This is a genomic window from Pseudomonas acericola (SeqCode) (assembly GCF_053456465.1).
In genome coordinates this window covers 57,672-115,342 of sequence record NZ_JBRFJB010000006.1, presented here as the reverse complement: position 1 = coordinate 115,342, position 57,671 = coordinate 57,672, and the positions used below count along the sequence as shown (strand labels likewise).

47 protein-coding genes and 1 other RNA gene (1 of these 48 only partly in view) are annotated in these 57,671 nt (G+C 60.2%); 26 read left to right on the top strand and 22 right to left on the bottom strand.

All coding sequences use genetic code 11. The annotated features are described in order from the left end of the window. Positions 1-139 precede the first annotated feature (139 nt). Both trmA and ACU688_RS21765 read right to left on the bottom strand, forming a co-directional pair. On the bottom strand, positions 140-1,219 hold the full coding sequence (trmA, locus tag ACU688_RS21770; protein ID WP_448186357.1) for a tRNA (uridine(54)-C5)-methyltransferase TrmA: 1,080 nt from the start codon (positions 1,217-1,219) through the stop codon (positions 140-142). Further along, positions 1,216-2,511, bottom strand: coding sequence for an NCS2 family permease (locus ACU688_RS21765; RefSeq protein WP_448186356.1), 1,296 nt, complete (start codon positions 2,509-2,511; stop codon positions 1,216-1,218). Before ACU688_RS21765 ends, trmA begins: the two co-directional genes overlap by 4 nt. Positions 2,512-2,733: 222 nt before the next feature. On the opposite strand from ACU688_RS21765, the gene ACU688_RS21760 reads away from it, so the two are divergent. Beyond that, a complete protein-coding gene (locus ACU688_RS21760) occupies positions 2,734-3,180 on the top strand; it encodes a DUF4879 domain-containing protein (protein ID WP_448186355.1) in 447 nt (148 codons plus the stop codon). Here ACU688_RS21760 and ACU688_RS21755 read toward each other — a convergent pair whose 3' ends face one another. Then, entirely contained in the window at positions 3,181-4,422 is a 1,242-nt protein-coding gene (locus tag ACU688_RS21755) for an MFS transporter (protein ID WP_448186354.1), read from the bottom strand. It lies immediately after the preceding gene. Between the two features lie 317 nt (positions 4,423-4,739). On the opposite strand from ACU688_RS21755, the gene ACU688_RS21750 reads away from it, so the two are divergent. The 3 genes from ACU688_RS21750 to ACU688_RS21740 are packed head-to-tail and all read left to right on the top strand — an operon-like array spanning position 4,740 to position 7,368. Then, entirely contained in the window at positions 4,740-6,179 is a 1,440-nt protein-coding gene (locus ACU688_RS21750; RefSeq protein WP_017737408.1) for a cytochrome ubiquinol oxidase subunit I, read from the top strand. A gap of 1 nt (position 6,180) precedes the next feature. Next, positions 6,181-7,188, top strand: a complete 1,008-nt coding sequence (gene cydB / locus ACU688_RS21745) for a cytochrome d ubiquinol oxidase subunit II (RefSeq protein ID WP_017737409.1) — start codon at positions 6,181-6,183, stop codon at positions 7,186-7,188. A 12-nt stretch (positions 7,189-7,200) separates the two neighbouring features. Then, positions 7,201-7,368, top strand: coding sequence for a DUF2474 domain-containing protein (locus ACU688_RS21740; protein WP_017737410.1), 168 nt, complete (start codon positions 7,201-7,203; stop codon positions 7,366-7,368). 65 nt (positions 7,369-7,433) lie between these two features. Here ACU688_RS21740 and ACU688_RS21735 read toward each other — a convergent pair whose 3' ends face one another. Both ACU688_RS21735 and ACU688_RS21730 read right to left on the bottom strand, forming a co-directional pair. Next, a complete protein-coding gene (locus ACU688_RS21735; protein WP_448186353.1) occupies positions 7,434-8,558 on the bottom strand; it encodes a methyltransferase in 1,125 nt (374 codons plus the stop codon). A gap of 160 nt (positions 8,559-8,718) precedes the next feature. After that, complete coding sequence (locus tag ACU688_RS21730) at positions 8,719-9,429, bottom strand: helix-turn-helix transcriptional regulator (RefSeq protein WP_448186352.1); 711 nt, start codon at positions 9,427-9,429, stop codon at positions 8,719-8,721. A 457-nt stretch (positions 9,430-9,886) separates the two neighbouring features. Here ACU688_RS21730 and ACU688_RS21725 point away from each other — a divergent pair, with 457 nt between their 5' ends. Next, entirely contained in the window at positions 9,887-10,663 is a 777-nt protein-coding gene (locus ACU688_RS21725) for a ferredoxin--NADP reductase (protein WP_448186351.1), read from the top strand. 45 nt (positions 10,664-10,708) lie between these two features. On the opposite strand, the gene mscL is transcribed toward ACU688_RS21725, so the two are convergent. Then, complete coding sequence (mscL, locus tag ACU688_RS21720; protein WP_017737414.1) at positions 10,709-11,125, bottom strand: large-conductance mechanosensitive channel protein MscL; 417 nt, start codon at positions 11,123-11,125, stop codon at positions 10,709-10,711. Positions 11,126-11,412: 287 nt separating this feature from the next. Between mscL and katB the strand changes: the two genes are divergently transcribed. Genes katB through radA form a run of 3 tightly spaced genes read left to right on the top strand, consistent with a single transcriptional unit; the run spans position 11,413 to position 14,956 of the window. Next, the gene (gene katB, locus ACU688_RS21715) at positions 11,413-12,954 is read left to right on the top strand and encodes a catalase KatB (RefSeq protein ID WP_448186350.1); all 1,542 of its coding nucleotides are present in this window, start codon (positions 11,413-11,415) and stop codon (positions 12,952-12,954) included. Between the two features lie 59 nt (positions 12,955-13,013). After that, entirely contained in the window at positions 13,014-13,553 is a 540-nt protein-coding gene (locus ACU688_RS21710) for an ankyrin repeat domain-containing protein (RefSeq protein ID WP_448186349.1), read from the top strand. Between the two features lie 35 nt (positions 13,554-13,588). After that, the gene (gene radA, locus ACU688_RS21705) at positions 13,589-14,956 is read left to right on the top strand and encodes a DNA repair protein RadA (RefSeq protein ID WP_448186348.1); all 1,368 of its coding nucleotides are present in this window, start codon (positions 13,589-13,591) and stop codon (positions 14,954-14,956) included. Between the two features lie 137 nt (positions 14,957-15,093). Here radA and ACU688_RS21700 read toward each other — a convergent pair whose 3' ends face one another. Beyond that, on the bottom strand, positions 15,094-15,462 hold the full coding sequence (locus tag ACU688_RS21700) for a PilZ domain-containing protein (protein WP_124527798.1): 369 nt from the start codon (positions 15,460-15,462) through the stop codon (positions 15,094-15,096). 174 nt (positions 15,463-15,636) lie between these two features. On the opposite strand from ACU688_RS21700, the gene ACU688_RS21695 reads away from it, so the two are divergent. The 3 genes from ACU688_RS21695 to yjiA all read left to right on the top strand — a co-directional run bounded on the left by ACU688_RS21695 (position 15,637) and on the right by yjiA (position 19,044). After that, positions 15,637-17,703, top strand: coding sequence for a carbon starvation CstA family protein (locus ACU688_RS21695; protein ID WP_124527797.1), 2,067 nt, complete (start codon positions 15,637-15,639; stop codon positions 17,701-17,703). A gap of 15 nt (positions 17,704-17,718) precedes the next feature. Further along, positions 17,719-17,916 (top strand): YbdD/YjiX family protein, encoded by a 198-nt coding sequence (locus ACU688_RS21690; protein WP_017737420.1) that lies wholly within the window; start codon positions 17,719-17,721, stop codon positions 17,914-17,916. Between the two features lie 168 nt (positions 17,917-18,084). Next, on the top strand, positions 18,085-19,044 hold the full coding sequence (gene yjiA / locus ACU688_RS21685; protein ID WP_448186347.1) for a GTPase: 960 nt from the start codon (positions 18,085-18,087) through the stop codon (positions 19,042-19,044). 185 nt (positions 19,045-19,229) lie between these two features. On the opposite strand, the gene glyA is transcribed toward yjiA, so the two are convergent. Beyond that, on the bottom strand, positions 19,230-20,483 hold the full coding sequence (gene glyA, locus ACU688_RS21680; protein ID WP_017737423.1) for a serine hydroxymethyltransferase: 1,254 nt from the start codon (positions 20,481-20,483) through the stop codon (positions 19,230-19,232). Positions 20,484-20,734: 251 nt separating this feature from the next. Next, positions 20,735-24,586 carry a sensor domain-containing protein gene (locus tag ACU688_RS21675; RefSeq protein WP_448186346.1) on the bottom strand — a complete coding sequence of 1,284 codons (3,852 nt, stop codon included), beginning with the start codon at positions 24,584-24,586 and terminating at the stop codon, positions 20,735-20,737. Between the two features lie 285 nt (positions 24,587-24,871). Between ACU688_RS21675 and ettA the strand changes: the two genes are divergently transcribed. Further along, on the top strand, positions 24,872-26,536 hold the full coding sequence (gene ettA / locus ACU688_RS21670; RefSeq protein WP_017737425.1) for an energy-dependent translational throttle protein EttA: 1,665 nt from the start codon (positions 24,872-24,874) through the stop codon (positions 26,534-26,536). 336 nt (positions 26,537-26,872) lie between these two features. Continuing rightward, on the top strand, positions 26,873-28,210 hold the full coding sequence (gene gdhA, locus ACU688_RS21665) for an NADP-specific glutamate dehydrogenase (protein WP_448186345.1): 1,338 nt from the start codon (positions 26,873-26,875) through the stop codon (positions 28,208-28,210). A 15-nt stretch (positions 28,211-28,225) separates the two neighbouring features. Here gdhA and ACU688_RS21660 read toward each other — a convergent pair whose 3' ends face one another. From ACU688_RS21660 to ACU688_RS21645, 4 genes are all read right to left on the bottom strand, one after another. Beyond that, the gene (locus tag ACU688_RS21660) at positions 28,226-28,582 is read right to left on the bottom strand and encodes a hypothetical protein (RefSeq protein WP_448186344.1); all 357 of its coding nucleotides are present in this window, start codon (positions 28,580-28,582) and stop codon (positions 28,226-28,228) included. Between the two features lie 88 nt (positions 28,583-28,670). Further along, positions 28,671-28,964, bottom strand: a complete 294-nt coding sequence (locus ACU688_RS21655; protein WP_448186343.1) for a chorismate mutase — start codon at positions 28,962-28,964, stop codon at positions 28,671-28,673. Positions 28,965-29,136: 172 nt separating this feature from the next. After that, the gene (locus tag ACU688_RS21650) at positions 29,137-30,990 is read right to left on the bottom strand and encodes an Lnb N-terminal periplasmic domain-containing protein (RefSeq protein WP_448186342.1); all 1,854 of its coding nucleotides are present in this window, start codon (positions 30,988-30,990) and stop codon (positions 29,137-29,139) included. 91 nt (positions 30,991-31,081) lie between these two features. Further along, a complete protein-coding gene (locus ACU688_RS21645) occupies positions 31,082-31,570 on the bottom strand; it encodes a DUF3015 domain-containing protein (protein WP_026137099.1) in 489 nt (162 codons plus the stop codon). 267 nt (positions 31,571-31,837) lie between these two features. Between ACU688_RS21645 and ACU688_RS21640 the strand changes: the two genes are divergently transcribed. Together ACU688_RS21640 and ACU688_RS21635 are read left to right on the top strand one after the other, a co-directional pair. Next, positions 31,838-34,276, top strand: coding sequence for a Lon protease family protein (locus tag ACU688_RS21640; RefSeq protein ID WP_448186341.1), 2,439 nt, complete (start codon positions 31,838-31,840; stop codon positions 34,274-34,276). Between the two features lie 324 nt (positions 34,277-34,600). Then, on the top strand, positions 34,601-34,909 hold the full coding sequence (locus ACU688_RS21635; RefSeq protein WP_448186340.1) for a PA4575 family protein: 309 nt from the start codon (positions 34,601-34,603) through the stop codon (positions 34,907-34,909). Between the two features lie 3 nt (positions 34,910-34,912). Here ACU688_RS21635 and ACU688_RS21630 read toward each other — a convergent pair whose 3' ends face one another. Continuing rightward, positions 34,913-36,736 (bottom strand): hypothetical protein, encoded by a 1,824-nt coding sequence (locus ACU688_RS21630; protein ID WP_448186339.1) that lies wholly within the window; start codon positions 36,734-36,736, stop codon positions 34,913-34,915. A 161-nt stretch (positions 36,737-36,897) separates the two neighbouring features. On the opposite strand from ACU688_RS21630, the gene ACU688_RS21625 reads away from it, so the two are divergent. Continuing rightward, positions 36,898-37,386 carry a TIGR00645 family protein gene (locus tag ACU688_RS21625; RefSeq protein ID WP_017739158.1) on the top strand — a complete coding sequence of 163 codons (489 nt, stop codon included), beginning with the start codon at positions 36,898-36,900 and terminating at the stop codon, positions 37,384-37,386. A 15-nt stretch (positions 37,387-37,401) separates the two neighbouring features. On the opposite strand, the gene ACU688_RS21620 is transcribed toward ACU688_RS21625, so the two are convergent. The 5 genes from ACU688_RS21620 to ACU688_RS21600 all read right to left on the bottom strand — a co-directional run bounded on the left by ACU688_RS21620 (position 37,402) and on the right by ACU688_RS21600 (position 44,825). Next, positions 37,402-38,835 (bottom strand): ArnT family glycosyltransferase, encoded by a 1,434-nt coding sequence (locus ACU688_RS21620; RefSeq protein WP_448186338.1) that lies wholly within the window; start codon positions 38,833-38,835, stop codon positions 37,402-37,404. Positions 38,836-39,336: 501 nt separating this feature from the next. After that, positions 39,337-39,733, bottom strand: a transfer-messenger RNA (tmRNA) gene (ssrA, locus tag ACU688_RS21615). A 101-nt stretch (positions 39,734-39,834) separates the two neighbouring features. Beyond that, on the bottom strand, positions 39,835-40,113 hold the full coding sequence (locus ACU688_RS21610) for a PA2433 domain-containing protein (protein WP_448186337.1): 279 nt from the start codon (positions 40,111-40,113) through the stop codon (positions 39,835-39,837). 136 nt (positions 40,114-40,249) lie between these two features. Next, positions 40,250-43,060, bottom strand: coding sequence for an FAD-binding and (Fe-S)-binding domain-containing protein (locus ACU688_RS21605; RefSeq protein ID WP_448186336.1), 2,811 nt, complete (start codon positions 43,058-43,060; stop codon positions 40,250-40,252). 70 nt (positions 43,061-43,130) lie between these two features. Continuing rightward, positions 43,131-44,825: a lactate permease LctP family transporter gene (locus tag ACU688_RS21600; protein WP_017735531.1), complete on the bottom strand. Its 1,695-nt coding sequence runs from the start codon at positions 44,823-44,825 to the stop codon at positions 43,131-43,133. Positions 44,826-45,086: 261 nt separating this feature from the next. Here ACU688_RS21600 and ACU688_RS21595 point away from each other — a divergent pair, with 261 nt between their 5' ends. Beyond that, complete coding sequence (locus ACU688_RS21595) at positions 45,087-45,854, top strand: GntR family transcriptional regulator (RefSeq protein ID WP_448186335.1); 768 nt, start codon at positions 45,087-45,089, stop codon at positions 45,852-45,854. Positions 45,855-45,892: 38 nt separating this feature from the next. Here ACU688_RS21595 and smpB read toward each other — a convergent pair whose 3' ends face one another. Next, positions 45,893-46,375, bottom strand: a complete 483-nt coding sequence (smpB, locus tag ACU688_RS21590; RefSeq protein ID WP_014719962.1) for an SsrA-binding protein SmpB — start codon at positions 46,373-46,375, stop codon at positions 45,893-45,895. Positions 46,376-46,542: 167 nt separating this feature from the next. Between smpB and ACU688_RS21585 the strand changes: the two genes are divergently transcribed. Together ACU688_RS21585 and ACU688_RS21580 are read left to right on the top strand one after the other, a co-directional pair. Then, positions 46,543-46,977, top strand: a complete 435-nt coding sequence (locus ACU688_RS21585) for a type II toxin-antitoxin system RatA family toxin (RefSeq protein ID WP_017735533.1) — start codon at positions 46,543-46,545, stop codon at positions 46,975-46,977. Next, a complete protein-coding gene (locus ACU688_RS21580; protein WP_448186334.1) occupies positions 46,970-47,272 on the top strand; it encodes an RnfH family protein in 303 nt (100 codons plus the stop codon). Before ACU688_RS21585 ends, ACU688_RS21580 begins: the two co-directional genes overlap by 8 nt. 63 nt (positions 47,273-47,335) lie before the next feature. Here the strand turns inward: ACU688_RS21580 and ACU688_RS21575 are convergent, their stop codons facing one another. Continuing rightward, positions 47,336-47,863, bottom strand: coding sequence for an outer membrane protein assembly factor BamE (locus ACU688_RS21575; RefSeq protein WP_017735535.1), 528 nt, complete (start codon positions 47,861-47,863; stop codon positions 47,336-47,338). Positions 47,864-47,961: 98 nt separating this feature from the next. Between ACU688_RS21575 and fur the strand changes: the two genes are divergently transcribed. Continuing rightward, positions 47,962-48,366 carry a ferric iron uptake transcriptional regulator gene (gene fur / locus ACU688_RS21570; protein ID WP_124527768.1) on the top strand — a complete coding sequence of 135 codons (405 nt, stop codon included), beginning with the start codon at positions 47,962-47,964 and terminating at the stop codon, positions 48,364-48,366. Between the two features lie 86 nt (positions 48,367-48,452). Here fur and recN read toward each other — a convergent pair whose 3' ends face one another. Next, on the bottom strand, positions 48,453-50,126 hold the full coding sequence (recN, locus tag ACU688_RS21565) for a DNA repair protein RecN (protein ID WP_448186333.1): 1,674 nt from the start codon (positions 50,124-50,126) through the stop codon (positions 48,453-48,455). Positions 50,127-50,380: 254 nt separating this feature from the next. Here recN and grpE point away from each other — a divergent pair, with 254 nt between their 5' ends. The 6 genes from grpE to carB form a co-directional block, all read left to right on the top strand. Beyond that, on the top strand, positions 50,381-50,941 hold the full coding sequence (grpE, locus tag ACU688_RS21560) for a nucleotide exchange factor GrpE (protein ID WP_124527766.1): 561 nt from the start codon (positions 50,381-50,383) through the stop codon (positions 50,939-50,941). Between the two features lie 102 nt (positions 50,942-51,043). Further along, on the top strand, positions 51,044-52,960 hold the full coding sequence (gene dnaK / locus ACU688_RS21555) for a molecular chaperone DnaK (RefSeq protein ID WP_448186332.1): 1,917 nt from the start codon (positions 51,044-51,046) through the stop codon (positions 52,958-52,960). A gap of 317 nt (positions 52,961-53,277) precedes the next feature. Continuing rightward, a complete protein-coding gene (gene dnaJ / locus ACU688_RS21550) occupies positions 53,278-54,402 on the top strand; it encodes a molecular chaperone DnaJ (protein ID WP_448186331.1) in 1,125 nt (374 codons plus the stop codon). Between the two features lie 9 nt (positions 54,403-54,411). After that, on the top strand, positions 54,412-55,218 hold the full coding sequence (gene dapB / locus ACU688_RS21545; RefSeq protein ID WP_448186330.1) for a 4-hydroxy-tetrahydrodipicolinate reductase: 807 nt from the start codon (positions 54,412-54,414) through the stop codon (positions 55,216-55,218). 259 nt (positions 55,219-55,477) lie between these two features. Beyond that, positions 55,478-56,614, top strand: a complete 1,137-nt coding sequence (gene carA, locus ACU688_RS21540) for a glutamine-hydrolyzing carbamoyl-phosphate synthase small subunit (RefSeq protein WP_257780015.1) — start codon at positions 55,478-55,480, stop codon at positions 56,612-56,614. Positions 56,615-56,719: 105 nt separating this feature from the next. Further along, a protein-coding gene (gene carB, locus ACU688_RS21535; protein WP_257780016.1) for a carbamoyl-phosphate synthase large subunit crosses the window boundary here: on the top strand, positions 56,720-57,671 show its 5' portion. Its footprint extends 2,270 nt past the window's final position; 952 of the gene's 3,222 nt are visible here — the first part of the coding sequence; its start codon is at positions 56,720-56,722; its stop codon lies off the right edge, out of view.

The following is a 57,671-nucleotide window of genomic DNA, read 5'->3' as shown; positions in this document are numbered from 1 at the left end:
AGCCGGCTTGTGTGGGAGCTGGCTTGCCTGCGATAGCATCACCCCGGTATCACTGATACACCGAGGTGCCTGCATCGCGGGCAAGCCCAGCTCCCACACAAGCTCGCTCCTACAGGAGGATTGGTGGTGGCTGTAAGATTCAGCGACGGGTCAACAGCACACCTGATTCCATATGGTGCGTCCACGGAAACTGGTCAAACATCGCACATTGGGTAATACGGTGCGTGTCATGCAGTTGCGCGATGTTCGCCGCCAATGTCTCCGGGTTGCACGAGATGTACAGGATGTTATCGAAGCGCCGGGTCAGCTCGCAGGTGTCCGGGTCCATGCCGGCTCGCGGTGGGTCGACGAACACGCTGCCGAATTCGTAGCGCTTGAGGTCGATGCCGTGCAAGCGACGGAACGGGCGCACTTCATTCAGGGCTTCGGTGAGTTCTTCGGCGGAGAGGCGCACCAGGGTGACGTTATCCACCGCGTTTTCATCGAGGTTGCTCAGGGCGGCATTGACGGAGGTCTTGCTGATCTCGGTGGCCAGCACTTTGCGCACGCGGGTTGCCAGGGGCAGGGTGAAGTTGCCGTTGCCGCAGTACAGTTCCAGCAGGTCATCCGGGCGATCGCCCAGCGCTTCGTACGCCCAGTTGAGCATCTTCTGGTTCACGGTGCCGTTGGGCTGGGTGAACGCGCCTTCGGGTTGGCGATAGCTGAAGGTGCGACCGCCGACGTCGAGTTTCTCCACCACGTAGTCCTGGCCGATCACATCGCGTTTGCCCTTGGAGCGGCCGATGATGCTCACGTTCAAGTCTGCCGCCAGTTTGTTCGCGGCGGTGTGCCAGTGCTCGTCCAGCGGGCGGTGATAGCACAGGGTGATCATCGCGTCGCCGGCCAGGGTGGTGAGGAACTCCACCTGAAACAGTTTGTGGCTCAGGGCGGCGCTGGCTTGCCAGGCGGCCTTGAGTTGCGGCATCAACTGGTTGATGCGCAGGCTGGCGATGGGGAATTCTTCGATCAGGATCGGCGTGCGCTTGTCGTCCTGGGAGAACATCGCGTAGTGGCGATCACCGCCTTCGCGCCACAGGCGGAACTCCGCCCGCAGGCGGAAGTTCTGCAGCGGCGAGTCGAATACCTGTGGCTCAGGCGCATCGAACGGGGCCAACAGGTCACGCAAGCGCGTGACCTTGTCTTGCAGTTGAGCGGTGTAGCTTGCGGCGTCAAAAGTCATGCGTTGAACCAGCCCAGCTTGATCACAAACAGAATCGACAGAATCACCAGCGCTGGGTTCAGCTCACGGTAGCGGCCCGAAAGCAGCTTGATGGCGGTCCACGCGATGAAACCGAAGGCGATGCCGTTGGCGATGGAGTAAGTGAACGGCATCGCCAGGGCGGTGATCACCACCGGCGCTGCAACAGTGATGTCATCCCAGTCGATTTCCGCGAGGCCCTGGGTCATCAGTACGGCCACGAACAGCAGCGCGGGCGCGGTGGCGAATGCCGGGACGCTGCCTGCCAATGGCGAGAAGAACAGCGCCAGCAGGAACAGGATCGCCACGACGATGGCGGTCAAGCCGGTACGGCCGCCGGCGCTCACGCCCGCAGCGGATTCGATGTAGCTGGTGGTGGTCGACGTACCCAGCAGCGAACCGGCCATGGCGGCGGTGCTGTCGGCGATCAGCGCACGGCCCATTTTTGGCATGTGGCCGTCCTTGCCCATCAGGCCGGCGCGCTTGGCAACGCCGATCAGGGTGCCGGAGTTGTCGAACAGGTCCACGAACAGGAAGGCGAAGATCACGCTGACCAGGCCGATGTCCAGCGCGCCCTTGATGTCCAGTTGCAGGAAGGTCGGGGCCAGGGACGGTGGCATCGATACCACGCCGCCGAACGGGGTCACGCCCAGGGCGATGGACGCAATGGTCACCGCGAGGATGCCGATCAGCACCGCGCCGCGCACGGCCAGGGCTTCCAGCGCGACGATCAGCACGAAACCGAGGGTGGCAAGGATCGGCGCTGCCTTGGTCAGGTCACCGAGGCCCACCATGGTGGCCGGGTTGCTGACGACGATGTCGGCGTTGTGCAGGGCGATCAACGCCAGGAACAGGCCGATACCCGCAGCAATCGCCGAGCGCAGGGGCAGGGGGATGGCGTTGATGATCCACTCACGGATGCGGAAGATCGACAGCAGGAAGAACAACACCGCCGAAATGAATACCGCGCCCAGCGCCACCTGCCAGGTATGGCCCATGTGCAGGACCACGGTGTAGGTAAAGAAGGCATTGAGGCCCATGCCCGGCGCGAGCGCGATCGGGTAGTTGGCGATCAGGCCCATCACGGTCGAACCGATGGCCGCCGCCAGGCAGGTCGCGACAAAGACCGCGCCCTTGTCCATGCCGGTCTGGCTGAGGATGCTCGGGTTGACGAACAGGATGTAGGCCATCGCCAGGAATGTGGTGATACCCGCGAGAATCTCGGTGCGCACATTGGTGTTGTGGGCTTTGAGTTGAAACAGCTTTTCCAGCATGCCGGCTCCCTGTGACGCTATTTTGCGTCGTGATTTGTTGACCTCTAAGTCAAAGCACAAACTGCGCCAAGCGCCTGTGGTTTCAGAGAGGATCGGAAAAAGCGGCGCATCATACCAGCAGCCGAGGCCCTGTGGTGGTCGGCCTCGCCCTTGTGAACAATCCCTCAGGATCATGGCCTTGAGGCATACTGCGCCGACGTTCAAATCAGGGTCATCGACAGCATGAAAAAAGCCAACGCGTGGAGTCTAGCTCTGATCCCTTGTCTCGGCCTGTGGCTTGGCTCGGCACCGGTGTGGGGCGCGACTGCACCGCCCTTGAGCGAGGTGCGGGTGTTCAAGGTCGAGTCGGCGCGCTGCACCGAAACCATTCCCGAACGCGCGCAAGGCACGCAGATGTGTACCCATCGTGGGCCCACCAAGGTCTCGGTGATGGAAGTCGGCCTGGGCAACAACCCCGTGGGCCGCTTTGATGGCGCCGAGCTGAACGGCCAGCGCACGCCGGTGTGCCAGGTTGGCAGCGTCAGCGAGGTGTGCAACGGCGCTGGCACGTTGATGGGCTACATCTATGTGTTCGACCTGAATGTCGAAGCCCCGGGCTGGTTTGAATACAGCAATTCGTCGATCAACGGCCCGCAGAACACCCTGAAAACGCTGCTCAATATCCGCTGATCAGACCTTCGCCACTTCCTCGACCGGCACATGCATGCGGTCGCGATTGGCCAGGGTCGGGAACAGCTTGATCCATGTACCGGTCACGATCAGCGTGCCAATCCCGCCCATGACCACCGCTGGCACGGTGCCAAACCAGTGGGCGGTAATCCCCGATTCAAACTCGCCCAACTGATTGGACGCGCCAATAAACAGGCCGTTGACCGCGCTGACCCGCCCGCGCATTTCATCCGGTGTTTCCAACTGCACGAACGACGCACGGATCACCATGCTGATCATGTCCGCTGCGCCCAGCACCACCAGCACCGCCAATGAAAACCAGAACGAGGTCGACAGACCGAACGCAATGGTCGCCACGCCAAACACGCCGACGGCGGTGAACATCACGCGGCCGACGTGGCGGTCTACCGAGAACCGCGCCAACCACAACGACATCAACAACGCGCCCACCGCTGGCGCCGAGCGCAACAGGCCCAGGCCCCAGGCGCCGGTCAGCAGGATGTCCTTGGCGAACACCGGCAACAACGCGGTGGCGCCGCCCAGCAGCACGGCGAACAGGTCCAGGGAGATGGCGCCGAGGATGTCCGGGCGGCTGCGGATAAAGCGGATGCCGGCCAGCAGCGAATCCAGGGTCGCCTTGCCTTTGTTGAGCGGGGTCTGGCGGGCGGGCAGGTTGAGGGTCAACCCGCAGGCAATCAGGTACAGCACCACGGTGGGGCCATACACCCACACACTGCCAAACGCGTAAAGCAAACCGCCGAGGGCCGGCGCGACGATGGTTGCCAGTTGCTGGGCCGACTGCGACGACGCCACCGCGCGCGGGAACAACGCGCTGGGCACGATGCTCGGCAGCAACGCCTGGGTGGTGGGCATTTCAAACGAGCGTGCGGCGCCGAGCAGGAAGGCGAGGATAAAGATCATCTCGCGGGTGACGTTGCCGGTCAGGCCGCCAATGGCCAGCGACAGCGCAATCAGCGCCTGCACGGTCTGGCAGATGGCCGCGACCTTGCGCCGTTCATAGCGGTCGGCCACATGCCCGGTGTGCAGCATGAACAGCACACGCGGGACGAACTCCACCAGGCCGACCAAGCCGAGGTCGAGCACGTTGCCGGTCAGTTGGTAGAGGTTCCAGCCGATGGCCACGGTGAGCATCTGGAAACCGCTGGCGGTGAAGATGCGCGCCAGCCAGAACGCGATGAAAGGGCGGTGGTGGCGCAACAGCAACACGGGTTCACTGGGCATCGGGAATTCAGGTCAGGGCCGGAGGAGAGGCCGAGATTAGCATTAAGTTGTAACAGATAGTTGCTGAAACTGAGCTGAGGCAGTCTGTCACGCGGCAAAAGACCACGCCGTCCTGCAGCGAAAATGGGACTACTCTTTCAGCAATGCTTGATCCAGATCAAAACCTCCCCAGGGATTGCTCTGGCGGCCGCAAGGCCAGATTCCCTACGTGGTTGGTTAAAAAAAGAACGAATTGAAATTCGACACACTCCATATCCGTGGGGGCAGTGGGTGCAGGCTCCCGCCAGCAGCCGGTATTACCTGACAGAGGAAGACTTATGTTCGGTTTGGAGGCGCTAGATCTCGCCCGAATTCAATTCGCGTTCACCATCTCATTCCACATCCTGTTCCCGGCGATCACCATCGGCCTGGCCAGTTACCTTGCGGTGCTGGAAGGCCTGTGGCTCAAGACCCACAACGACACCTACCGCGACCTTTACCATTTCTGGTCGAAGATCTTTGCCGTCAACTTCGGCATGGGCGTGGTGTCTGGCTTGGTCATGGCCTACCAGTTCGGCACCAACTGGAGCCGCTTCTCGGACTTCGCCGGCGCCGTCACCGGGCCGCTTCTTACGTACGAAGTGCTCACGGCCTTCTTCCTTGAGGCCGGTTTCCTCGGGGTAATGCTGTTCGGCTGGAACAAGGTGGGGCGCAAGCTGCACTTTTTCGCCACGGTGATGGTGGCCGTGGGTACGTTGATCTCTACGTTCTGGATCCTTGCGTCCAACAGCTGGATGCAGACGCCCCAGGGCTTCGAAATCATCGACGGCCGCGTCATTCCGACCGATTGGCTGGCGGTGATCTTCAACCCGTCCTTCCCGTACCGCCTGGCGCATATGGCCACGGCCGCGTTTGTGGCCACCGCGTTTTTCGTCGGTTCCTCGGCCGCCTGGCACTTGCTGCGTGGCAAGGACAACCCGGCGATCCGCAAAATGCTCTCGATGGCGATGTGGATGGCCCTGATCGTTGCGCCTATCCAGGCGGTGATCGGTGACTTCCACGGCCTCAATACCCTGAAGCACCAACCGGCGAAAATCGCCGCGATTGAAGGCCACTGGGAAAACAAAGGCAACGAGCCGACCCCGCTGATCCTGTTCGGCTGGCCGGACATGAAGGCGGAAAAGACCAAGTACGCCGTCGAAATCCCCTACCTGGGCAGCCTGATCCTCACCCACTCCCTGGATAAACAGGTGCCGGCCCTCAAGGAGTTCCCGCCTGAGGATCGCCCTAATTCGACCATTGTGTTCTGGTCGTTCCGGGTCATGGTCGGCCTGGGCTTCCTGATGATCTTCACCGGTCTGTTCAGCCTCTGGCTGCGCCGGGGCGACAAGATGTACACGTCCAAGCCGTTCCTGTACCTGGCGTTGTGGATGGGCCCGTCGGGGTTGATCGCGATTCTCGCCGGTTGGTTCACCACGGAAATCGGTCGCCAGCCGTGGGTGGTCTACGGGCTGATGCGCACGGCGGATGCGTCGTCCGGGCATAGCCTGGTGCAGATGACGATCACCTTGGTGTTGTTCGTGGTGGTGTACTTCGCGCTGTTCGGTGCCGGTCTGGGCTACATGATGCGCCTGGTGCGCAAAGGCCCGCAGACCCACGAAGGCGATGAGCCGACCCACGGTGGTCCTGGCCAGAAACGCACCCCAGCCCGTCCTCTGTCTGCCGCCGATGATGGCAGCGATGACGACCACACCCACATCCAGCACAAGGGGCATTGAGATGGGTATTGATCTTCCGCTGATCTGGGCCGTGATCATCATCTTCGGCATCATGATGTACGTGGTCATGGACGGCTTCGACCTGGGTATCGGCATCCTCTTTCCGTTTATCCCAGGCAAGGTTGACCGTGACGTGATGATGAACACCGTCGCCCCGGTGTGGGACGGCAACGAAACCTGGCTGGTGCTCGGCGGCGCGGCGTTGTTTGGCGCGTTCCCGCTGGCCTATTCGGTGGTGTTGTCGGCGCTGTACCTGCCGCTGATCCTGATGCTGATCGGCCTGATCTTCCGTGGCGTGGCCTTCGAGTTCCGCTTCAAGGCCAAGGATGACAAGCGTCACCTGTGGGACAAGGCGTTTATCGGCGGCTCGCTGGCGGCGACGTTCTTCCAGGGTGTGGCGCTGGGGGCGTTTATCGACGGCATCCCGGTGGTGGACCGCCAGTTCGCCGGCGGTTCGCTGGACTGGGCGACGCCGTTCACGATGTTCTGCGGTGTGGCGCTGATCGTGGCCTACGCCCTGCTGGGCTGCACCTGGCTGATCATGAAGACCGAAGGCTCGTTGCAGGAAAAGATGCACAACCTGGGACGACCACTGGCGTTCGCGCTATTGGCGGTGATTGGCATTGTCAGTATCTGGACGCCGCTGGCGCATCCGGAAATCGCCGCACGCTGGTTCACCCTGCCGAACCTGTTCTGGTTCCTGCCGGTGCCGATCCTGGTGCTGGTGACCCTGTACGGTTTGATCCGCGCCGTGGCACGCAATGCGCACTACACGCCGTTCCTGCTGACGCTGGTGCTGATCTTCCTCGGCTACAGCGGCCTGGGGATCAGCCTGTGGCCGAACATCATCCCGCCGTCCGTGTCGATCTGGGACGCCGCCGCACCGCCGCAAAGCCAGGGCTTCATGCTGGTGGGCACCTTGTTCATCATCCCGTTCATCCTGGGCTACACCTTCTGGAGCTACTACGTGTTCCGCGGCAAGGTCACCCACGAAGACGGTTATCACTAGGAGGGTCGTTTCATGTCCGGCAAACCTTCGTTGCACGAGATTGAACAGGCCGAGAAACAGCCACTGTGGCGGCGCCTGGGGTGGTTGGCGATGATCTGGACCGGCAGCGTGCTGGCCCTGTTTGTCGTGGCCAGCCTGATGCGCATGTTCATGAACGCGGCGGGCCTGAGCACGCACTGACATCCCAACCGGGCTTGACCGCCCGGCTTTTCAACCCTGCCCCTCGCAAGAGCGGCAGGTTTTTTTTATTTGCGCGCTTTTAGGATCACGAATTTTGGCGTGGTGGCGACTTGTTCTACGCCGCGAAACAGGCGTGCCAGCTTGGTGTGATAACCCAAGTGGCGGTTGCCGACTATATAGAGGGCGCCACCCACCACCAGGGTTTCCCGTGCCTGCTGGAACATGCGCCAGGCGAGGAAGTCGCCGACCACCTGCTGCTGGTGGAACGGTGGGTTGCACAGCACCACGTCCAGCGAGTTGGGCTCCTGGCCGGCCAGGCCATCGGCGGCGCGCACGATCACGTCACGTTGGCCGAGGGCGGCTTGCCAGTTCTCCTGCGCTGATTGCACGGCCATATAGGATTCGTCCACCAACGTGTACTGCGCGTCCGGGTTTTGCAGGGCGCTGGCAATCGCCAGCACACCGTTGCCGCAACCAAGGTCCGCGACGCGGGCGCTGCCGAGGTTTTTCGGCAGGTGCGGCAGGAAGGCACGGGTGCCGATGTCCAGGCCTTCGCGGCAAAACACGTTGGCATGGTTGAGCAGTTCGATGGCGGGAGCGTCAAGCATGTAACGGGTCGGGTAGGGCGAGACCGCCAGCGGGCGATCCTCAACGGTGGCGATCAACAGCCGGGCTTTTTTCACGGCCAGCGAGGCGTGCATCGGTCCGATGTAACGCTCCAGCAACTCCCCGGCGGCCCGTGGCAAGTGCTTGATCATCGCCCCGGCGATGACTTCGGCGCCCGGTGCCAGTTGGCCTTGCAGGCGGATCAGTTGCTCTTCCAGCAGCGCCAGGGTCTTGGGGACGCGGATCAGGACCCGGTCAAAAGGCCCGTTCGGTACCTGGCTGGCTGGAATGAACCGCACTGCATCGAATGCCTTGCCGTTGCGCGCCAGGTTTTTCTCAAGCCCCTGGGCCGCGAGGAACGAGTCGCCGCTGGAGGTCACTTGTACGTGGCCTTCCAGGCTGGCCGCCAGGGCGCCAAAGCTGTCGTTGAGCACCAGCACGCGCGTCGTGGCGCTCGGCTGCTGCTGCGCCAAGTGGCTGAGCAGGTACTCGTCGGCGGCATCGAAGGCTTGCAGCGGATCGTTGTGTTGTTCTGGCTGGCGGATCAGATCGAGCTGGGCGAAGGGGCTTTCGAGCAGGGGCATGGCGGGGGAGGCTCTGGGTAATCGATGGGTGTTTGGCAGTGGGCGACCAAACCGTCTGAGTGAACTGCGAGGCGACACCCGGGGGCTGCTTCATCACTCAGAATTGGCCGTAAATGTTACGTTTTTTCCGGCGCGATTACATGCGGTGTTTCGACATAAGCTAGAAAAGCCCCGCTCTGGATGCACAGAGAACAGCGGCGATCTTGTTTGTAACGCCGAGCTTCTTGAGTGCGCTGCTGATGTGAAAGCCCACGGTGCGAGGAGAGATCGAAATAATGCTGGCGATTTCTTCCGCAGTCTTGCCCATGCCCGACCATTTGAGAATTTCCGTTTCCCGCGCCGTCAGCGTGCAAGGGGCGTTGACACTGGACTTGTCCGCATATTGCTGTGCAACGGCAGCATGCATGGCATGGCACAGCCACAATACGTTGCCAGCCTTTTCATACAGCTCTTGCGGGCTGACCTCACCGACACTGCGCCCCAGCGTCAGCATGCTGTAGATACCCTGAAAGTCGTGCACAGGTTGTGTCCATGCCTGATGCACTCCAAACGATTGGGCCAGTGACCACAAACCGGGTACCGCCTTGAACGCTTTCTCTTCCCATACGATGGGCAGTACGCAGCGCTTGCAGTGGGCAACTACGGGGTCTACATCGAAGAAGTGTGCTTGTTGGTAAAGGTTGGTCCATCCATTTGGATAGTTGTTGATCTGGATCGGTTTAGTGCTGTTGTTGGGTAGTTGAGAGCTCATTGTAAAGGAACAGTATTGGAAGCCGAGTTCATGAATATGGTGGGTGACCATGTCAAAGATTGATTCGATCTCGCTTTTATCTTCCAGTTTGGGGAGCCGAGTGTTACGCCAGTTCACCATTGGTAAATCTCCATGGGTTTCTGCGTGGCCTGGGTACGTCCTCATCCCAGTGCTGCACGAAAATTAGTGTAGGACATGGCTTACCGGGTTAACTGAAAAAAATGTCACTGGCCGCCGAGCTGTAGGGGGCCTTTTTTTATACACGGAACCGTTTTTTTGTATAGGTAACATCCAGTCTGATGATTTTTTATTGAATTTAAGGGGTTGTAGGTAGTGTCAGGATGATGGCGGTTACAGGGGGCATTTCATCTGGCGGTTAATTGGACGTGTGTTAATAGCCAAATAATTAGTTGGAACTAAGGCCGCCGTTTTTCGGATAACTGTCTTGGGAAATTTACACACTTTCCCGCTAACGCAGTGCAAGCGCTCTAGCCCGCGGCAATGCCAGTACAAATCAACGGTGTTTGCGCACACGGCTTTGAGCGACACTAGGCGCCTGTGTAAAACGGAGTTCCCCATGACGGCCAGTGCTGAGAAATTTACCCGGCAGACCTTGCTCGACGTGCAATCGTTGACCCCCAGCCTCTTCACCCTGCGCACCACCCGCGACCCAGGCTTTCGTTTCACCGCCGGCCAGTTCGTGCGCTTGGGGGTGACCAAGGCGGATGGCAGCACCGTATGGCGCGCTTATTCCATCGTGTCGTCGCCATTTGACGAGCATCTGGACTTCTTTTCCATCGTCGTCCCAGGTGGCGAGTTCACCAGTGAGCTGAGCCGCTTGCGGGTGGGCGATACCTTGATGGTGGAACGCCAGGCCACGGGCTTCCTGACTCTCAACCGTTTTGTCGACGGCCGTGATCTGTGGCTGTTGGGCACGGGCACCGGGGTGGCGCCATTCCTGTCGATCCTGCAGGACTTCGAAGTCTGGGAGAAGTTTGAGCGCATCATCCTGGTGTACAGCGCCCGGGAAGCCAAGGAGCTGGCGTACCAGTCGCTGATCAAAGAATTGGGTGAGCGCGAATACCTGGCCGAGTACGCCCACAAACTCACCTACATCCCCATCGTGACCCGCGAGCAGCACCAGGGTGCGTTGCATGGGCGCATCACCACGCTGATCGAAAATGGCGAACTGGAGCGCGCCGCAGGCGTCGAGCTGGGCCCGGAACACTCCCGCGTGCTGATTTGCGGCAACCCGCAGATGGTCGATGACACCCGTCAGTTGCTCAAGCAACGCGATATGCAACTGAGCCTGAGCCGACGCCCGGGCCAGGTGGCAGTGGAAAACTACTGGTAATAAAAAAGGCGCCTCAAACGGGCGCCTTTTTCATCTCCGCTTTGGTCAAAGCGGCTTGTCGTTCTGTGCCTTGAGCAGATCGCGGATCTCACCCAGCAACACTTCTTCCTTGGTCGGCGTCGGCGGCAGGCTTGGTGCCACGGCCTCTTCACGCTTCAGGCGGTTGATGGCCTTCACGCCCATGAAGATCGCAAACGCGACGATCACAAAGTCGATCACGCTTTGGATGAACTTGCCGTACGCCAGCACGACCGCAGGCACATCGCCTTGTGCGGCCTTGAGCGTTATCGCCAGGTCACCAAAGTCCACGCCGCCGATCAACAGACCGATGGGTGGCATCACCACGTCGCCTACAAACGAGGAAACAATTTTGCCGAAGGCAGCGCCGATGATGATACCGACGGCCATGTCGACCACATTACCTTTGACCGCGAAGGCCTTGAACTCACTGATCACGCCCATAGGTTATTCCTTGTTACAGATGAGAAGGGTGGAGGTCAGTGTAAGTCAGTCGTAGAGGGCTTGCGCGACACAACTGTTAACACTGTTAGGTTTTATCGACACATTAAATCGCAAATAGTTTGCAAAGTGCCATCAATCGCGCGCGAATTACTCGTAATTTCAACGACTTACCACATCATTTTCTCAATCGGCCTGGTGGTGTTTTTCTATTTATCTTCTGGCTCCCGGGTCACTAGCCTCTGGCAAGCACAACTGAATGTGCACTAAAAAAACCAGAGGAAACCTCGATGAAGAACCCAATGAACCGCGGGCCTGTTTCAGCACGATCCGTGCTGGTGCTGGTGACCGCCAGCCTGCTGTCCCTGTCGGTGCAGGCCGCCAACCTGACCCGCGATAACGGCGCTGCCGTTGGCGACAACCAGAACTCGCAAACCGCCGGCGCCAACGGCCCGGTGTTGCTGCAAGACGTGCAGCTGATCCAGAAGCTGCAACGCTTCGACCGTGAACGCATCCCCGAGCGCGTGGTGCATGCCCGTGGCACCGGCGCCCACGGCACGTTCACCGTCACCGACAACCTCAGCGACCTGACCAAGGCCAAGGTCTTCGCCGCAGGCGAGGCGACCCCGGTATTCGTGCGCTTCTCGGCCGTGGTTCACGGCAACCATTCCCCGGAAACCCTACGTGACCCGCGCGGTTTTGCCACCAAGTTCTACACCGCCGAAGGCAACTGGGACTTGGTTGGCAACAACTTCCCTACGTTCTTTATCCGTGACGCGATCAAGTTCCCGGACATGGTCCATGCCTTCAAACCGGACCCGCGCACTAACCTGGACGACGATTCACGCCGTTTCGACTTCTTCTCCCATGTACCCGAGGCCACCCGTACATTGACCGAGTTGTACTCCGACTCCGGTACTCCGGCCAGTTATCGGGAAATGGACGGCAATGGCGTACATGCCTACAAGTTGATCAATGCCAAGGGCGAAGTGCACTACGTCAAGTTCCACTGGAAGAGCCTGCAAGGCATCAAGAACCTTGATCCCAAGCAAGTCACCGAAGTGCAGGGGCGTGATTACAGCCACATGACCAACGACTTGGTCACCCATATCAACAAAGGCGACTTCCCCAAGTGGGACTTGTACGTGCAAGTACTCAAGCCTGAGGACCTGGCCAAGTTTGACTTCGACCCGCTGGACGCCACCAAGATCTGGCCCGATGTTGCCGAGCGCAAAGTCGGGCAGATGGTGCTGAACCGCAACCCGGCGAACGTGTTCCAGGAAACCGAACAGGTCGCCATGGCCCCGGCCAACCTGGTGCCGGGCATCGAGCCTTCGGAAGACCGCCTCCTGCAAGGCCGGGTGTTCTCCTACGCCGACACCCAGATGTACCGCTTGGGCGCCAATGCCCTGCAACTGCCGATCAACGCACCTCGGGTCACCGTCAATAACGGCAACCAGGATGGCGCGATGAACTTCGGCAAGACCACCAGCGGCGTGAACTACCAGCCAAGTCGCTTGATGCCGCGTGAAGAACCGCAAGCCGCGCGCTATAGCCAGTCGCCACTGGCGGGCAGCACCCAGCAAGCGAAGATCCAGCGTGAGCAGAACTTCAAGCAGGCCGGCGATTTGTACCGTTCCTTCAGTAAGAAAGAGCGCCAGGACTTGATCGAAAACTTCGGCGGCTCCCTGGCGACCACCGATGACGAGAGCAAGCACATCATCCTGTCGTTTCTCTACAAGGCGGACCCTGAGTACGGCACCGGCGTGGCCAAAGTCGCCAAAGGTGACCTGGCGCGCGTGAAGGCGCTGGCAGACAAACTGACGGACTGATCCTTTGGTCACGGCTGGCGCCCTTGATCGGGCGCTGGCCTTTTGGCAGGAGAACACCCATGCGTATTTCCATAGGACTGCTGCTGGCCATGCTGGCCTTTGTTGCCCATGCCGGGCCTCCCGAACCGGCGGCGCTCAAGGCGCAGTTGCAGGACTACTATTTCGACGCGGCGCGCCGTGGCGACCTTGACATGCTCAACACCTTTATCGACTCGGGCTACAGCCTCAATACCAGGGACGACAAGGGCTACACCGCGCTGATCCTGGCGGCGTATCACGGCCAAGGCCCGTTCGTGGAGCGCCTGCTCGCTGCCGGCGCCGACGCCTGTGTGCAGGACAACCGTGGCAACACTGCGCTGATGGGCGCGATCTTCAAGGGCGAGCTGAAAATAGCCCAGCGCCTGCTGAGCACCGACTGCAACCCCGACCAACGCAACGGCGCCGGGCAGACGGCGGCGATGTACGCCGGGTTGTTCAAGCGCCTTGAGCTGTTGGACGAACTGAAGGCCAAGGGCGCTGATCTCAACGCAGAGGACCCCGTCGGCAACAGCGCCTCACGCTTGGCCAGCGGTGAAATTCGGACCCCGGCAGCGCGCTGAGCTATCATCGCGGTTTTTCGGTTGGAGGTTCTCGAATGGCAAAGGCCAAGCGCATGTACGGCTGCACAGAGTGCGGCGCGACCTTTCCCAAGTGGGCCGGCCAATGCGGCGAGTGCGGTGCGTGGAACACCCTCACTGAAACCATGATTGAAAGCGGCGGCGCGGCGGCGCCTACCGGGCGTGCGGGCTGGACCGGGCAGCAGGCGCAGATCAAGACGCTGGCCGAAGTCAGCGTCGAAGAGATTCCGCGTTTTTCCACCGCCTCCGGTGAGTTGGACCGCGTCCTCGGCGGCGGCCTGGTGGACGGCTCGGTGGTGCTGATCGGCGGCGACCCCGGCATCGGCAAATCGACCATCCTCCTGCAAACCCTGTGCAGCATCGCCAGCCGCATGCCGGCGTTGTACGTCACCGGTGAAGAATCCCAGCAACAAGTGGCCATGCGCGCCCGTCGCCTGGGCTTGCCCCAGGACCAACTGCGGGTGATGACCGAAACCTGCATCGAAAGCATCATCGCCACGGCGCGGATCGAAAAGCCCAAGGTCATGGTGATCGACTCGATCCAGACCATTTTCACCGAACAACTGCAATCGGCGCCGGGTGGCGTCTCCCAGGTGCGTGAAAGCGCTGCGCTGCTGGTGCGGTATGCCAAGCAAAGCGGCACGGCAATCTTCCTGGTCGGGCATGTGACCAAAGAGGGCGCGCTGGCCGGGCCTCGGGTACTGGAGCACATGGTGGATACCGTGTTGTATTTCGAGGGCGAGTCCGACGGCCGCCTGCGTTTGCTGCGGGCGGTGAAGAACCGCTTTGGGGCGGTCAACGAACTGGGGGTGTTCGCCATGACGGACCGGGGGCTGAAAGAAGTCTCCAACCCGTCGGCGATTTTCCTCACGCGCGCCCAAGAAGAAGTCCCCGGCAGCGTGGTGATGGCAACGTGGGAAGGCACCCGGCCGATGCTGGTGGAAGTGCAGGCGCTGGTGGATGACAGCCACCTGGCCAACCCGCGCCGGGTCACCCTGGGCCTGGACCAGAACCGCCTGGCGATGTTGCTGGCGGTATTGCATCGCCATGGCGGCATTCCGACCCACGACCAGGACGTGTTCCTTAACGTGGTGGGCGGGGTCAAGGTGCTGGAGACCGCATCCGACCTGGCGTTGATGGCGGCGGTGATGTCCAGCTTGCGTAACCGGCCGTTGCCACACGACCTGCTGGTGTTTGGTGAGGTTGGCCTGTCGGGCGAGGTGCGCCCGGTGCCGAGTGGCCAGGAGCGGTTGAAAGAGGCGGCCAAGCATGGCTTCAAGCGGGCGATCGTGCCCAAGGGCAATGCACCGAAGGAGTCGCCGGCGGGGATTCAGATTATTGGCGTGACCCGGCTGGAACAGGCGTTGGATGCGTTGTTCGAGTAGTCACAGATCTCACTGGCAGCATTGTTCAATGTGGGAGCTGGCTTGCCTGCGATTGCGGTGGGTCAGCTTGCCCATCATTAGCTGACACTCTGCTATCGCAGGCAAGCCAGCTCCCACATTTTGATAGGTGTTGCTTGTCAGGTCTCCAGCAAGGCCGCCAACTCCCGGTGCAGCTCTTCCTCATCGCCCAGGTTCAACTCGATCAACCTTCGCAAGTGACTGATCGAGTCCAGGTCAATGTGCTGGCACACAAACCCCAATTGCCCATTGTCCTCATGGGTCAGTCGCACTTGCATCTTGATCGGGGTCTTGGGGTCCAGGCGTATATCGACATCGAACGGTAATGCCTTGTTGCCCTTCCAGTCTTCGGGCCGCTGCACCAACAAGCCTTTTAACGACAAATCCACCAATTGCACCGGCCATTCCCGGCCGTTTTGCCGAAGTTCGGTCTTGGCATCAAAGGCGATCCGGCGGAAACGACGGCGATCAGACGCTTGCTCTGTCATGGTGAAACCCTCTGGAGATAGGGGGATTGTAGCCCTGCGCCATCATTGGCCCGATATTTCTGCTTTTTTTGCCCGCAGAAGGCTCTAGACCAACGTAGGGGGGTGGTCTTTAAAGCCAACAGCGCTAAACTCGGAACGGCTGTCCTTTCTGTCCACCCTGGCTGGAATATAAAAATGAAAAATAATAATAGCCTGCTACGCCACCTACCCTGGCTGGTGCTGGCAATCGTAGGAGCGTGCGCCCTTGGCGTAGTGGCCTTGCGCCGCGGCGAGGCGATCAACGCCTTGTGGATTGTGGTCGCTGCTGTGGCCATCTACCTGGTTGCATACCGCTACTACAGCCTGTTCATCGCGAATAACGTGATGCAACTCGATCCACGGCGGGCGACCCCCGCAGTGATCAACAACGACGGTCTGGACTATGTGCCGACCAACAAACACATCCTTTTCGGTCACCACTTTGCGGCGATTGCCGGTGCAGGCCCCCTGGTCGGCCCGGTATTGGCGGCGCAAATGGGCTACCTGCCCGGCACGCTCTGGCTGATTGCCGGCGTGGTGCTGGCCGGTGCGGTGCAGGACTTCATGGTCCTGTTCCTGTCCACCCGTCGCAACGGCCGTTCCCTGGGGGATATGGTGCGCGAAGAGATGGGCCGCATTCCGGGGACCATCGCGCTGTTCGGTTGCTTCCTGATCATGATCATCATCCTCGCGGTGCTGGCGCTGATCGTGGTCAAGGCCTTGGCCGAGAGCCCATGGGGCATCTTCACGGTGATGGCGACCATCCCGATCGCGATGTTCATGGGCATCTACATGCGCTATATCCGCCCGGGCCGCATCGGCGAGATTTCGATCATCGGCGTGCTGTTGCTGCTGGGTTCGATCTGGCTGGGCGGGCAGATTGCTGCTGATCCTGTATGGGCCAAGGCCTTCACGTTCACCGGCATTCAAATCACCTGGATGCTGATCGGCTACGGTTTCGTCGCAGCGGTATTGCCGGTGTGGCTGATCCTGGCGCCGCGTGACTACCTGTCGACCTTCCTGAAAATCGGCACCATCATCGCCCTGGCCATCGGCATCCTGGTCACCATGCCAGACCTGAAAATGCCGGCGCTGACCCAGTTCATCGACGGCACCGGCCCGGTGTGGAAGGGCGGCCTGTTCCCGTTCCTGTTCATCACCATCGCCTGTGGCGCGGTCTCGGGTTTCCACGCACTGATCTCCTCGGGCACCACGCCCAAGTTGCTGGCCAACGAAAGCCACGCGCGCTACATCGGTTACGGCGGCATGTTGATGGAGTCGTTCGTGGCCATCATGGCGATGGTTGCCGCTTCGGTGATCGAGCCAGGCGTGTACTTCGCCATGAACAGCCCGGCCGCCGTGGTCGGCTCTGATGTGGTGACTGTGGCGCAAACGGTCAGCAGTTGGGGCTTTGCGATTACGCCAGAGGCATTGTCGGCCGTGGCCCATGACATCGGCGAAACCACCATCCTGGCCCGTGCCGGCGGTGCGCCGACGTTGGCGGTGGGTATCGCGCAGATCCTGCACAGTGTGCTGCCGGGTGAAAACACCATGGCGTTCTGGTACCACTTCGCGATCCTGTTCGAAGCGCTGTTCATCCTCACTGCGGTTGACGCCGGTACCCGTGCCGGTCGCTTCATGCTGCAAGACCTGCTGGGTTCCTTCGTGCCGGCGCTGAAACGCACCGAGTCGTGGACGGCCAACCTGATCGCGACCGCAGGTTGCGTGGCGATGTGGGGTTACCTGCTGTACCAAGGTGTGATCGACCCACTGGGCGGCATCAACACCTTGTGGCCGCTGTTCGGTATCTCCAACCAGATGCTGGCAGGTATCGCGCTGATGCTGGCGACGGTTGTGCTGATCAAAATGAAACGCCAACGCTATATCTGGGTGACCATGCTGCCAGCCGTCTGGCTGCTGATCTGCACCACCACCGCAGGCTTCATCAAGCTGTTCGACGCCAATCCGGCGATCGGCTTCCTGTCGCTGGCGAAGAAGTACAGCGATGCCCTGGCCAACGGCCAGATCCTCGCTCCGGCGAAGAGCATCGACCAGATGCAGCACGTGATCTACAACGCGTACACCAACGCAACGCTGACGGCGATGTTCCTGTTCGTGGTGTTCAGCATCCTGTTCTATGCGCTCAAGGTCGGCGTCGCTGCCTGGGGCAACAAAGAACGTACGGATAAAGAAGCCCCGTTCCAGGCCCAGCCGGACGCGTGATAGAGGATTGCAGCCATGTTCAATGACATCAGTCGCCTCGGTAAATACCTCGGTCAGGCCGCGCGCCTGATGGTCGGCATGCCCGACTACGACACGTACGTCGAGCATATGCAAACCAAGCACCCGGACAAGCCGATGATGGACTACAAGACGTTCTTCCGGGAGCGTCAGGAAGCCCGTTACGGTGGCAAGGGTGGGCCCAAGTGCTGTTGAGTTAACGCAATATCCCTGTGGGAGCTGGCTCATGTGGGAGCTGGCTTGCCTGCGATAGCATCACTGCGGTGTAACTGATACACCGAGGTGTCTGCATCGCGGGCAAGCCCGGCTCCCACAGGGGTCTGCTCCCACATTTGTTTCTGTGTTCCTTCAAGGAGAATCTCTTTGTCCTCTCCCATCCCGGTCACCATCCTCAGCGGCTTCCTCGGCGCCGGCAAGACCACCTTGCTGCGCCACCTGCTCAAAGCCGAGCACGGCCTGAAAATCGCCGTGATCGAAAACGAATTCAGTGACGCCGGTATCGACACCCAGCTGTTGGGCGCCGAGCCGGTGCAAGTCATGACCCTGTCCAACGGCTGCGTGTGCTGCACCATCCACACCGACCTGACCAAAGCCCTGTACCTGCTGCTCGAACGCCTGGACAGCGGCGAGATCGCCTTCGACCGCCTGGTGATCGAGACCACCGGCCTGGCCGACCCGGCGCCGGTGGCGCAGACCTTTTTCATCGACGAAGAACTGCGTGAGCGCTACATCCTCGACGGCATCATCACCCTGGTGGACGCGGCCCACGCCGAGCATCACCTGACCCAGACCATCGCCCAGGCGCAGATCGGCTTTGCCGACCGCCTGCTGGTGAGCAAGCGCGATCTGGTGGATGACGCCACCTTTGACGCCCTCAGCGAGCGCCTGACGCGCATCAACCGTCGCGCGCCGATCCGTGTCGTCGATCACGGCACTATCGACCTGGCCGAGTTGCTGGATGTGCGCGGCTTCAACCTCAACGCCGGCATGAGCCTGCGACCGGTCAGCAAGGCGCCGTCTATCGACCGCATCTCCAGCCTGGTGCTGCGCACTGACCAGCCGCTGGATATTGATCGCCTCAGCGAGTTCATGAACGAACTGTTGGAAGACCACGGCAAGCAACTGCTGCGCTACAAGGGCGTGCTGAACATTGCCGGGGAAGACCGTCGGATGGTGTTCCAGGGTGTGCTCAAGCTCTACGGTTTCGATTGGGATACCGAATGGGCCGAGGGCGAGGCGCGGGAGAGTGTGATTGTGTTTATTGCCGATGAATTGCCGGAAGACAAAATCCGCGAGGGCTTCCAGCGCGTCTACCAACTCTGACTTGAAATGCGCTCAAACTGTGGGAGCTGGCTTGCCTGCGATAGCGGTGCATCAGGCACTGATGGGCTAACTGACAGTCCGCTATCGCAGGCAAGCCAGCTCCCACAAGTGACCGTGTTTCAATTTTCGATTGGGTATAAAAAAGCCCGGCTCAAGAGCCGGGCTTTTCATTCAAGCAACTGCAATCAAGCGCCGTATACCGGCAGCTTCTTGCAGATGGCCTTGACCTTCTCACGGACCGCGTCGATCACGGCTTCGTTGTTCAGGTCAGCCAGGATGTCGCAGATCCAGCCAGCCAGTTCCTTGCACTCTGCTTCCTTGAAACCACGAGTGGTCACAGCCGGGGTGCCGAAGCGCAGGCCGGAGGTGACGAACGGCGAACGTGGGTCGTTCGGCACGGAGTTTTTGTTCACGGTGATGAAGGCTTTGCCCAGGGCAGCGTCAGCATCTTTACCGGAAATGTCCTGCTTGATCAGCGACAGCAGGAACAGGTGGTTTTCAGTACCGCCGGACACCACGTCAAAACCGCGCTCGATGAACACGCTGGCCATGGTCTGGGCGTTTTTCACCACTTGTTGCTGGTAGGTCTTGAACTCAGGCTGCAGTGCTTCCTTGAAGCAGATCGCTTTGGCGGCGATCACGTGCTCCAGCGGGCCACCCTGGGCGCCAGGGAATACGGCGGAGTTCAGCTTCTTCTCGATGTCGGCGTTGGCGCGAGCCAGGATCAGGCCGCCACGTGGACCGCGCAGGGTCTTGTGGGTAGTGGTGGTCACTACGTCAGCGTAAGGCACCGGGTTCGGGTAGACGCCAGCGGCGACCAGACCGGCCACGTGGGCCATGTCGACGAACAGGTAGGCGCCAACCTTGTCGGCGATAGCGCGGAAGCGTGGGAAATCCAGGATCTGCGAGTAGGCAGAGAAACCGGCCACGATCATTTTCGGCTTGTGTTCAACTGCCAGGCGCTCGACTTCGTCGTAGTCGATCAGGCCGTTGGCATCGATACCGTATTGAACGGCGTTGTACAGCTTGCCAGAGGAGGAAACGCTGGCGCCGTGGGTCAGGTGACCGCCGTGGGCCAGGCTCATGCCCAGGATGGTGTCGCCGCCTTGCAGCAGGGCCAGGTACACGGCGCTGTTGGCTTGGGAGCCGGCGTGTGGCTGGACGTTGGCGTAATCGGCGCCGAACAGTTCCTTGGCACGGTCGATGGCCAACTGCTCAACCACGTCGACGTACTCGCAACCGCCGTAGTAGCGCTTGCCTGGGTAGCCTTCGGCGTACTTGTTGGTCAGAACCGAACCCTGAGCCTCCATGACCGCTGGGCTGGTGTAGTTTTCCGAAGCGATCAGCTCAATGTGCTCTTCCTGGCGCACGGCTTCTTGCTCCATGGCGGCAAAGAGATCGGCGTCGTACTTGGCAATAGTCAAATCACGGCTGAACATGGCGGTCCTCAAGGATCGGGGGCAGAAAAGGAGGGCATTCTAACCCAATGGGTTTTAGATGGCATATGAAAGGACATCATGTCGCGGACAAGTGGGGCTCATCTGGGGATAAGTGGTGGCTGCTGAGGCTGTTGTGGCGAGGGAGCTTGCTCCCGCTGGACTGCGCAGCAGTCCCAAAAAAAAAGCGGGGCCGCTTCGCGCCCCAGCGGGAGCAAGCTCCCTCGCCACAGGGAAACCAGCCCACTAGAGGATCAGTCGAACATGAACAGCGCATCATTGCTGAACTGCGCCTCAAACCGACTCGCCGGCATCGGCCGCCCGAACAGATACCCCTGCACCTCATCGCAACCATGCTCACGCAGGAAGTCCAGCTGCTCATGCGTCTCCACGCCCTCGGCGATCACCGCCAGGTTCAGGCTGTGGGCCATGGCGATAATGGCGCGGGCAATCTGTGCGTCCTGTTCGCCGGACGGCAGGCCGTCGACAAAGGTGCGGTCGATTTTCAACACGTCGATGGGGAATTGCTTGAGGTAGTTGAGCGACGAATAGCCGGTGCCGAAGTCATCCACGGCAATGCTCAAGCCCAGGTTTTTCAAGCTGTCGAGGATATGCATGGCTTCGTTGACTTCGCGCATCAGGATACTTTCGGTCAGCTCCAGTTCCAGGCACGCCGGCGGCAGGCCGGTGTCCTGCAGGATGCTGGCGATGCGCTCACCCAGTTGGCCGTCGGAGAACTGCCGCGCCGAGATGTTCACCGAGACTTTCGGCACGCGCACCTTGTTCTGGTGCCAGGTCTTGAGCTGGCGGCAGGCTTCGCTGATGACCCAGTCGCCCACGTCCACCACCAGGCCCAACTCTTCCAGCACCGGGATGAAGTCCCCCGGCGGCACCAGCCCGCGACGCGGGTGACGCCAGCGCAGCAAGGCTTCGGCGCCGGTCAAACGTTTGCCATCGCCGCTGAACTGCGGCTGGTAATAGAGCACGAATTCGTTCTGGTCCAGGGCGTGGCGCAGGTCGCTTTCCAGCTCCAGGCGTTCCAGGGCGCTGGCGTTCATGTCGGCCTGGTAGAACTGGAAGTTGTTCTTGCCGCGTTCCTTGGCGTGGTACATCGCGGTGTCGGCGTTTTTCATCAGCTGGCTCAGCTCATTGCCGTCCTGCGGGCTGAGGGCGATGCCGATACTGGCCGTGACAAAAAACTCGCGACCTTCCAGCACAAACGGCTTCACCAGGCTGGCGAGGATCTGCTCGGCCACGTGGATCGCGCGGTTCAGCGCCATTTCGCGGCTGATGCGCGGTTGCAGGAGCAAGGTGAACTCGTCGCCGCCCATGCGCGCCACGGTGTCGTCTTCGGCGACGCAACCGAGCAGGCGCGTGGCCATTTCCTTGAGCATGCGGTCGCCGGCGGCGTGGCCCAGGGAGTCGTTGATCGGCTTGAAACGGTCGAGGTCGAGGAACATCAGCACCACCCACGACTTCTGCCGCTCGGCCGACTGCAACGCGGTATGCAGGCGGTCCTGGAACAGCGTGCGGTTGGGCAGGTGGGTCAGGGCGTCGTAATACGCCAGGCGGTGGATGCGCTGCTCGCTGGCCTTGCGCTCGCTGATATCGCTGAAGAAGCACACGTAGCTGGCCAGGTCGCCTTCGTCGTCGAACACCGCGGTAATGCCGACCCACGCCGGGTAATGCTCGCCGTTGCGGCGCTTGAGCCACACTTCGCCTTCCCAGGTGCTGTGCTGGTGCAACTGCTTGAGCACGTAGCGCAGATGGGCTTCCTGTTGCTCATCGACGGTGAGCATGTTTGGCAACTGGTCGAGAACATCGGCGACGCTGTAGCCACTGACGCGGCTGAACGCATCGTTGGCCTGCACGATGTAGCCGGCGGGGTCGGTGATCAGGATCGCCGAGGTGGAGTGTTCGAATACCGTGGCCGCCATGCGCAGGTCTTTCTCGGCGCGGCGTTGCTGGCTGATATCGCGGCCGACGCCAAGGATGCCTTCGAACGTGCCGTGTTCATCCCACACCAGCACCAGGCGCAGCTCGATCGGCACTTTACGGCCGTCGGCGCGCAGGCAGTCAAACAGGAACAGCTGGGTTTGCGCTTCGTCGCGCAGCTTGGCCAGCGCGTCGGTGTCGCCGAGGGCGCGGCTGACCTGTTCCACCAGGCTATAGATGCCGGTCAGTTGCTGCGGGTTGGCGATGATCGACTGCCAGCCGTTCTTGAACACCCAATCCACGTCATAGCCCAGCACGGCGTTGACCGAGGGGCTGATGTAGTTGAGGGCCAGGTGGCTGTCGGTGGAGCAGATCACGTCGCTGATGCTTTCGGCGAGCATGCGGTAGCGCTGCTCGCTGTCGCGCAGGGATTCGCTTGCTTCGATCTGGTCGGTGATGTCCTTGGCCACGCCGATGATGCGCGTGACTTGCGCCGCCTTGTCCCGGGCCAGGGCCTGCTCGCGGATATCGAAGCGGCGCCATTGGTTGTTGCGGTGACGGAAGCGCAGCTGGCATTGCAGCTGCGTCGAATAGCCGGCCTGGCGTTGTTGCTGGCGCAGGTCGTGGTAATGCTCGGCGTCTTCGGGGTGGAGCAGGATTTCCCAGAAGTACTCGCCCATTTGCTGCAATTCGGCCTTGTTATAGCCGAGGGTGTGGCCCAAGTGGTGGTTGCTGAAAATCATGCGCTGGCTGATCACGTCCTGCACATACAGGTGGTCGGGCACGGTGCGCACCACGTCCGACCAGAAACTCTCGCGTTCCACCAGCGACAGCTCGATCAGCTTGCGGCTGGTGATGTCGCTGATGCTCAGGATCACCGCCTTGTAGTCGTCCTGCTGCTCCGGCAGGCGCATCACCAGCCACAAGTATTGTTCGTTGCCGGCGACGTCGTTGAGCTGGATTTCCAGCTCCAGTTGCTTCTGCTCGGTCAGGACCGCTTCGAGCACCTGGTAGCCGATGGCCGTGGCGTTGCGCGGGCAATCATCGATCAGGCGTTCCCAGGCCTCTTCGCACGAGCTGACGTTGAGCAGGCGCACCGCGACCTGGTTGACCTCGGTGATGCGCAGTTCCCGCAGCAGTTGCTGGCGCTGCTCGCGGTTGCCTTGCAGCCAGTCGTGCAATTGTTCGCGGGTTTGCAGCCGGGCCTTGTCAAAGAACGCGTTGAGCCCCGACAGGTCGAGCACGCACAGGGCCACGCCGGTGCCTTCGAAAATATCCTGGTAACGCCGCCGGCCCTCGTGCACCTGGCGCTGGCGGCGGCGCATGTTGACCAGCACGAGCACCGGGATCAGCGAGAACGCCAGGCCCAGCAGGCACTTGCCGATGAACGCCGGCAGCAGTTCTTCCAGCACGGCGGTGCGATCGAACAGCCCGCGCAATTGCCAGTCGCTTTTGCTCAGGGGGGTGACCAGCACGCTTTTGTTCAGTTCGTCCGGGGTCAGGGCGGAGGCCCATTGCGCCGGCATGCCGCTGTCACGGCTGACTACGCGGTGGTTCAGGCGGTTCTCGATGGCCCACATCGGCCGCTGGCCCTGGCCGTCCTGGCGGGTCAGGCTGACCAGGTAGCTGGGCGCCAGGCGTAGCGCCCAATAGACCAGTGAGCCGCCACTCGGCTGGTGCAGCAACAGGTAGATGATCGTGCCGTCGCTGCTGTTGCTCAGGTAATAAGGCTGGGAATGGCTGCGCTGCACCAGCTCTTCAAGCCAGGCCGCGTCCTGGCTGTCGCTGGCGCTGTCACTGATCATGGCGCCGCTGGGGGCGAGCAGGGCGATGCTGCGCAGCTCCGGCAGGGAACGCTGCAAGGTGTGCATCAGCGCTTGTTGCTGTTCGTTATTGCGCGGCGGCTCGACCATCGGCAGCAGGTTCAGGGCGATTTTTGCGCTCAGGGCCATGTTCAGGCTGATCTGCTCAGCCAGGTCGGCGCTGTAGTCGATGGTGTATTGCTGCTGGTTTTTCTGGTTTTGCTGCAACTGATCCAGCAACTGCCAGAACAATAAAGCGAGCAACATGAGGACAAGCGTCGCCAATGCGCCTTTCAAGGTGCCGTGCAGGGGTGCTCCCGGCGCTATGTGAGCGGCGCGCAGAGGAGTGGGCGGCGTGACTTTGGACAAGCTGTGATCCTGCGGGTTGGCTGGACTGGCGTGCGACACGCACTATAAGCCGGACGCCGAAGGGCGGCTAGCATGCCTTGAGTTGTGGCAAAGTGCCAGCCCCGCTTGGCTGGACTGACCAAGCGCATTCAGGTAGCTTTGCCGGTTACGCGAGGGCGTTCCAGCCCCAGACATTCAGGCTTTTTTCCGCACGCAGGCATTGATTATCGTCAACGGCCCGCGCGGCGCATGGCCTGACACGGGCTTCGCCCGCTTAATTCATCAGTCACTGACGCTAGGTTCACCATGGCTCAATACGTCTTCACCATGCATCGGCTGGGAAAAGTTGTTCCGCCGAAGCGGGAAATCCTGAAAAACATTTCGCTGTCCTTCTTCCCTGGCGCCAAGATCGGCGTGCTCGGCCTCAACGGTTCGGGTAAGTCCACGCTGCTGAAAATCATGGCCGGCGTCGATACCGAGTTCGAAGGCGAAGCCCGCCCGATGCCCGAGCTGAACATCGGCTACCTGCCGCAAGAGCCGATCCTGGACCCGACCAAGACGGTGCGCGAAGTGGTTGAAGAAGCCGTCGCCGTGATCAAGAACGCCCAGGCGCGCCTGGATGAGGTCTACGCGGCGTACGCTGACGAAGATGCCGACTTCGACAAACTGGCCGCTGAACAGGCCAAGCTCGAAGCCATCCTGCAGGCTGGCGATGGCCACAACCTGGAGCGCCAGCTGGAAGTAGCCGCCGACGCACTGCGCCTGCCGGCGTGGGACGCCAAGGTCGAATTCCTGTCCGGTGGCGAGAAGCGTCGTGTGGCCCTGTGCCGCCTGCTGCTGTCGGCCCCCGACATGCTCCTGCTCGACGAACCGACCAACCACTTGGACGCCGATTCCGTCGCCTGGCTGGAACACTTCCTCCACGACTTCCCGGGCACCGTGGTAGCGATCACGCACGACCGTTACTTCCTGGACAACGTTGCTGGCTGGATCCTCGAGCTCGACCGTGGCGCCGGTATCCCTTACGAGGGCAACTATTCCGGTTGGCTGGAAGCCAAGTCCGACCGTCTGGCCGCCGAATCCAAGCAGCAATCGGCCCACGAAAAAGCCATGAAGGAAGAACTGGAGTGGGTGCGCAAAGGCGCCAAGGCCCGCCAGTCGAAATCCAAGGCACGTCTGCAACGCTTCGAAGAAATGCAATCGCAGGAATTCCAGAAGCGTTCGGAAACCAACGAGATCTACATCCCGGCCGGTCCGCGCCTGGGTGACAAGGTCATCGAGTTCAAGAACGTGTCCAAAGGCTATGGCGACCGCGTGTTGATCGACAACCTGTCGTTCTCCATGCCAAAAGGCGCGATCGTCGGCGTTATTGGTGGTAACGGTGCGGGTAAATCCACACTGTTCCGCATGCTGATGGGCAAGGAAACCCCGGACTCCGGCAGCATCGAGATCGGCGAAACCGTGCAACTGGCCTGTGTGGACCAGAGCCGCGAAGACCTCGACGGCAGCAAGACCGTGTTCCAGCAGATTTCCGACGGTTCCGACCAGATCCGCATCGGCAACTATGAAATCCCGTCGCGTACCTACGTCGGTCGTTTCAACTTCAAGGGCGGCGACCAGCAGAAGTTCGTCAAGGACCTGTCCGGTGGTGAGCGCGGTCGCTTGCACCTGGCCCTGACCTTGAAAGAGGGCGGCAACGTCCTGCTGCTCGACGAACCGTCCAACGACCTCGACGTTGAAACCCTGCGTTCCCTGGAAGAAGCCCTGCTGGACTTCCCGGGCGCTGCGATTGTGATCTCTCACGATCGGTGGTTCCTTGACCGCGTCGCGACCCACATCCTGGCGTACGAAGACGACTCGCAAGCGGTGTTCTTCGAAGGTAACTACACCGAGTACGAAGCGGACCGTAAAAAGCGCTTGGGCGATGCTGCTGCCCAGCCGCACCGCGTGCGTCACAAAAAACTGGCCTGATCGGGCTGGTGGTTTGAAAAAGCGGAGCCTTCGGGCTCCGTTTTTTTTTGTGTTTTTCTGTAGGACCGAGGTGCATTCATCGCAGGCAAGCCAGCTCCCACATTGACGGTGTTCACACATCAAATGTGGGAGCTGGCTTGCCTGCGATGGCGGTTTATATGTTGGTGCATGCCTTGGGTTGAAATCCCTGTTTGAGGGCAAAAAAGGGCAGCTATTTATATCAAATGCACCATTTAAATTCACAAAAGCGACATTTTGCCCTGTCGCAGTGCGGCATGAATTGATAAAGTCCGGCCCAATCTCATTTAAAAACAATCAATTTGCCGAGACTTTTCCATGATCGAATCCGTCGAATCCTTCCTTGGCCGCCTGAAGAAACGCGACCCGGACCAGCCAGAATTCCACCAGGCCGTAGAAGAAGTCCTACGCAGCCTATGGCCGTTTCTAGAGTCCAATCCGCATTACCTGACCTCGGGTATCCTGGAACGCATCTGCGAGCCGGAACGTGCGATTACCTTCCGGGTGTCGTGGGTGGATGATCATGGCAAGGTCCAGGTCAATCGCGGTTTCCGTATCCAGATGAACAGCGCCATCGGCCCCTACAAAGGTGGCCTGCGCTTCCATCCGTCGGTGAACCTGGGCGTGCTGAAATTCCTCGCCTTCGAACAGACCTTCAAGAACTCCCTGACCTCGCTGCCCATGGGCGGCGGCAAAGGCGGCTCGGACTTCGACCCCAAGGGCAAGAGCGACGCCGAAGTCATGCGCTTCTGCCAGTCCTTCATGAGCGAGCTGTACCGCCATATCGGCGCTGACGTGGACGTTCCGGCCGGCGATATCGGCGTGGGCGCCCGCGAGATCGGCTTCCTGTTCGGCCAGTACAAGCGCCTGAGCAACCAGTTCACCTCCGTGCTGACCGGCAAGGGCATGACCTACGGCGGCAGCCTGATCCGCCCGGAAGCCACCGGTTTCGGGTGCGTGTACTTCGCCGAAGAAATGCTCAAGCGCGACGGCCTGCGGGTTGAAGGCAAGCGCGTGGCGGTGTCCGGTTCCGGCAACGTGGCGCAATACGCGGCGCGCAAGGTCATGGACCTGGGCGGCAAGGTGATTTCCCTGTCCGACTCCGAAGGCACGTTGTACGCCGAAAGCGGTTTGACCGAAGAACAATGGTCGGCCCTGCTGGAGCTGAAAAACGTCCAGCGCGGTCGCATCAGCGAACTGGCCGAACGTTTCGGCCTGGAATTTCGCAAGGGTCAAACCCCGTGGGAACTGGCCTGCGACATCGCGCTGCCCTGCGCGACCCAGAACGAACTCGACGCCGACGCCGCCCGTACCCTGCTGCGCAACGGCTGCCTCTGCGTGGCCGAAGGCGCTAACATGCCGACCACGCTGGCGGCGGTGGATATCTTTATCGAAGCCGGCATCCTGTTCGCCCCGGGCAAGGCCTCCAACGCCGGCGGCGTGGCGGTGAGCGGGCTGGAAATGTCGCAGAACGCCATGCGCCTGCTGTGGACCGCCGGTGAAGTGGACAGCAAGCTGCACAACATCATGCAGTCGATCCACCACGCGTGCGTGCATTACGGCGAAGAAAACGGCCGGATCAACTACGTGAAGGGCGCGAACATCGCCGGCTTCGTGAAAGTCGCCGACGCGATGCTGGCCCAAGGCATCGTCTAACGCTGCAACCAGGGCCTATTGCGAACGATAGGCCCTGGCGGCATCGCGGTCTTTCTCATGCTGCCAGGCGCGCTCACGGTCGTCCCAGTGATTGTCCTTGTAGTCGCGCAGCTCTTCGTTTTCACGCATGGCCTTGCACTGGCGAAAGCCGTCTTCCCACCCTTCGGCGTACTCACGGTCCTTCAGATAACGCGGGACGTTCTTGCGAAACTCCCCGCTAATCACGCCAGCGGCCTGGCGACCGCTGCTGCACCCGTCATCAAAACCATCGGCAAAGGCCGGTGGATACCCTTTGGCCAATAAATCCTGATGGGTTGATTGGCAACCCGCCAGCCACACCACCGCGCACAGCAATACCGCATACCGCCACATGACAGACTCCCTGGCCGGCTACCGGCTGATAGGGAGAAGTCTAGATAGAGGATTGTCGGGGCGTTGTGAAAGGGAGGTGAGAAAGATGTTATGTCGTCAGAGCCGCATGCTCAGCCAATTCCTGCTGGATAAATGCCGCGATCATGGCGCGATAGACCTGTTCGGTGACGTCCGGATTGGCGCCTGCGGTATTGGCTAGGCTGCGCACTTTGGCGATGACCTGTTCAACCCGCTGCGGGGCCTTGACGCTGTCGGTGTCTTTTTTGAAGCGCGCGGCTTGGGAGACGTATTGGCCGCGTTCGGCCAGTAGGGTGACGATTTGCTGGTCCAGGCGGTCGATGTTGCTGCGGACTTCGTCGAGGGTGGTGCAGGTAACGGCCATGTTGTTGAAGCTCCCTGATAAATATCTGAATAAATGCGGACCCAATGTGGGAGCGGGCTTGCCCGCGATTGCAGTGTGTCAGTCACTGGATGCTTGGCTGATACACCGCCATCGCGGGCAAGCCCGCTCCCACATTGATTGCTCCTGCATTTGGATCTGGGTCGAGCTCAAGTTAGTAGTGATACCACTTCACTTCCAGCATCACTTCATTCACCGGCGTCGACAGGTGGCTGTATTCACGCTGTGCACTCAAGCGTACGCCCAGGTTGCGTGACAATTCCCACTGCTGGTTCAGGCTGAGGCTACGGCGCACTTCGCCATTGGTGAAAAAATCCCCTTTGGCCTCCAGGCTCAAATTGCCCAGCGGATTCCTCCACAGCACGCCAGTGTTGAACCCGGCTGCCGGTGAGATGGCTTCATTGAAATCATTGTTGTGTTCCACGCGCACGGTGCCGAGGGCAAAGCCGAGCATGTCGTCGCGCAGTTGCCAGGTGCCGCCGGCGCCGCCGTTGACGTGGGCGACCAGGGTTTCGTCGTCGTGTTTGCCCGGTACGCGCTCCAGGCCGCCGGTGACTTGCCAGGACAACGGTTGCAACAGGTCGTTGCGCGGCGTCAGGGAGCGGATGGTGGCCAGGTCCAATTGCTGCAATTGCCAGTGGTTGCCTTCGTACTGGCGCAGTTTCATTTGCAGGATTTCGATCTGCGCGCCAAGGGGGAAGCCTTCGGCGTTGTCGTTGAGGTCGTGGTAGGCCATGCGCAGGCCGTATTCACCAAAGGCCTTGTCGCCCCGGGTGCCGATGCCGGCTTGCCAGGTGCGCGATTCATGGCCGTTTTCCGGCAGGCCGGGCGGGGTGATCTGGAGGTCGGGCGCGGGGTTCTGGTTGATCGCACGCAGCAGTTCGAAGCTGCGTTGGGAGCGGGCCGGGTCGCGTTCCAGGCCGTTGGCGCGGTAGCGGCCGAGGCGGTAGGCTGCGTCGATGATCAGGGCCTGGCGGTCTTTGGCGAGGGCCTTGAACGTCGGGTCTTGCAATTGCTTCTGGTCATCGCTGACTTTCAGCACCCATTGCTGTTCATCGCTGTCCAGCGGCTTGGCACGCTCCAGCAACTCGCGTTCGCGGGAAGGGCGGTAGTCGATCTTTTCAACCAGGCCGGCATCCTTGACGGCCTTGACCGTGTCGGTGGGGATCGCGGTCAGCGGGAACTGTTCGGTCAGGCGCAGGCCGGGACGTGCCACTTGCAGCAGTTCCAGCAGGCGATAGGAGCAGTTTTCGTCGAAGAAGAAATAGTCGAACTTGATCTGCTTGAGTTCCCACACGTGCTCGACCATGCGCTCGGTCTCGACCTGGGTCAGGTTGAGGCGGTATTCCCACAGGTCGCGGTTCTCGAGGCTGCGGTATTCGGAGAGTTTTTCCTGGTACGGCACCAGCGCGAACAGGCCGGGGTAGCCGCCCATCAGGCCTTTCCAGGCGTAGAGGATGCTGTTGTCGGAACCTTCGATATAGGCGCCGAAGTTGATCGCGTAGCTGAGCAGGGCGGTGTTGTTGCTTTGCACGTCGGCCTGGTCGATGCGCAGCAGGGTGTGGCCAAACATAGACGACGGGCTGTTGAGGTAGGCCGCCGGGAAGATCATCACCGCGCTATGGGGCGCGACGTCCTTGAACCATTGCTTGAATTCTTTGCAGTCCACGGCGGGCAGGTCGGTTAGGTGCAACTGATCCTTGAGCCAGCGGGTACGTGCGGGGTAGACACATTGGGCGTGTTTTTCGCCGAGGCTTGCCGGCGCGTACAACGCGTCAACGGTGGCCTTGAGTTCGGCGTCGGGATGGTGCGCGCCATCAGCGGCGAGGAAAAATTTCTGCTCGCTGACGTAACTGCGCCAGCCACTGATTTTGCCGGCTTCGTAATGGCCCAAAGACAGCCAGAACGGGTCGTTGGCCAATTGCTGCAAACGTTGATCATCAAGATGCGGGGCCGCGTACAGCGGGGCGCAGGCGAAGAGTGCCATCCAGGCAAAGCGTTTGAGCATAGGAGCAACTTAAGTCGGAAAAAGTGAGACCCAAAAGGGGGGCGGGTCCAAAAATACAGCCCGCGCCTGGGGAGGCGCGGGCTGGTCGAGCTTAAGCTTGGGTCGCGTATTTCGCCAAGCGGGCATCGCTTTTCAGTACAGACAGGGTGTTGTTGTGCACGTCGTCAGCGGTCACGTCAGCCTTGCTGAAGATCTGCTGGAAGTGCTCGTGGGTCACGGCCGCGAAGTGCTCGCGATCTTCCGGCGCCACGCCCAGTACCACCGCGTAGGTGGTCAGCGCTTCGCCATTGCCCTTGGCCATGTCTTCGGACAGCTCGTTCATCATGCCATTCATGGCAATCCAGGACTTGCCGCCGTAGGTCAGGGCGCTGTTGGTGCTGCAACCGTTGGTGCCCGAGGTCATGCCGAAGGTGGCGTTGCCGGACGTGCCGTTGGTGGTGGAAGCCAGGAAGTGGGCTGGTGTGCCGCGCTGGCCTTCGAACAGCATGTTGCCCCAACCGCAGTTCGGGCCGCCTGGCGATTCTGCCATTGCATTGAGGGAGACAACGGTGAAGAGAGTACCGAGAAGGATCCGTTTCATAGCTTTGTTCTCTTTGTGTGCAAACCAATGGACAAGGGTTCAGGCGCATTGCGGCGCCCTAGGGGCCAGTTATTAGTCCAACCCGCGCAGTTTGGAGTTTAGGCAGGTTCAAGGGGTTCCGTGATTTTTTATAAAACAATCAGAGATGTCGCGCTTTTTTTGTAGGACCTGTTCCGTGTCCACGCTTTCCCAACGACGCGCCTTGCCAGAGCGCGCAAGCGGGAGCCAGAATGCCGACATCTGCCCCGCCTGATGTAAGGAAGCCCGATGCCTGATCCTGTTGCTGCCAGCTTGCGTCTAGCGCCCGAAGCGCTGACTCGCCCTTTCTCCGCTGAACAGTTCAGCTTCTCGACCACCAATGATTTGGAGCCCTTTCGCGGTGTGCTTGGCCAGGAACGTGCGGTTGAAGCCTTGCAGTTCGGTGTGGCCATGCCACGCCCCGGTTACAACGTGTTTGTCATGGGCGAGCCGGGCACCGGCCGCTTTTCGTTCGTCAAACGCTACCTGAAGGCCGAAGGCAAACGCCTGCAGACCCCGTCGGACTGGGTCTATGTGAACAATTTCGATGAGCCTCGCGAACCCCGCGCCCTGGAATTGCCGGGCGGCGCTGCGGCGGCGTTCATCAACGACATTAACGGGTTGGTCGACAACCTGACGGCCACCTTTCCGGCCGTGTTCGAACACCCCACGTACCAGCAGCGCAAAAGTGCCATCGACCGCGCCTTCAATCAGCGTTACGACAAGGCCCTGGACGTGATCGAACGCCTGGCCCTCGAGAAGGACGTGGCGCTCTACCGCGACAGTTCCAACATCGCGTTCACGCCGATGCTCGACGGCAAGGCCCTGGACGAGGCGGAGTTCTCGCAGCTGCCGGAAGCCGACCGCGAGCGTTTCCACACGGATATTTCCGAGCTGGAAGAGCGTCTCAACGAAGAATTGGCCAGCCTGCCGCAGTGGAAGCGTGAGTCGAACAACCAACTGCGCCAATTCAACGAAGAAACCATCACCCTGGCCCTACAGCCTTTGCTCGCGCCGCTGTCGGAAAAATACGCGGAAAACGCCGCCGTCTGCGGTTACCTGCAAGCCATGCAGGTGTACCTGCTCAAGACCGTGGTCGAGCAGTTGGTGGACGACGCCAAGACCGACGCCCAGGCGCGCAAGTTGCTCGAAGAGCAATACTGCCCAAGCCTGGTGGTAGGCCATCCGGTCAACGGCGGCGCGCCAGTGGTGTTCGAACCGCACCCGACTTATGACAACCTGTTCGGCCGTATCGAATACAGCACCGACCAGGGCGCGCTCTACACCACCTATCGCCAGTTGCGTCCGGGCGCGTTGCACCGCGCCAACGGCGGTTTCCTGATCCTTGAAGCCGAGAAAATGCTCAGCGAGCCGTTTGTGTGGGACGCCCTCAAGCGCTCCCTGCAATCGCGCAAGCTGAAGATGGAATCGCCGTTGGGCGAGCTGGGCCGCCTGGCCACGGTGACCCTCAACCCGCAGATGATCCCGTTGCAGGTCAAGGTGATCATCATCGGCTCGCGCCAGTTGTACTACGCGTTGCAGGACGCCGACCCGGACTTCCAGGAGATGTTCCGCGTGCTGGTGGACTTCGACGAAGACATCCCGATGGTGGACGAAAGCCTGGAGCAGTTCGCCCAGTTGCTCAAGACCCGCACCTCGGAAGAAGGCATGGCGCCGCTGACCTCGGATGCGGTGGCGCGGTTGGCCACCTACAGCGCACGGTTGGCGGAGCATCAGGGCCGTTTGTCGGCGCGTATCGGTGATTTGTTCCAGTTGGTGAGCGAGGCGGATTTCATTCGCCACCTGGCCGGCGACGAGATGACCGATGCCGGGCATATCGAGCGTGCGCTCAAGGCCAAGGCCACCCGCACCGGGCGTGTGTCGGCGCGGATTCTCGACGACATGCTCGCCGGGGTGATCCTGATCGACACCGACGGTGCCGCCGTCGGCAAGTGCAACGGGCTGACGGTGCTGGAAGTCGGTGACTCGGCCTTTGGTGTGCCGGCGCGGATTTCCGCCACGGTGTACCCGGGCGGCAGCGGGATTGTCGACATCGAGCGCGAGGTCAACCTCGGCCAGCCGATTCACTCCAAGGGCGTGATGATCCTCACCGGATACCTCGGTAGCCGTTATGCCCAGGAATTCCCGCTGGCGATCTCGGCGAGTATCGCGCTGGAACAGTCCTACGGTTACGTGGACGGTGACAGTGCGTCACTGGGCGAGGCGTGCACCTTGATCTCGGCCCTGTCGAAGACGCCGCTCAAGCAGTGCTTTGCCATCACCGGTTCGATCAACCAGTTTGGTGAAGTGCAGGCGGTGGGTGGGGTCAACGAGAAGATCGAAGGTTTCTTCCGCCTGTGCGAAGCCCGCGGTTTGACCGGTGAGCAAGGGGCGATCATTCCCCAGGCCAACGTTGCCACGCTGATGCTCGATGAGAAGGTGTTGCAGGCGGTACGCGCCGGGCAATTCCATATCTATGCGGTGCGCCAGGCGGATGAAGCCCTGAGCCTGCTGGTGGGCGAACCGGCGGGTGCGCCGGATGCGGAAGGGCAGTTCCCGGAAGGCTCGGTCAATGCGCGGGTGGTTGAGCGTTTGCGGGTGATTGCGGAGATGATCAGCGAGGAAGACCTGAAGGAAGCGGAGAAGGAGTTGGCGCAGGAGGCGCTGGCTGAAGCCAAGCCGAGCTAAATGCCCGGCGTTACTCAGGCCCAGTGTGGGAGCTGGCTTGCCTGCGATAGCGGTGTGTCAGTCAACAGAAATGGTGGCTATGAGTCCGTCATCGCAGGCAAGCCAGCTCCCACATAACCCAGCTCCCACATGGGTACAGCAGTGCCTTCGGGGGCTGTCATGAAATTGACTCGGGTTTGGGACCAACGCCCGTTGGTCCCTACAACCTTGGTTTCTCGCGGTTTTCTTCTATTCTCTGCTCAAGGGATCTCCACAGGAGTCGCAGGATAGAAACAGCCTCGCCGAGCGTTGAGGTTGAACACCGATCTACCGAGGGTCGCCGCCATGCCGCGCAGCCTTTGCCTTACCCGCCAGTGCCTGGGCCTGGTCACCCGTATCGAATGTTCCATTCGCCCTCTTGCCGGGGATAGCGGGCTGTGGACCTTGTTGTTTGCCGCCGGAATGACCGGTGAACAGCCGTCCACCATCAAGTCACAAGGCCCGTTTCATGGGCCGTTCGTGGCAGAAACCATGCTTGAATCAATCGTAGACAGCCTCACCCTGCATGGCTATGAGCAGGCCGGCGATCCGCAGATCTGGAGCCTGCACATGCAGGCCCATTTGCGTCAGCTCAATGGCGACACCCATCACTGAGCGCTATTTGCTCTCGGGCTTGTCCAGCTTGACCTCGAAACCGTATTGCACGGTGTCCAGGTCGGTGCGCTGGTAGCTTTCCAGGGTGGTCGGCTGGCCGTAGAAATAGTGCACGTCAAACATCGCCGTGCCGTATTCCTCGGCGCGATGGCTGACGCCGAGGATTTCCTTGAGGTAATGGCCGCTGGCGTCCTTGGCGTAGAAGCGCCAGCTGTCGGCGGGAAACTCTTTCTGGTCAACAATCAGCGCGTTGTCCTTGAGCGACAGGCCCTTGGGCAACTTGGCGGTGTCAATCGTGGCTTTCTCGATGGTGGCCAGGAACAGCGGGATCGAGCCGACCACAAACGCCGGGTTTTCCGGGAACAGGTTGAGGTCGTAGGTGAGGGTGCCGCGTGCCGGATTCAGCTCGAAGGCTTCGGTTGGTAGCTCGATCGGCTCGCCGCGCTCGCCCTTGTCATCGGCGGTGAAGAAGGTGATCGGCGCTTCGCTGCTGTTGCGCTCGGTACCCACCAGGTCGTCATTGAAGGTGAACGGGTGGTCGAACACGATATGCGCGGCGCTGGCGTCTTCGGTGGACTGGCTGATGGTGACGCTGTTTTTCAGCTGGTCCTCGGTCATGCTCGCGTCTTTCAGCCAGCTCGCTGCACCGTCGTCATACACCGTGACCGGCATCGGCAAGGCTTGCACGGTTTTTTGCAGGCTGTTCTTGTCGAAGCGCAGTACCGGCAGGTCGAGGTCCTTGCGGGTCAGCGTGGCCTTGGAAAAATCCAGCACGTTGACTTGCAGGTTGTCGATCACGCCATTGAAGTAGACCTTGGCGTAATGGCTGTTCTGCTTGTGTTCGAAGTCTTTTTGCTCATTGACGAGCTTTTTCTCGAAGGCCTCGGACCACGCCGTCTGTTTTTGCATCTCGGCCAGTTGTTTCTCGTAGAACGCCACTTGCGCGACACTTTCGTTGATCGAGCCCGAGCGTGTGAGAAATTGCCCGGTGCTGTCCCGCGCCTCGACCAGCAGCGGGTTGGGCGACTCGTCACCGACCTCCGGGGCCAGGGGAGCGCTGTTGGTCATCTCGATCTCGGCGTAGTTCTTTTCCAGCAACAGCAGCTTGAGGGTGACGGTGCCTTCGGTACGTGTGCGTCCGACGTCCTGTTTGCTCAGATCAAAGCTCAACACCTTGCCCGGCGCGATCACTTCCACCGTGCCTTTGAGGCTGATGGGCTGCGGCTGGCTTTTGTTTTCGGTCTCGATGCCGTCGATGAACGGGTAGGTGACGGTCAAGTCATCGGGGTTGGTCAGGTTGGAGCTGCTGGGGCTCAACTGGATGCCGGGGTCGGTTTCTGACCATTCCGGCTGGAACGGGATGACTTTGTTGTTGCTCAGCGTTACCGACTGCCATTCCAGGCCATGGGGGAACGGGAACTGGTCCGGGCTGTTGAAGCTGAAGGGGAAGACCGGCTGCAAGTCCGTCAGGTAGTCGGAATGGGAGGCTTTGCGCAGTACGAAAAGGCCGTTGATATAGGTGTCCACCAGCGCCTGGGGCGTAGGGTAATGCGTCAGCAGGGCGAGGGAGTTTTCACCGTATTCGGCTTCGATGGGTTTGTCGGCGAGTTTGACCCGCGCCCGTTCCAGCAACAGCAGCGAACCGCCAAGGTCGGCGATGGCGTCGCGCAGTTTGGGGTCCTGGATGCTGTCCAGGGATTGTTCGAACGTGGCGGTTTTCTCTTCGAGGGTGGCTTGCTTCTGCTCATCTTTGGGGGAGCAGCCGCTGGCCATCAGCAACACTGCACACAGGCCGAAGCTGGCCAAAGGCGTTCGCACATCCATCATCTGAGTTTTCCTGTCCGACGTCATCGAGCCGATTTAATGGCCTCGACACTAGCAGAAAAATTCTCTTACAGATGCGCCCAGGTCAGTTTTCTCGCGGTTACAGGTGTTTGGTAGCGGCTGGTATACTCGCCGCCATTTCTAGCCCCGCTGTGTGAGATCCCATGGAACGCTTTATCGAAAACACTATGTACGCCTCACGCTGGCTGCTGGCGCCGATCTACCTGGGGCTGTCCCTGGGCTTGCTGATCCTGGCGTTGAAGTTCTTTCAGGAAATCATCCACGTCCTGCCCAACGTGTTCACCATGTTGGAAGCCGACGTCATCCTGCTGCTGCTGTCGTTGATCGACATGGCGCTGGTCGGTGGTTTGCTGGTGATGGTGATGATTTCCGGCTACGAGAACTTCGTCTCGCAGCTGGATATCGATGACAACAAGGAAAAGCTCAACTGGCTGGGCACCATGGACTCTTCCTCGCTGAAGATGAAAGTGGCGGCGTCCATCGTGGCGATCTCCTCGATCCACCTGCTGCGCATCTTCATGGACGCCAAGAACGTCGATCCACAGCATCTGATGTGGTACGTGATCATTCACATGACCTTCGTCGTCTCGGCGTTTGCCATGGGTTACCTGGACAAGCTGACCAAGCACTGATGCACCGCGCCGGCCTTATTGCTCGATGAAGTAGTAAGGCTGGCGGCCGATCGCCATCTCCTTGATCACCTTCACCGGCTCATCCAGCCCTTTGGTGTGATCCGTCAACGCAACGTTGCCGGGTTTGGCCGTAAGGAATGCGCGCAACTCGGGCTCGGTTTGCAGGAGTGGCACGTAGCCCTGCATATAGAACACCCCGGCCCCGGCAATCCGCTCGTTCGGCTGAAATATCGCCACCTCTCGACCTTCTGCTTGCAGCGCCTGAAGCTGGCTGATCACCGGCACGAAGGACTCGCGCTTGTCGGCTTTGGGCGCAAACACGCTTGCAGCAACCATATAGCTGGCAATCAGTACGGCGAACACGCCGCCGATCGCCTGCCGATGGTAGCGGTACAGGCCGGGTTTGCGCGCTTTCAACCATTGCAGCAAGACGAGGCCGTATTCCGCCGCCAGTACCGCGGCGGCCGGCGTGAGCGACATCAAGTACACGGTGCGCTTGCTGGAAGCCAGCGTCAGCAGGGTGAACTGCGCCACCAGCCAGATGCAGAAAAACAGCTGATAGCGATTGCGCACCAGGCTCTTACGGAAATGCCACAGGCCCAGGTACACCAGGATATTCCACGGCAAGAAAGCCTCAGGCAGCTTGGCAATGTAGTAGTAGAACGGCTCGTAGTGCCCGGCCTCGACAAACGATCCACTGAAGCGGCCGACGCTGTTGGTCCACAACACTTCACCGACGGCCTGCATGCCGCCGCGCTGGAGCAGGAACGCCAGCCAGACCATCAGGGGCACCAAGGCCAGCAGTGTGAACAGCCCAGGCTTGAGCCAGTCGCCGATGCGCAGGCGCTTGTCCATCACATTGGTTACGGCCAGGTACACAAAAATCACAATGCCCGGCATCGCCAGACCCAGCACGCCTTTGCTCAGGGTGGCGATCACCATACCCGCGGTGAACAGCGCCCATGCGCCCACCTTGGAACCTGAGTTTTCCGGGCGCATGGCTTGGTAGAACGCCAGCAGTGCGCTGGTCACGCCAAGGCTGAGCAGCGAGTCCTCGCCCACGCCACGCGCGTTGCTCCAATAACTGGCCATGGTTGCCAGGATCAACGCCGCGCAAAACGCCAAGGTCTGCGGCCGGCCGAATTTGCGCAACATTCCGTAAAACAGCATCACGCTGAACAACCCGGCAAACGCCGACGCCAGGCGCACAGCCCAAGTGGTGCCGCCAAACAGGCGAATCGCCCCGGCGTCGAGCCACAGGCTCAGGGGCGGTTTTTCCAGGAAAGGTTCGCGAAACAACTGCGGCACCACCCAGTTGTTGTCCAGGTGCATGGCCATCGCAATCCCGGCGACGCGGGCTTCGGTGGAGCCTTGCAGCTCATGGCTGCCAAGTGCGAAGAAAAATAGCAGTGCAACAAGCAGGAGCAGCAGAGGAACAGGACGCGTCATGGATTCTGGCTACCAGGGCGGGAGAGCGCTCGGGGGGAGCGGTCATTGCAATGGGCTAGTATCGGTCGGCGATTCTGAATATTTCGTGAACGGATGGATAAATAGTGAAGGGTTCAGTCCTGCGCCGATCTGGCCATGCGAGCGTCAGATGGGCACCGTGCCGATGACAAAAATCCCCAGCGGTCCGCTTAGCTTTTCCACCCGCACCCAACCCTGACGATCAGCGCCGTTTGTACCGCAGATTTTGATGTCTTTGTGCAATTCCGTATCGAATACGTAGATGCCTTTGCAGCTGCGATGGCCTCCGGTTGCGTATTCGTAGGTTGTTGCGTAGCTGGCGGCGGCGCGGAGCGGAATTTGTGAGACGTGCGGTGATTGTGCGAGGCCTTTTCAATTTGGGGCGCACTGCGTACCGAATTGAGTTCGACCGTGCTCAACGTTGGCAATCACTGGATTCCAGGCACAAAAAAAGACGTCCGTGGACGTCTTTAGATGATGAAGTGGTGGAGCCGGGGGGATTTGAACCCCCGTCCGCCAGTACTCCGCTGTCGGTACTACATGCGTAGCCGTTTCTATTAAGTTAACCCTCAGCGACCCGAAGGGCAGGGTGCTTTGGGCGAGTTGTGTAAGTTTTAGCCGCTTCGTCCACAACGTACTGCACGGCGATTCTGTTCTATATGACAATCACTTTGGGTTTACAGACATCCCCTGGTGATTGCTGGACCCGAAGGTACCAGAAGCTCAGGGCTAAGGCTGCTTACGCAGCGAGAGCGAATTCCTGGCCGTAGTTTTCGTCATTGGCAACTATAAGAAGTTGCAACAGTGGATTTACGAGTTCTGTTACCAACTCGGCATGCACCTAAAGTTTCGCAACCGGCGTCGAATCCTAAACGGCCCCGTGCTTGTAACTCGTTGTTTCATAGTGAGTGACAAGCCTGTGCAGTGTACGCCAAACGGCGCGGGAAGGCCAACCCGAAGGTTGGTCTAGCCGCTGTCGGGTTATTTGCCGCCTTTGTCGAGGTCTTGCAGGTCTTGCAGGGCCTTGGCGGTGATTTCGATACACTTTTTCTCATCGCCTGCGGCGTGGGCCGCCTTGGCTTGGGAGACGGCGGTGTCGATCTCGCCACTTTTACCACTGCTGTCGGTGGCGAGCAGGGCTTTGCCGTTGTTGATTTTGTTGAGGTTGATCTCGCACAGGTCTTTGTCACCGGCAGCGAAAACGGGGGAGGCCAGCATCGCAGCGGTGATGAACAAGCCAGCAAGAGCGGAACGCTTCATAGGGTATCTCCTTGCGCAAAAGGGCTCGACGCTGCTGGCGTTCACGGGCTGCCAGCGACATCACTGAGGGGCCTCGTTCGCCGAGGCCTATGCAGATGACTGCGCCGGGGCGCAGGGGTTCGGTTTTTTTGCGGGGTCAGTGGGCGCGGGCCTGGGTGACGCGGTCTACGAGGTACACCAGCCCGTGGTAATCAATGCCGCCATGCTGGCTCAGGCCGATTTCGCAGGTGCGGCTGGTGGAGATGCCTTCGCTGCAATATTGCACGGCGTCCTTGAGGGAGCGCAGGGAGTGGGCGTTGAGTTGCGGCGTGGTAAAGCCTTTGTCGCCGGCAAAGCCGCAGCAATGGATACCTTCCGGGATGACCACGGTTTTTGCGCAGCGGCGGGCCAGGTCGATCAGGGCCTGGCTTTCGCCCAGGTGTTGGGTGCTGCAGGTCACGTGGACGGCGATGGGGGCATCCTGCGGTGTGAAGTCGAGGCGGTCCATCAGGTGGGTACGGATAAAACGCACGGGGTCGTAAAGGTCTAGGCGTGTGTTGCCCAGGTCTTGCACCAGGCGCAGGGTGCAGGGGCTGGTGTCGCAATAGATCGGGTCGAGGCCGCCACGGCTGGCGTGGAGCAGGGCGCCGATCAGTTCCTGGCGCTTGTGTTCGGCTTGTTCGGCATAGCCTTTGGAGGCGAAGGGCTGGCCGCAGCAGAGGTTGTCCTGGTTGTCGGGAGAGACTACTTGATAGCCGGCCTTTTCCAGCAGGCCACGGGTTTTGTCGTACAGAGACATTTGCTCTTTATCCCCAGCTGCCGGGCCCATGGCGCGTGAGACGCAGGCGGCCAGGTAGACCACGCGTGGCCGCTCGTCGGTCACGGGCGGGCTGAAACGGATGGCTTTTTCCGGCTGCGGCATGGCGTTGGACCACTGCGGAATCTGGCCCTTGGACAGTTTGGTGACCGTGGCTGACAGCTTCGCCAGGCGGGGCGCGCCCAAGAGCATCCGTGCGCCATTGGCTACGTGCAGGGTGAAGCGTGCGCCTTGCAGTGCGGTGGAGAAATGGTTGGCCAGCCATTCGGCGGTTTTCGTACGGTTGGCGTCGCGGCTACGCAGCTTTTTCACCAGGTCGCCGGTGTTGATTCCTACAGGGCAGCGCTGGGCGCATAGGCCGGTGGCGGCGCAGGTCTCGATGCCTTGGTAGTGATAGGCCGCTTCCAGTTCGGTGGTGTCGATGCCGGCGCGTTGTTTCGCCTGGATGTCGCGCCAGATCACAATGCGCTGGCGCGGGCTCAGTGTCAGCCCTTTGGACGGGCACACCGGCTCGCAAAAACCGCACTCGATGCACTTATCCACAAGCTCGTCGGCGGCGGGCAGCGGCTTGAGGTGTTTGAGGTGGATCTGCGGGTCTTCGCTGAGGACCACGTCCGGGTTGAGGATGCCGTTGGGGTCCAGCAGGCGCTTGAGTTGCCACATCAGCTGGTAGGCATCGCTGCCCCATTCCAGCTCGACAAACGGCGCCATGTTGCGACCGGTGCCGTGTTCGGCCTTAAGCGAGCCGCCAAATTCCACCGCCACCAGCTGTGCCACGTCGTCCATGAACGCCTGGTAGCGTGTGACTTCTTGCGCGCTGTTGAAGCCTTGGGTGAACACAAAGTGCAGATTGCCTTCCAGGGCGTGTCCGAAAAGGATGGCTTCGTCGTAGTGATGTTTGTCGAAGAGTTCGATCAAGCGGTTGACGCCGATGGCCAACTGTTCGACCGGAAAGGTCACGTCTTCGATAATCACCGTGGTCCCGGTTTTACGCACGGCGCCGACAGCCGGGAAGGTGTCTTTGCGGATCGCCCACAGGCGCGCGTTTTCCAGCGGGTCTTCGGTGAAGTCGACCTGTTTTTCCACTGGGAACGCGGCCAGGGACGCCATGATCAGTGCCAGTTGTTCTTGCAGCAATGAAGACGACGCCGCGCGGGATTCGATCAGCAGTGCGCAGGCGTTTTCCGACAGGTGCTGTACGAATGCGGGCATGCCGGGTTTGTCCTGCACCGAACGCATGCTGCGCCGATCCAGCAGCTCGACGGCGGAGACGGGCTGGGTCTTCAGCACTGTCACCGCGTTGCAGCACGTCTCGACGTCCGGGAACACAATCAGCGCGGAGGCTTTGTTCGGGTGGTCGATCACAGTGTCGTAGGTCACGGCGCTGATAAACCCCAAGGTGCCCTCGGAGCCCACCAGCAGGTGGCTGAGGATTTCCAGCGGGTCATCGAAATCCACCAGGGCGTTGAGGGACAGGCCGGTGGTATTTTTCAGACGGTATTTGTGGCGGATCTTTGCCGCCAATTCAGCATTTGCCCGCGTCTCGCGACCGAGTGTCGCCAGGCGCTCAAGCAGCGGACCTTGCTGTTCACGAAAGGCCGCAACGCTCGCCGCATCTTCGGTGTCCAGGCGGCTGCCGTCAGCCAATACCAGGCGGATACCCGCAAGGGTGTGATAGGTGTTTTGCGCCGTGCCGCAGCACATGCCGCTGGCGTTGTTGGCGACGATGCCACCAATTTTGCAGGCATTGATCGACGCCGGGTCTGGCCCGATCTTGCGTCCGAATGGCGCCAGCCACGCGTTGGCCTGGGCGCCGATCACGCCGGGTTGCAGGCGAATCTGCGTGCCTTGCCCGCGAATTTCGCGGCCGTTCCAGTTATCGCCCAGTACGATCAGCACGGAGTCGCTGATCGCTTGCCCTGACAGGCTGGTACCGGCTGCACGGAAGGTCACGGGAACGCGGTCGCGCTGGGCCAGTTGCAGCAGGGCGACGACTTCGTCTTCTGACTCCACGCGGATAACCAACTGTGGGATCAATCGGTAAAAACTGGCGTCGGTGCCGAAGGCGAGGGTGGAAAGCGGGTCGTCGAAGCGCCGATCGTTCGGGATCAGGTGTGCGACGTCGTGCAGGAAAGCAGCAGGCAGGCTCATCGGTCCTCCAGAAATAGCTGACGCCGGAATCGTGGTCCGGCGTCGATTCTTACTCTATTGCGTGCAGGCCTTAGTGCACCAGCATACCGGTGAACCAGTAGGCCTGGGCCAGGGTGATCAGGCCGACGATGGTGGCAAAGAACAGGCTGTGCTTGAGCGTGAAGCGGAACAGGTCCGATTCCTTGCCGACCAGGCCAGTGGCCGCGCACGCCACGGCGATCGATTGCGGCGAGATCATCTTGCCGGTCACGCCGCCGCTGGTGTTTGCCGCGACCAGCAGGGTGTCATTGACGCCGATCTGGTGCGCAGTGGTGGCTTGCAGCGAGCTGAACAGGGCGTTGGACGAGGTGTCCGAGCCTGTCAGGAAAACCCCCAGCCAGCCGAGGAAAGGCGAGAAGAACGGGAAGGCTGCGCCCGTACCGGCCAATACCAGCGCCATGGTGGAGGACATGCCGGAGTAGTTGGTGACGAAGGCAAAGGCCAGCACCATGCCGATGGACAGGATCGGCCAGCGCAGCTCGTAGAAGGTTTCTTTTAAAGTGGTCAGACCAGTTTTGATGTCGATTTTCAGCACCAGCATCGAGATCAACGCGGAGAAGAAAATCGCCGTACCGGTCGCGGAGATCGGGTCCAGCTTGAATACGGCCGGAATCGCCGTCGGGTTGGTCACGATCGGGGCAACCTTGACCACCAGTTGGTCCAGGTGCGGGATCGCGAAGTTGAACACCCAGCTGTACATCGAGCCGCCGGCGGCGAACATGGCCTTGAACGGCTTGAGGGTCCAGATGGTGACCAGCACGGTCAGGATCAGGAAGGGCGACCAGGCCTTGAAAATTTCCCCCAGGCTGTAAGGCGATGCCACGGTGCTGCGGGGCAGACCGAAGCCGCCGGCACTGGCGGTCACCGCGGCGCTGGTGGTCGCGCCGGCAATCTGTGCGCCTGCGGTGCGCTTGGGCTGCCAGACTTTCAGGAACAGGGTCAGGGAGATCAGGCTGGCCAGGGCCGAGGTGATGTCCGGCAGTTCCGGGCCGATGAAGTTGGACGTGAAGTACTGCGTGATGGCGAAGCTCAGGCCCGCGACCAGTGCGGCCGGCCAGGTTTCACGAACGCCGCGCAGGCCGTCCATCATGAACACCAGCCAGAACGGTACGAACAGCGACAGCAGCGGCAGTTGGCGGCCGGTCATGGCGCCAATCTTGAACGCGTCGATGCCGGTCACTTGGCCAGCAACGATGATCGGGATGCCCAGGGCGCCGAACGCCACCGGAGCGGTGTTGGCGATCAGGCATAGGCCGGCGGCGTACAGCGGGTTGAAACCCAGGCCCACCAACAGCGCGGCGGTGATCGCCACAGGGGCGCCAAAGCCGGCAGCACCTTCGAGGAAGGCGCCGAAGCAGAAGCCAATCAACAACACTTGCAGGCGTTGATCGTCAGTGATCGACAGGACCGAGCTGCGGATGACTTCGAACTGGCCGCTCTTGACGGTCAATTTGTAGAGGAATACGGCCGCAACGATGATCCACGCGATGGGCCACAGGCCGTAGGCAAAACCGTAGCCGGCGGCGGCAAGCGCCATGTCCACCGGCATCTGGAAGGCAAAGATCGCCACCAGGATCGAAAGGGCCAAGGTGATGCTGCCGGCCACGTGGCCTTTGAGGCGGAACACGGCCAGGGCCAGAAAGAAGAACACGATGGGAATAACGGCGGCCAGTGCGGACAGGCCAAGGCTGCCGAGAGGGCTGTAGAGCTGTTGCCAGGTTTGCATATGGGGTGGCCCCTAATTGTTGTTGGTCATGCATTTTTTGTTAGCTTGGTTAATTGGTAATACCAATTTACAATCGCTGTTGGCTAGGTTAAGAGTCTTCGGGGTGGTGTGTCAATTTGCCGCCCGCGAAACTTTGGTCGTAGGTCGGTGGGTGAGGGGATCTGAGCGGGTAAATCCAGGGTGCTCTGATAGGTGCTGCAAGCGCTGCGATAGGCGAGAATAGAGGGCCCGGCGAGTGGTCGGGATGGCGGAGAATGAGTTATGGCTTTTGATCAGGTGCGTCAGCGCCGTTTGTCCGACGATATTGTCGAGCAGCTTGAGGGGATGATCCTTGAGGGCACGCTGAAGTCGGGTGAGCGCTTGCCGGCCGAGCGCGCACTGGCGGAGCAGTTTGGTGTGTCGCGCCCGTCGTTGCGTGAGGCGATCCAGAAATTGGCGGCCAAGGGCTTGCTGGTCAGTCGCCAGGGAGGGGGGAACTATGTCGTTGACTCGTTGGGGTCTACGTTCAGCGATCCGTTGCTGCACCTGTTGGAAAACAATCCCGAGGCGCAGCGTGATCTGCTGGAGTTTCGCCAGACCCTTGAAGCGTCATGCGCCTATTACGCGGCGTTGCGTGCCACCGAGGTTGATCGTGAGCGGCTGACTGCGGCGTTTGAGGCGCTGCAGGATTGCTATACGCGTGTCGATGAGGTCAGTCGCGTGGAAGAAGGTGCGGCCGATGCGAGCTTTCACCTGGCGATTGCCGAGGCCAGTCACAACGCCGTTTTACTGCATACCATTCGTGGGCTGTTCGATTTGCTCAAGCGCAATGTGGTGACCAACATTGGTGGCATGTATCAGCAGCGTACGGAAACCCGCGACATGCTGATCAGTCAGCACCGGGATTTGTATCTGGCGATTATCGAAGGGCGGGCGGAAGAGGCGCGCGAGGTCTCTACGCGTCATTTGCAGTATGTGCAGGAAGTGTTGGAGGAAGTGCGTCAGGAGGTTCAGCGCGTGGCGCGGGCGGAGCGGCGTAAAGGCATGTAGCCAGGGGTGACTCACCCGAGGCTACATCGCGGCAAGGATTATTCTTCCTTGCCTTTGTTGCGCACGGCGCGGTGCAGCTCGCGATTGGAGTCGCGTTCGCGCTCGGTATCGCGCTTGTCGTATTCCTTCTTGCCCTTGCCCAGTGCGATTTCGCACTTGACCAGGTGCTTGCTCCAGTACCAGGACAGGCAGACGCAGGCATAGCCTTTCTGCTGTACGGCAGCGGCGAGCTTTTCCAGTTCGCGCGCATTGAGCAATAGCTTGCGTGTGCGCACCGGGTCGGCAATCACGTGGGTGCTCGCGGTGGTCAGCGGGGTGATATGACTGCCCAGCAGCCACGCCTCGCCATCCTTGAGCAGCACGTAGCTGTCAACCAGTTGCAGCTTGCTGGCACGCAGACTCTTTACTTCCCAGCCGGCCAGGACCAAGCCAGCCTCGAACCGATGTTCGATGAAGTAATCGTGTCGCGCCTTTTTGTTTTGCGCGATGGTCCCTGTGGGGTGTTTCTTTTGTTTAGCCATAGGGGCGGCATTATAGGGAGTTGCGAGCGTGTCGGCTACGGTCAACCTACGTGCTTGAGCGTGTTGGATGAATCCCGGACAATACGGGCAGTTCTTTGGTTTTTTTCTCTCGCGGATCGGCCTGTTGTTTCGCGATGTTTTGCCTCAGCAGTGGAAATAACGCTCACATGACGACGCACATTCAACGTTCGGCCCTGCTGCCCTATCCAGCGCAGGCGCTCTATGACCTGGTCAACGACGTGGCGCGTTACCCGGAATTCTTGCCGTGGTGTTCGGCCGCCGAGGTGCTGGAAAGCAGTGATGAGCACATGGTGGCCAGTGTTGGCGTGGCGAAGGGCGGGATTGGCCAGCACTTTGTTACGCGCAATGTCTTGGTGCCTGGGAAATCCATTGAGATGAATCTGCAGGAAGGGCCGTTTACCCAGCTTCACGGTGTGTGGGTATTCAAGGCGCTGACTGACAAGGCATGCAAGATCAGCCTGGATCTTTCCTTTGATTACGCCGGGCCGCTTGTGCGCGCGACGTTGGGACCTTTGTTCAATCAGGCGGCGAATACCCTGGTGGATGCGTTCTGCCAGCGCGCCAAGCAATTGCATGGTTGAGATTGAAGTGGTGTATGCCGCCGAGGATCGCCAGGTGTTGCGAGTGGTGGCGGTGCCGTCGGGCACCAGCCTGCGGGCGGCGGTGCAGGCATCGGGGATTGCGGCGCAGTTTCCTGAGGTGATGCTGGCGGAGTGTCCCTTGGGGATCTTTGGCAAGGTGGTTGCCGACCCTGAGATTCGGGCTGTGCAGGCAGGTGATCGGATTGAGATCTACCGGCCCTTGCTGGCGGACCCAAAGGAGGTGCGCCGGTTGCGTGCCGCCAAGGCTGCCTTGGCCAAGCAACAGAATTCCTAGGCTTGCCAAATGGCAGGTAACAAAAAGCCCGGCATGCCGGGCTTTTTGTTGAGCGCCGCAAACTTACTGCGGGCTGGTGTCCAGAGGCTGCGGCGTCGGAACTGGAACAGTTTCCACGCCGTCGACGTCTTTCTGGATCTTGTCGAGCAGGGAGCCCGGCTTGGCCGGTACTTCGGACTTCGGCTTCTCGCCTTCCTGCGCCGGGGCAGTCGGGGTGGTGCCGTTGTCCTTGCCGAGCAAGGCTTCATCACGGCTTACACCGGGCATGAAGTCGCCGGACAGGCTCACAAGCTGGTCATTGCCATTAAAAATGACGCTGACGCGTTCCTGTTGGCGTTCACCGCCACCAGGCTGGATGCTGTAGAGATAATCCCAGCGATCAGCATGGAAAGTGTCGGTCAGCAGGGGGTTGCCCATGATAAACCGTACTTGCCGTCGGGTCATTCCCGGGCGTAACTGGTCTATCATGTCCTGCGTGACGACATTGCCCTGCTGGATGTCGATTTTGTAAACCCCGGGGAATGAACAACCGGCGAGTGCGAGCAGTCCCACAAAGGTGAAACTGGTTAGCAAGAGCTTGGTGTTTTGCATCGGTGGGCGACTTCCACTATCTTGGCTGGGACAACGTAAACGCCGATCATACCCGTATTAAGAGAAGCTGCGAAGCAGCATCCGCGAGAAAGCTAACCATGGTTGAAAATAGCGAACTACGCAAAGCCGGTCTTAAAGTGACTCTGCCACGAGTCAAGATTCTACAAATGCTCGATTCTGCTGAGCAGCGCCACATGAGTGCCGAAGATGTCTACAAGGCGCTGATGGACTCAAACGAAGACGTTGGCCTGGCCACGGTTTACCGTGTACTGACCCAGTTTGAAGCCGCAGGGCTGGTGGTTCGTCACAATTTCGACGGTGGTCATGCGGTGTTTGAACTGGCCGACGGTGGTCATCACGACCACATGGTTGACCTGGATACCAATGAGGTTATCGAGTTCACCAGCCCGGAAATCGAAGCGCTGCAGCACAAGATTGCTGAGGAGCATGGCTTCGATTTGGTTGACCACAATCTTGTGTTGTACATCCGTAAGAAAAAGTAAAAACAGCGCAGATTTGCCCTGTGAAACGATCGAAGGCGACCCTAGGGTCGCCTTCGTGCTTTCTATATAAGAGTAAAAACGTCAGATCAGGCCTTTGACGCCACCACCATTTTCTTCGCGTGTGCCAACGACTCTTTGGTCAAATCGATGCCACCGAGCATCCGCGCTACCTCTTCCACGCGTTCCGACTTGTTCAGCTTGGACACGGCCGTGTGTGTCGCATCACTGCCGCGCACTTTATGTACAAACAGGTGTTGATGCCCTTGGGCTGCTACTTGTGGCAAGTGCGTGACCGTCAGTACTTGGCCGCGATCCCCCAGGCGACGTAACAACTGGCCGACAATTTCCGCCGTCGGCCCGCCAATGCCCACGTCCACTTCATCGAACACCAGCGTTGGTACGCGGGACGTTTGTGCGGTAATGACCTGGATCGCCAGGCTGATTCGCGACAGCTCACCACCGGACGCCACTTTTGCCAGTGCCTTGAGCGGTTGACCAGGGTTGGCGCTGACCAGCAGCTCTACCTGTTCGAGGCCGTGGGGTTGTAGTTCGTTGTTGGCATTGGCCCGCAGCTCAATGGTGAAACGCCCGCCAGGCATGCCCAGTCGCTGGATTTCCTGTTCCACGGCGCTGGCGAGACCACTGGCGGCCTGTTGGCGCAGGTCGCTCAGTTCTCGTGCCTTCTCTTGGTAGTGACGGGCAAAAGCAGCAAGCTCATCGGCAAGGCGCTCAATGGATTCGTCATTGGCATTCAGGGTTTCGATTTCATCCAGCAGTTTCTGCTGCATCGTCGCCACTTCGGTGGGTTGGATTCGATGTTTGCGCGCCAGGGTGTAGATAGTGTCCAGGCGCTCTTCGATTTCCTGTAGTCGTGCCGGGTCGGCGTCGAAGTGATCCAGAAAGCGATTCAGCTCGCCAACGGCTTCCTCGACCTGGATCTGCGCGCTAGTCAGCAGGGTGGTCGCTTCGTTCAAGGAGCCAGAGGCATTGTTCACGCTGGACAGGCGATTGAGGCTGGCGGTCAGCGCATTGAGCACGTTGCCGGAATCGCTCTCGCTGCATTGCTCGACCACCTGGCGGCAAATGCCCAGCAGGGTTTCGGCGTTGGTCAGGTTCTTGTGTTCCTGCTCAAGCTGTTCCAGCTCGGTTTCGCCTAGGCCCAGGCTTTCGAGCTCTTCCAGTTGATAGCTGAGCAGTTGGTGGCGAGCGCGCTGCTCGTCGCCGGAATTGGAGAGGCGTTCCAGTTCCTGGCGCGTCTGGCGCCAGCGCTGGGCGGCCAACTGGACTTGGCGCGCAAGGTCGGTGGCGCCGGCGTATTCGTCGAGTAGGCGGCGGTGAGTGTCGGTTTTCAGCAGGGATTGGTGTTCGTGCTGGCTGTGGATGTCGATCAGCAACTCGCCCAGGGCTTTCAAGTCGCCAAGGGGGCAGGGCGTGCCGTTGATGTAGCCGCGGGAGCGGCCTTCGGCGGTGATGACCCGGCGCAGGATGCACGGGCCGTCGTTATTCAGGTCGCGTTCGGCGAGCCAGGCTTCGGCTTCTGGGATGTCCGCCAGGTCGAAGGTCGCCAGGATGTCGGCCTTGTCTGCGCCTGGGCGCACAACGCCGCTGTCGGCGCGGTCGCCGAGGGTAAGGCCCAGGGCGTCGAGCATGATCGACTTGCCAGCGCCGGTTTCGCCTGTGATTACGCTCATCCCGCGATCCAGTTCGAGATCCAGGTGTTCGACGATGGCGTAGTTATGTACAGACAGGTGCACGAGCATGACGGCCGCTCCCAGGCGTTAGGTCTGGTTATTTATACAGTGTTTTGTTCTGGGCTGACAATCCTGGCGCTTAGGTCGATTTGCTTGAATGGCTTATTTTTTTAGCGCAATAAGGAATGACCGTGCAGGAATTGATCCGGGACACACGAAAGACTTTTGGTAGTGCTTGCGCTCTTGAACCTGGAAATTGTGGCCCCATATACCGGAACAGAAGCGCGAGTTGAGTTCGCGCATGATTTTGAAAGGAGAAAACTATGGCTGACGAACAGACGCAGGATACGCAAACTCCAGACGCTAATGCGGCTGCCGGCGATGACATGGCAACTCGTGTGCAAGTGCTCGAAGAGCAATTGGCCGCTGCGAATGATCAGGCTTTGCGTGTTGCCGCCGATCTGCAGAACGTCCGCCGCCGTGCCGAGCAGGATGTAGAAAAGGCCCACAAGTTCGCACTGGAAAAATTCGCCGGTGACTTGCTGCCGATCATCGACAGCCTGGAGCGTGGCCTTGAGTTGTCCAACGCGGACGACGAAAACATCCGCCCAATGCGCGAAGGGATCGAACTGACCCTGAAAATGTTCCAGGACACCCTGAAGCGTTATCAGTTGGAAGCGGTTGATCCACAAGGCGGCGAGCCGTTCAACGCTGAGCATCACCAGGCCATGGCCATGCAGGAAAGCCATGACCTTGAGCCGAACAGCGTGCTGAAGACGTTCCAGAAGGGTTACCTGCTCAACGGTCGCTTGCTGCGCCCGGCAATGGTGGTGGTGAGCAAGGCTCCTGCACCCGTTGCACCTTCTATTGATGAGCAGGCTTGAAATCCGCCGCAAGGCCCCCATTTATAAGTCAAGCGTTTAAGTGCTACCGCAGTTAGCCACAACTGCTGCGGCAACCAAATTCAAGTTTCGGGAGAGTAAATCATGGGCAAAATTATCGGTATCGACTTGGGGACCACCAACTCGTGTGTCTCCGTTCTGGAAAACGGTAAAGCTAAAGTTATCGAAAACGCCGAAGGCGCGCGTACCACGCCGTCGATCATTGCTTACGCCAATGACGGTGAGATTCTGGTAGGTCAGTCGGCCAAGCGCCAGGCTGTAACCAACCCGCACAACACCCTGTACGCAGTAAAACGTCTGATCGGTCGTAAGTTCGACGAAGAAGTCGTACAGAAAGACATCAAGATGGTTCCGTACAAAATCGCCAAGGCTGACAACGGCGACGCCTGGGTTGAAGTGAACGGCCAGAAAATGTCCGCTCCACAGATCTCGGCTGAAGTCTTGAAAAAGATGAAGAAGACTGCTGAAGACTACCTCGGTGAGCCAGTGACCGAAGCGGTGATCACCGTTCCGGCCTACTTCAACGACAGCCAGCGCCAGGCGACCAAAGACGCCGGCCGCATCGCGGGCCTGGACGTAAAACGTATCATCAACGAACCAACCGCAGCTGCTCTGGCTTACGGTATGGACAAGGCCAAAGGCGACCACACTGTGATCGTTTATGACCTGGGTGGTGGTACTTTCGACGTCTCCGTGATCGAGATCGCTGAAGTTGACGGCGAGCACCAGTTTGAAGTGTTGGCCACCAACGGCGACACCTTCCTGGGTGGTGAAGACTTTGACATTCGTCTGATCGACTACCTCGTCGACGAATTCAAGAAAGAAAGCGGCATGAACCTCAAAGGTGACCCGCTGGCGATGCAGCGCCTGAAAGAAGCTGCTGAGAAAGCCAAGATCGAACTGTCGTCCAGCAATGCGACCGACGTGAACCTGCCGTACATCACTGCAGATGCCACCGGTCCTAAACACTTGAACGTGAAGATTTCTCGCGCCAAGTTGGAATCGCTGGTTGAAGACCTGGTTCAGCGCACCATCGAGCCTTGCCGCATTGCTCTGAAAGACGCCGGTATCGACGTTGGCGCGATCAACGACGTGATCCTGGTGGGCGGTCAGACCCGTATGCCACTGGTTCAGCAGAAAGTCACCGAGTTCTTCGGCAAGGAAGCACGTAAAGACGTGAACCCGGACGAAGCGGTTGCCATGGGTGCTGCTATCCAGGGCGCGGTATTGGCCGGCGACGTGAAAGACGTGCTGCTGCTGGACGTCAGCCCGCTGACCCTGGGTATCGAAACCATGGGTGGCGTGATGACCGCGCTGATCGAGAAAAACACCACGATTCCTACCAAGAAATCGCAAGTGTTCTCGACTGCCGATGACAACCAGGGCGCTGTGACCATTCACGTGCTGCAAGGTGAGCGCAAACAGGCTGCCCAGAACAAGTCCCTGGGCAAGTTCGACTTGGCTGAGATTCCACCAGCACCACGTGGCGTGCCACAAATCGAAGTGACCTTCGACATCGACGCCAACGGCATCCTGCACGTCGGCGCGAAAGACAAGGCCACTGGCAAAGAGCAGAAGATCACGATCAAGGCCAACTCCGGTCTGTCTGATGAAGAAATTCAACAGATGATTCGTGATGCAGAAGCCAACGCTGATGCGGATGCCAAGTTTGCAGAATTGGCTGGCGCCCGTAACCAAGGTGATGCCCTGGTTCACTCGACGCGCAAAATGGTTGCTGATGCAGGCGACAAAGTGACTGCCGAGGAGAAGGCCGCGATTGAAGCTGCCGTGGTTGCCCTGGAAGCCGCCATCAAAGGCGACGACAAGGCTGCCATCGATGCCAAGGTTGAGGAGCTGTCGAAAGTCTCCGCGCCGGTTGCTCAGAAAATGTACGCCGAGCAAGGCCAGCCAGCAGACGGTGCAGCGCAACAGGCAGAGCCTGAAGCCAAGCACGACGACGTTGTCGATGCCGAGTTCGAAGAAGTCAAAGACCAGAAGTAAGTTGGTCGCCCGGTTGACCGCTATCAAGCGGTGACTGGTAGGATGTCGCCGCGCGGGAGCTTGCTCCCGCGTTGGCGTGTCTGGGGTATGGGAATTTTTACAGCATGCGACAGCGTTCGGGTGCTGGCGGTTTGATCGGGAATGCTCCTGCTTTCCGAGCAGTAATTACCGCATTTTTGGCCGGGTACCTGGCTAAAAGTAGTAATGACCAGGATCGTTGAATTGACGTGAGTTGGGTCCGGGCCTGTATTGGGGCTCAACGAGTTTGGCAGGGCTCAGGAGGGTCTGGCCGAACGTCCTTAAGAGTGCAAAGACTTATGGCAAAGCGTGACTATTACATTGTGTTGGGTGTGGAGCGCAGCTCCAGCGAGGCGGACCTGAAGAAGGCTTACCGTCGCCTGGCGATGAAGCATCACCCGGACCGTAACCCGGATAGCAAAGAATCCGAAGAGCTGTTCAAAGAGGCCAACGAGGCCTACGAATGCCTGTCTGATCCCAACAAGCGTGCGGCCTACGACCAGTACGGCCATGCGGGTGTCGATCCAAGCATGGGTGGCGGTGGCGCCGGTTTTGGCGGTCAGAATTTCTCCGATATCTTCGGCGATGTCTTCAGTGACTTCTTCGGTGGTGGCCGTGGTGGCCAGCGTGGTGGCGCCCAGCGTGGCAGCGACTTGCGCTACACCCTGGAGCTGAACCTGGAAGAAGCCGTGCGCGGCACCAGCGTCAACATTCGCGTGCCGACGCTGGTCAACTGCAAGCCGTGCGATGGTTCGGGCGCGAAGAAAGGCTCCTCGCCGATCACCTGCCCGACGTGTGGCGGTATTGGTCAAGTGCGTATGCAGCAAGGCTTCTTCTCGGTGCAGCAGACCTGCCCGCGTTGTCATGGTCAGGGCAAGATCATTTTCGATCCGTGCGACTCTTGCCACGGCGAAGGTCGCGTCGAAGAGTACAAGACCCTTTCGGTGAAAGTGCCGGCGGGCGTCGATACTGGTGATCGCATCCGTCTGTCGGGCGAAGGCGAGGCGGGTACCCAGGGCGGGCCTACGGGCGACCTGTACGTGGTGATCAATGTGCGCGAGCACTCGATCTTCCAGCGTGACGGCAAGCACCTGTTCTGCGAAGTGCCGATCAGCTTTGTCGATGCGGCGCTGGGTGGTGAGTTGGAGATTCCGACCCTTGATGGTCGTGTGAAGCTCAAGATCCCTGAGGGTACCCAGACCGGCAAGCAGTTCCGTATCCGTGGCAAAGGCGTTGCGCCGGTGCGCGGTGGCGGTGCTGGCGACTTGATGTGCCGTGTGGCGATCGAGACACCGGTCAACCTGAACCGTCGTCAGCGCGAACTGCTTGAGGAGTTCCGCAGTTCGTTGGCAGGTGATGATTCCCACTCGCCGAAAACCACCGGCTTTTTCGATGGTGTGAAGCGCTTTTTCGGCGACCTGTAAGGAATGAGTATGCGACGTATAGCCGTGATGGGCGCTGCTGGGCGCATGGGCAAGACGCTGATCGAAGCGGTGCAACAGCGCTCGCCGGTCTCCGGGCTGACGGCGGCGATCGTTCGCCCTGGCAGCACGTTGATCGGTGCGGACGCCGGTGAGTTGGCCTCGTTGGGGCGTATCGGTGTGCCGTTGTCGGGCGACCTGGTGCTGGTGGCCGATGAGTTTGACGTGCTGATCGACTTCACGCTGCCGGACGTGATGCTGAAGAACCTGGCGTTCTGCCGCAAGGCGGGCAAGGCCATGGTTATCGGCACCACAGGCTTGAGCGCTGAGCAAAAGCAGTTGCTGGTGGAGGCGGGCAAGGATATTCCTGTCGTGTTCGCTGCCAACTTCAGTGTCGGCGTGAACCTGTCGCTCAAATTGCTGGATCTGGCAGCGCGCGTGTTGGGCGATGAGGCGGATATCGAGATTATCGAGACCCATCACCGTCACAAGATCGACGCGCCGTCGGGCACTGCGCTGCGCATGGGTGAGGCGATTGCCGATGCGTTGGGTCGTGACCTGTCGAAGGTCGCGGTGTACGGCCGCGAAGGCCATACCGGCGAGCGCGCGCGTGACACCATTGGTTTTGCGACCGTGCGCGGTGGTGATGTGGTGGGTGATCACACCGTGCTGTTCGCCACCGAAGGCGAGCGCCTGGAAATCACGCACAAGGCGTCCAGTCGCATGACCTTTGCCAAGGGTGCGGTACGTGCTGCGCTGTGGTTGGAAGGTCGCGAGCCGGGCCTTTACGACATGCGCGATGTGCTGGATCTGCACTAATCAGTAGCTAAAAAGGGGCCTCAGGATTATCCTAAGGCCCCGTTTTTACCCGCTAAGCGACGTCCTGTCGCATTCCTCTGCCTTTTCGGCTCATTAGCGGTGGACCAAAAAAGCCTTTTTCTGTAAGCTACAGCTTTAGTGTGTCCACTAAAAGCGCGCAGAATAATTCAGTGAAGAAGCGGGGTGACGTGTCCATACGTCACTCCGCTTTTTTACAACCTGCGATCGCCCTTTCAGGCTTTATTTACGGGAGGTCTTCTTGACTAAGCCAGCCATACTCGCCCTTGCTGATGGCAGCATTTTTCGCGGCGAAGCCATTGGAGCCGACGGTCAGACCGTTGGAGAGGTGGTGTTTAACACCGCCATGACCGGCTATCAGGAAATCCTTACCGATCCTTCCTACGCCCAACAGATCGTTACCCTGACCTATCCGCACATCGGCAACACCGGTACTACACCGGAAGACGTCGAGTCTGATCGTGTCTGGTCCGCCGGCCTGGTGATTCGTGACCTGCCACTGGTTGCGAGCAACTGGCGTAACACGATGTCGCTGTCCGATTACCTGAAAGCCAACAACGTTGTGGCGATCGCTGGTATCGATACGCGCCGCCTGACACGCATCCTGCGTGAAAAAGGCTCGCAGAACGGCTGCATCATGGTCGGTGACAACATTTCCGAAGCGGCAGCGATTGCTGCAGCGCAGGGCTTCCCAGGCCTGAAAGGCATGGACCTGGCGAAAGTCGTCAGCACCAAGGAATCCTACGAGTGGCGCTCCACTGTCTGGGACTTGAAGACCGACAGCCACGCGACCATCGAAGCCGCTGACCTGCCATACCACGTTGTGGCCTACGACTACGGCGTCAAGTACAACATCCTGCGCATGCTGGTCGAGCGCGGTTGCCGCGTGACCGTGGTGCCGGCGCAAACCCCTGCCAGCGACGTGCTCGCCCTGCAACCGGACGGCGTGTTCCTGTCCAACGGCCCGGGCGACCCTGAGCCGTGCGACTACGCCATCCAGGCGATCAAGGAAGTGCTGGAGACCGAGATTCCGGTATTCGGTATCTGCCTCGGTCACCAACTGCTGGCCCTGGCCTCCGGCGCCAAGACCCTGAAAATGGGTCACGGCCATCACGGTGCCAACCACCCTGTGCAGGATCTGGACACCGGCGTCGTCATGATCACCAGCCAGAACCACGGTTTTGCGGTGGATGAAGCGACCTTGCCGGGCAATGTCCGCGCCATTCACAAGTCGCTGTTCGACGGTTCCCTGCAAGGCATCGAGCGCACTGACAAGAGCGCGTTCAGCTTCCAGGGCCACCCTGAAGCGAGCCCGGGCCCGAACGACGTAGCGCCGCTGTTCGACCGTTTCATCAATGAGATGGCCAAGCGACGCTGACTGAGCGGCTTGCGGGCGGCCCCGAGCTTCGGTGGCCCCCGCAGGCACTTCAAGGATTGTTCAAGACGGCTTGCCGACTGACCTGCGGATTTGAGTGACAAACCCATGCCAAAACGTACAGACATAAAAAGCATCCTGATTCTCGGCGCTGGCCCGATCGTGATCGGCCAGGCTTGCGAATTCGACTACTCCGGCGCCCAGGCTTGCAAAGCCCTGCGCGAAGAGGGTTACCGCGTCATCCTGGTGAACTCCAACCCGGCCACCATCATGACCGACCCGGACATGGCCGACGCCACCTACATCGAACCGATCAAATGGCAGACCGTTGCCAAGATCATCGAGAAGGAGCGCCCGGACGCGCTGCTGCCAACCATGGGCGGCCAGACCGCCCTGAACTGCGCCCTGGACCTGGAGCGCGAAGGCGTCCTGGAAAAGTTCGGCGTAGAGATGATCGGCGCCAACGCCGACACCATCGACAAGGCTGAAGACCGTTCGCGTTTCGACAAGGCGATGAAGTCCATCGGCCTGGCGTGCCCGCGTTCCGGCATCGCCCACAGCATGGAAGAAGCCAATGCGGTCCTCGAGACCCTGGGCTTCCCGTGCATCATCCGTCCATCCTTCACCATGGGTGGCACCGGTGGTGGCATCGCGTACAACCGTGAAGAATTCGAAGAAATCTGCGCCCGTGGCCTGGACCTGTCGCCGACCAAAGAGCTGCTGATCGACGAATCCCTGATCGGCTGGAAAGAATATGAGATGGAGGTTGTCCGCGATAAGAAGGACAACTGCATCATCGTCTGCTCCATCGAAAACTTCGACCCGATGGGCGTGCACACCGGTGACTCGATCACCGTGGCTCCGGCGCAGACCCTGACCGACAAGGAATACCAGATCCTGCGTAACGCCTCCCTGGCGGTATTGCGCGAGATCGGCGTGGAAACCGGTGGTTCCAACGTTCAGTTCGGCATCTGCCCGGACACCGGCCGCATGGTCGTGATCGAGATGAACCCGCGTGTATCCCGCTCGTCGGCCCTGGCTTCGAAAGCCACCGGCTTCC

What these genes read in the sequence shown, in the direction of transcription:
- trmA (WP_448186357.1), bottom strand. Translation starts at nt 1,219, where the DNA reads ATGACTTTTGACGCCGCAAGCTACACCGCTCAACTGCAAGACAAGGTC.
- ACU688_RS21765 (WP_448186356.1), bottom strand. Translation starts at nt 2,511, where the DNA reads ATGCTGGAAAAGCTGTTTCAACTCAAAGCCCACAACACCAATGTGCGC.
- ACU688_RS21760 (WP_448186355.1), top strand. Translation starts at nt 2,734, where the DNA reads ATGAAAAAAGCCAACGCGTGGAGTCTAGCTCTGATCCCTTGTCTCGGC.
- ACU688_RS21755 (WP_448186354.1), bottom strand. Translation starts at nt 4,422, where the DNA reads ATGCCCAGTGAACCCGTGTTGCTGTTGCGCCACCACCGCCCTTTCATC.
- ACU688_RS21750 (WP_017737408.1), top strand. Translation starts at nt 4,740, where the DNA reads ATGTTCGGTTTGGAGGCGCTAGATCTCGCCCGAATTCAATTCGCGTTC.
- cydB (WP_017737409.1), top strand. Translation starts at nt 6,181, where the DNA reads ATGGGTATTGATCTTCCGCTGATCTGGGCCGTGATCATCATCTTCGGC.
- ACU688_RS21740 (WP_017737410.1), top strand. Translation starts at nt 7,201, where the DNA reads ATGTCCGGCAAACCTTCGTTGCACGAGATTGAACAGGCCGAGAAACAG.
- ACU688_RS21735 (WP_448186353.1), bottom strand. Translation starts at nt 8,558, where the DNA reads ATGCCCCTGCTCGAAAGCCCCTTCGCCCAGCTCGATCTGATCCGCCAG.
- ACU688_RS21730 (WP_448186352.1), bottom strand. Translation starts at nt 9,429, where the DNA reads ATGGTGAACTGGCGTAACACTCGGCTCCCCAAACTGGAAGATAAAAGC.
- ACU688_RS21725 (WP_448186351.1), top strand. Translation starts at nt 9,887, where the DNA reads ATGACGGCCAGTGCTGAGAAATTTACCCGGCAGACCTTGCTCGACGTG.
- mscL (WP_017737414.1), bottom strand. Translation starts at nt 11,125, where the DNA reads ATGGGCGTGATCAGTGAGTTCAAGGCCTTCGCGGTCAAAGGTAATGTG.
- katB (WP_448186350.1), top strand. Translation starts at nt 11,413, where the DNA reads ATGAAGAACCCAATGAACCGCGGGCCTGTTTCAGCACGATCCGTGCTG.
- ACU688_RS21710 (WP_448186349.1), top strand. Translation starts at nt 13,014, where the DNA reads ATGCGTATTTCCATAGGACTGCTGCTGGCCATGCTGGCCTTTGTTGCC.
- radA (WP_448186348.1), top strand. Translation starts at nt 13,589, where the DNA reads ATGGCAAAGGCCAAGCGCATGTACGGCTGCACAGAGTGCGGCGCGACC.
- ACU688_RS21700 (WP_124527798.1), bottom strand. Translation starts at nt 15,462, where the DNA reads ATGACAGAGCAAGCGTCTGATCGCCGTCGTTTCCGCCGGATCGCCTTT.
- ACU688_RS21695 (WP_124527797.1), top strand. Translation starts at nt 15,637, where the DNA reads ATGAAAAATAATAATAGCCTGCTACGCCACCTACCCTGGCTGGTGCTG.
- ACU688_RS21690 (WP_017737420.1), top strand. Translation starts at nt 17,719, where the DNA reads ATGTTCAATGACATCAGTCGCCTCGGTAAATACCTCGGTCAGGCCGCG.
- glyA (WP_017737423.1), bottom strand. Translation starts at nt 20,483, where the DNA reads ATGTTCAGCCGTGATTTGACTATTGCCAAGTACGACGCCGATCTCTTT.
- ettA (WP_017737425.1), top strand. Translation starts at nt 24,872, where the DNA reads ATGGCTCAATACGTCTTCACCATGCATCGGCTGGGAAAAGTTGTTCCG.
- gdhA (WP_448186345.1), top strand. Translation starts at nt 26,873, where the DNA reads ATGATCGAATCCGTCGAATCCTTCCTTGGCCGCCTGAAGAAACGCGAC.
- ACU688_RS21660 (WP_448186344.1), bottom strand. Translation starts at nt 28,582, where the DNA reads ATGTGGCGGTATGCGGTATTGCTGTGCGCGGTGGTGTGGCTGGCGGGT.
- ACU688_RS21655 (WP_448186343.1), bottom strand. Translation starts at nt 28,964, where the DNA reads ATGGCCGTTACCTGCACCACCCTCGACGAAGTCCGCAGCAACATCGAC.
- ACU688_RS21650 (WP_448186342.1), bottom strand. Translation starts at nt 30,990, where the DNA reads ATGCTCAAACGCTTTGCCTGGATGGCACTCTTCGCCTGCGCCCCGCTG.
- ACU688_RS21645 (WP_026137099.1), bottom strand. Translation starts at nt 31,570, where the DNA reads ATGAAACGGATCCTTCTCGGTACTCTCTTCACCGTTGTCTCCCTCAAT.
- ACU688_RS21640 (WP_448186341.1), top strand. Translation starts at nt 31,838, where the DNA reads ATGCCTGATCCTGTTGCTGCCAGCTTGCGTCTAGCGCCCGAAGCGCTG.
- ACU688_RS21635 (WP_448186340.1), top strand. Translation starts at nt 34,601, where the DNA reads ATGCCGCGCAGCCTTTGCCTTACCCGCCAGTGCCTGGGCCTGGTCACC.
- ACU688_RS21630 (WP_448186339.1), bottom strand. Translation starts at nt 36,736, where the DNA reads ATGATGGATGTGCGAACGCCTTTGGCCAGCTTCGGCCTGTGTGCAGTG.
- ACU688_RS21625 (WP_017739158.1), top strand. Translation starts at nt 36,898, where the DNA reads ATGGAACGCTTTATCGAAAACACTATGTACGCCTCACGCTGGCTGCTG.
- ACU688_RS21620 (WP_448186338.1), bottom strand. Translation starts at nt 38,835, where the DNA reads ATGACGCGTCCTGTTCCTCTGCTGCTCCTGCTTGTTGCACTGCTATTT.
- ACU688_RS21610 (WP_448186337.1), bottom strand. Translation starts at nt 40,113, where the DNA reads ATGAAGCGTTCCGCTCTTGCTGGCTTGTTCATCACCGCTGCGATGCTG.
- ACU688_RS21605 (WP_448186336.1), bottom strand. Translation starts at nt 43,060, where the DNA reads ATGAGCCTGCCTGCTGCTTTCCTGCACGACGTCGCACACCTGATCCCG.
- ACU688_RS21600 (WP_017735531.1), bottom strand. Translation starts at nt 44,825, where the DNA reads ATGCAAACCTGGCAACAGCTCTACAGCCCTCTCGGCAGCCTTGGCCTG.
- ACU688_RS21595 (WP_448186335.1), top strand. Translation starts at nt 45,087, where the DNA reads ATGGCTTTTGATCAGGTGCGTCAGCGCCGTTTGTCCGACGATATTGTC.
- smpB (WP_014719962.1), bottom strand. Translation starts at nt 46,375, where the DNA reads ATGGCTAAACAAAAGAAACACCCCACAGGGACCATCGCGCAAAACAAA.
- ACU688_RS21585 (WP_017735533.1), top strand. Translation starts at nt 46,543, where the DNA reads ATGACGACGCACATTCAACGTTCGGCCCTGCTGCCCTATCCAGCGCAG.
- ACU688_RS21580 (WP_448186334.1), top strand. Translation starts at nt 46,970, where the DNA reads ATGGTTGAGATTGAAGTGGTGTATGCCGCCGAGGATCGCCAGGTGTTG.
- ACU688_RS21575 (WP_017735535.1), bottom strand. Translation starts at nt 47,863, where the DNA reads ATGCAAAACACCAAGCTCTTGCTAACCAGTTTCACCTTTGTGGGACTG.
- fur (WP_124527768.1), top strand. Translation starts at nt 47,962, where the DNA reads ATGGTTGAAAATAGCGAACTACGCAAAGCCGGTCTTAAAGTGACTCTG.
- recN (WP_448186333.1), bottom strand. Translation starts at nt 50,126, where the DNA reads ATGCTCGTGCACCTGTCTGTACATAACTACGCCATCGTCGAACACCTG.
- grpE (WP_124527766.1), top strand. Translation starts at nt 50,381, where the DNA reads ATGGCTGACGAACAGACGCAGGATACGCAAACTCCAGACGCTAATGCG.
- dnaK (WP_448186332.1), top strand. Translation starts at nt 51,044, where the DNA reads ATGGGCAAAATTATCGGTATCGACTTGGGGACCACCAACTCGTGTGTC.
- dnaJ (WP_448186331.1), top strand. Translation starts at nt 53,278, where the DNA reads ATGGCAAAGCGTGACTATTACATTGTGTTGGGTGTGGAGCGCAGCTCC.
- dapB (WP_448186330.1), top strand. Translation starts at nt 54,412, where the DNA reads ATGCGACGTATAGCCGTGATGGGCGCTGCTGGGCGCATGGGCAAGACG.